The 53,812-nt window shown below is 62.6% G+C and carries 48 protein-coding genes and 2 pseudogenes; 17 read left to right on the forward strand and 33 right to left on the reverse strand.

From position 1 onward, the window contains the following. Nucleotides 1-150: 150 nt before the first annotated feature. The 7 genes from MTR66_RS21400 to MTR66_RS18095 form a co-directional block, all read right to left on the reverse strand. Nucleotides 151-1,308, reverse strand: coding sequence for a glycosyltransferase (locus tag MTR66_RS21400; RefSeq protein ID WP_243923596.1), 1,158 nt, complete (start codon nucleotides 1,306-1,308; stop codon nucleotides 151-153). A 271-nt stretch (nucleotides 1,309-1,579) separates the two neighbouring features. Further along, nucleotides 1,580-2,689, reverse strand: a complete 1,110-nt coding sequence (locus MTR66_RS18070; protein ID WP_268740593.1) for an acyltransferase family protein — start codon at nucleotides 2,687-2,689, stop codon at nucleotides 1,580-1,582. Nucleotides 2,690-2,739: 50 nt separating this feature from the next. After that, nucleotides 2,740-3,444, reverse strand: coding sequence for an acylneuraminate cytidylyltransferase family protein (locus tag MTR66_RS18075; RefSeq protein ID WP_243923600.1), 705 nt, complete (start codon nucleotides 3,442-3,444; stop codon nucleotides 2,740-2,742). Beyond that, a complete protein-coding gene (locus MTR66_RS18080; RefSeq protein WP_268740594.1) occupies nucleotides 3,441-4,139 on the reverse strand; it encodes an HAD family hydrolase in 699 nt (232 codons plus the stop codon). The genes MTR66_RS18075 and MTR66_RS18080 overlap by 4 nt, the downstream gene beginning before the upstream one ends. Before the next feature lie 7 nt (nucleotides 4,140-4,146). Then, nucleotides 4,147-5,721, reverse strand: coding sequence for a beta/alpha barrel domain-containing protein (locus MTR66_RS18085; RefSeq protein ID WP_243923604.1), 1,575 nt, complete (start codon nucleotides 5,719-5,721; stop codon nucleotides 4,147-4,149). Between the two features lie 180 nt (nucleotides 5,722-5,901). After that, nucleotides 5,902-7,008: a glycosyltransferase family 4 protein gene (locus MTR66_RS18090; RefSeq protein ID WP_243923606.1), complete on the reverse strand. Its 1,107-nt coding sequence runs from the start codon at nucleotides 7,006-7,008 to the stop codon at nucleotides 5,902-5,904. After that, nucleotides 7,005-8,153, reverse strand: coding sequence for a glycosyltransferase family 4 protein (locus MTR66_RS18095; protein ID WP_243923608.1), 1,149 nt, complete (start codon nucleotides 8,151-8,153; stop codon nucleotides 7,005-7,007). The genes MTR66_RS18090 and MTR66_RS18095 overlap by 4 nt, the downstream gene beginning before the upstream one ends. A gap of 197 nt (nucleotides 8,154-8,350) precedes the next feature. Between MTR66_RS18095 and MTR66_RS18100 the strand changes: the two genes are divergently transcribed. From MTR66_RS18100 to MTR66_RS18115, 5 genes and pseudogenes are all read left to right on the forward strand, one after another. Continuing rightward, on the forward strand, nucleotides 8,351-9,172 hold the full coding sequence (locus tag MTR66_RS18100) for a motility associated factor glycosyltransferase family protein (RefSeq protein WP_243923609.1): 822 nt from the start codon (nucleotides 8,351-8,353) through the stop codon (nucleotides 9,170-9,172). Further along, on the forward strand, nucleotides 9,169-10,251 hold the full coding sequence (locus MTR66_RS21405; protein WP_243923610.1) for a CgeB family protein: 1,083 nt from the start codon (nucleotides 9,169-9,171) through the stop codon (nucleotides 10,249-10,251). The genes MTR66_RS18100 and MTR66_RS21405 overlap by 4 nt, the downstream gene beginning before the upstream one ends. Nucleotides 10,252-10,265: 14 nt before the next feature. Next, complete coding sequence (locus tag MTR66_RS18110; protein WP_243923611.1) at nucleotides 10,266-11,645, forward strand: lipopolysaccharide biosynthesis protein; 1,380 nt, start codon at nucleotides 10,266-10,268, stop codon at nucleotides 11,643-11,645. Between the two features lie 373 nt (nucleotides 11,646-12,018). Beyond that, a pseudogene (locus MTR66_RS21475) lies at nucleotides 12,019-12,144 on the forward strand (IS5/IS1182 family transposase); the annotation flags it as partial. An 85-nt stretch (nucleotides 12,145-12,229) separates the two neighbouring features. After that, entirely contained in the window at nucleotides 12,230-12,646 is a 417-nt protein-coding gene (locus MTR66_RS18115; RefSeq protein ID WP_243923612.1) for a hypothetical protein, read from the forward strand. Here the strand turns inward: MTR66_RS18115 and MTR66_RS18120 are convergent. The 3 genes from MTR66_RS18120 to MTR66_RS18130 form a co-directional block, all read right to left on the reverse strand. Continuing rightward, the gene (locus tag MTR66_RS18120) at nucleotides 12,563-13,144 is read right to left on the reverse strand and encodes a Smr/MutS family protein (protein ID WP_243923613.1); all 582 of its coding nucleotides are present in this window, start codon (nucleotides 13,142-13,144) and stop codon (nucleotides 12,563-12,565) included. The two genes, MTR66_RS18115 and MTR66_RS18120, sit on opposite strands and share 84 nt — an antisense overlap. Next, nucleotides 13,141-14,274 carry a murein transglycosylase A gene (gene mltA / locus MTR66_RS18125; RefSeq protein WP_243923661.1) on the reverse strand — a complete coding sequence of 378 codons (1,134 nt, stop codon included), beginning with the start codon at nucleotides 14,272-14,274 and terminating at the stop codon, nucleotides 13,141-13,143. Before mltA ends, MTR66_RS18120 begins: the two co-directional genes overlap by 4 nt. A gap of 117 nt (nucleotides 14,275-14,391) precedes the next feature. After that, nucleotides 14,392-15,081, reverse strand: a complete 690-nt coding sequence (locus tag MTR66_RS18130) for a Tim44/TimA family putative adaptor protein (protein WP_243923614.1) — start codon at nucleotides 15,079-15,081, stop codon at nucleotides 14,392-14,394. Between the two features lie 290 nt (nucleotides 15,082-15,371). On the opposite strand from MTR66_RS18130, the gene secB reads away from it, so the two are divergent. From secB to trpS, 3 genes are all read left to right on the forward strand, one after another. Then, on the forward strand, nucleotides 15,372-15,890 hold the full coding sequence (gene secB, locus MTR66_RS18135) for a protein-export chaperone SecB (RefSeq protein ID WP_243923615.1): 519 nt from the start codon (nucleotides 15,372-15,374) through the stop codon (nucleotides 15,888-15,890). Between the two features lie 45 nt (nucleotides 15,891-15,935). Next, nucleotides 15,936-17,510 (forward strand): murein biosynthesis integral membrane protein MurJ, encoded by a 1,575-nt coding sequence (murJ, locus tag MTR66_RS18140; RefSeq protein ID WP_243923617.1) that lies wholly within the window; start codon nucleotides 15,936-15,938, stop codon nucleotides 17,508-17,510. Between the two features lie 194 nt (nucleotides 17,511-17,704). Next, nucleotides 17,705-18,724: a tryptophan--tRNA ligase gene (trpS, locus tag MTR66_RS18145; protein WP_243923618.1), complete on the forward strand. Its 1,020-nt coding sequence runs from the start codon at nucleotides 17,705-17,707 to the stop codon at nucleotides 18,722-18,724. Here the strand turns inward: trpS and MTR66_RS18150 are convergent, their stop codons facing one another. Continuing rightward, on the reverse strand, nucleotides 18,725-19,381 hold the full coding sequence (locus MTR66_RS18150) for an MOSC domain-containing protein (protein WP_243923619.1): 657 nt from the start codon (nucleotides 19,379-19,381) through the stop codon (nucleotides 18,725-18,727). Nucleotides 19,382-19,589: 208 nt separating this feature from the next. On the opposite strand from MTR66_RS18150, the gene MTR66_RS18155 reads away from it, so the two are divergent. From MTR66_RS18155 to MTR66_RS18165, 3 genes are all read left to right on the forward strand, one after another. Then, a complete protein-coding gene (locus MTR66_RS18155) occupies nucleotides 19,590-20,252 on the forward strand; it encodes a DUF4136 domain-containing protein (RefSeq protein WP_243923662.1) in 663 nt (220 codons plus the stop codon). Nucleotides 20,253-20,367: 115 nt separating this feature from the next. Continuing rightward, a complete protein-coding gene (locus MTR66_RS18160) occupies nucleotides 20,368-20,538 on the forward strand; it encodes a hypothetical protein (RefSeq protein ID WP_243923620.1) in 171 nt (56 codons plus the stop codon). 7 nt (nucleotides 20,539-20,545) lie between these two features. Further along, nucleotides 20,546-20,725 carry a hypothetical protein gene (locus tag MTR66_RS18165; protein ID WP_243923621.1) on the forward strand — a complete coding sequence of 60 codons (180 nt, stop codon included), beginning with the start codon at nucleotides 20,546-20,548 and terminating at the stop codon, nucleotides 20,723-20,725. A gap of 4 nt (nucleotides 20,726-20,729) precedes the next feature. On the opposite strand, the gene dut is transcribed toward MTR66_RS18165, so the two are convergent. The 5 genes from dut to MTR66_RS18190 form a co-directional block, all read right to left on the reverse strand. Beyond that, nucleotides 20,730-21,200: a dUTP diphosphatase gene (gene dut, locus MTR66_RS18170; RefSeq protein ID WP_243923622.1), complete on the reverse strand. Its 471-nt coding sequence runs from the start codon at nucleotides 21,198-21,200 to the stop codon at nucleotides 20,730-20,732. Next, entirely contained in the window at nucleotides 21,184-22,797 is a 1,614-nt protein-coding gene (locus MTR66_RS18175) for a phosphopantothenoylcysteine decarboxylase domain-containing protein (protein ID WP_243923623.1), read from the reverse strand. The genes dut and MTR66_RS18175 overlap by 17 nt, the downstream gene beginning before the upstream one ends. A 37-nt stretch (nucleotides 22,798-22,834) precedes the next feature. Continuing rightward, entirely contained in the window at nucleotides 22,835-24,055 is a 1,221-nt protein-coding gene (locus tag MTR66_RS18180) for a hypothetical protein (RefSeq protein WP_243923624.1), read from the reverse strand. Continuing rightward, nucleotides 24,022-25,587: a 2-polyprenylphenol 6-hydroxylase gene (gene ubiB, locus MTR66_RS18185; protein ID WP_243923625.1), complete on the reverse strand. Its 1,566-nt coding sequence runs from the start codon at nucleotides 25,585-25,587 to the stop codon at nucleotides 24,022-24,024. Before ubiB ends, MTR66_RS18180 begins: the two co-directional genes overlap by 34 nt. 185 nt (nucleotides 25,588-25,772) lie before the next feature. After that, the gene (locus MTR66_RS18190; protein ID WP_243923626.1) at nucleotides 25,773-26,504 is read right to left on the reverse strand and encodes a class I SAM-dependent methyltransferase; all 732 of its coding nucleotides are present in this window, start codon (nucleotides 26,502-26,504) and stop codon (nucleotides 25,773-25,775) included. 181 nt (nucleotides 26,505-26,685) lie between these two features. Here MTR66_RS18190 and MTR66_RS18195 point away from each other — a divergent pair, with 181 nt between their 5' ends. Then, nucleotides 26,686-28,947 (forward strand): bifunctional diguanylate cyclase/phosphodiesterase, encoded by a 2,262-nt coding sequence (locus MTR66_RS18195; RefSeq protein ID WP_243923627.1) that lies wholly within the window; start codon nucleotides 26,686-26,688, stop codon nucleotides 28,945-28,947. Between the two features lie 51 nt (nucleotides 28,948-28,998). Here the strand turns inward: MTR66_RS18195 and MTR66_RS18200 are convergent, their stop codons facing one another. The 4 genes from MTR66_RS18200 to rplJ all read right to left on the reverse strand — a co-directional run bounded on the left by MTR66_RS18200 (nucleotide 28,999) and on the right by rplJ (nucleotide 31,514). Beyond that, nucleotides 28,999-29,469 (reverse strand): CYTH domain-containing protein, encoded by a 471-nt coding sequence (locus MTR66_RS18200; RefSeq protein WP_243923628.1) that lies wholly within the window; start codon nucleotides 29,467-29,469, stop codon nucleotides 28,999-29,001. Next, nucleotides 29,466-30,374: a CHAD domain-containing protein gene (locus MTR66_RS18205; protein ID WP_243923629.1), complete on the reverse strand. Its 909-nt coding sequence runs from the start codon at nucleotides 30,372-30,374 to the stop codon at nucleotides 29,466-29,468. The genes MTR66_RS18200 and MTR66_RS18205 overlap by 4 nt, the downstream gene beginning before the upstream one ends. A 156-nt stretch (nucleotides 30,375-30,530) precedes the next feature. Then, nucleotides 30,531-30,911 (reverse strand): 50S ribosomal protein L7/L12, encoded by a 381-nt coding sequence (gene rplL / locus MTR66_RS18210; protein ID WP_243923630.1) that lies wholly within the window; start codon nucleotides 30,909-30,911, stop codon nucleotides 30,531-30,533. Between the two features lie 87 nt (nucleotides 30,912-30,998). After that, complete coding sequence (rplJ, locus tag MTR66_RS18215) at nucleotides 30,999-31,514, reverse strand: 50S ribosomal protein L10 (RefSeq protein ID WP_243923631.1); 516 nt, start codon at nucleotides 31,512-31,514, stop codon at nucleotides 30,999-31,001. 480 nt (nucleotides 31,515-31,994) lie between these two features. Here rplJ and MTR66_RS18220 point away from each other — a divergent pair, with 480 nt between their 5' ends. Further along, nucleotides 31,995-32,279, forward strand: coding sequence for a hypothetical protein (locus MTR66_RS18220; RefSeq protein ID WP_243923632.1), 285 nt, complete (start codon nucleotides 31,995-31,997; stop codon nucleotides 32,277-32,279). Nucleotides 32,280-32,469: 190 nt separating this feature from the next. Here MTR66_RS18220 and MTR66_RS18225 read toward each other — a convergent pair whose 3' ends face one another. Genes MTR66_RS18225 through MTR66_RS18240 form a run of 4 tightly spaced genes read right to left on the reverse strand, consistent with a single transcriptional unit; the run spans nucleotide 32,470 to nucleotide 34,005 of the window. Then, the gene (locus MTR66_RS18225) at nucleotides 32,470-32,715 is read right to left on the reverse strand and encodes a helix-turn-helix domain-containing protein (protein WP_243923633.1); all 246 of its coding nucleotides are present in this window, start codon (nucleotides 32,713-32,715) and stop codon (nucleotides 32,470-32,472) included. Next, nucleotides 32,715-33,272 carry a DUF2975 domain-containing protein gene (locus MTR66_RS18230; protein ID WP_243923634.1) on the reverse strand — a complete coding sequence of 186 codons (558 nt, stop codon included), beginning with the start codon at nucleotides 33,270-33,272 and terminating at the stop codon, nucleotides 32,715-32,717. Before MTR66_RS18230 ends, MTR66_RS18225 begins: the two co-directional genes overlap by 1 nt. Next, nucleotides 33,272-33,823 (reverse strand): DUF2975 domain-containing protein, encoded by a 552-nt coding sequence (locus MTR66_RS18235; RefSeq protein WP_243923635.1) that lies wholly within the window; start codon nucleotides 33,821-33,823, stop codon nucleotides 33,272-33,274. Before MTR66_RS18235 ends, MTR66_RS18230 begins: the two co-directional genes overlap by 1 nt. 14 nt (nucleotides 33,824-33,837) lie before the next feature. Next, nucleotides 33,838-34,005: a hypothetical protein gene (locus tag MTR66_RS18240; protein WP_243923636.1), complete on the reverse strand. Its 168-nt coding sequence runs from the start codon at nucleotides 34,003-34,005 to the stop codon at nucleotides 33,838-33,840. Nucleotides 34,006-34,485: 480 nt separating this feature from the next. On the opposite strand from MTR66_RS18240, the gene rpoB reads away from it, so the two are divergent. The 3 genes from rpoB (at nucleotide 34,486) to MTR66_RS18255 (ending at nucleotide 45,356) form a co-directional block, all read left to right on the forward strand. Next, nucleotides 34,486-38,643 carry a DNA-directed RNA polymerase subunit beta gene (gene rpoB, locus MTR66_RS18245; protein ID WP_243923637.1) on the forward strand — a complete coding sequence of 1,386 codons (4,158 nt, stop codon included), beginning with the start codon at nucleotides 34,486-34,488 and terminating at the stop codon, nucleotides 38,641-38,643. Between the two features lie 70 nt (nucleotides 38,644-38,713). Continuing rightward, nucleotides 38,714-42,997: a DNA-directed RNA polymerase subunit beta' gene (gene rpoC / locus MTR66_RS18250; RefSeq protein ID WP_243923639.1), complete on the forward strand. Its 4,284-nt coding sequence runs from the start codon at nucleotides 38,714-38,716 to the stop codon at nucleotides 42,995-42,997. Between the two features lie 232 nt (nucleotides 42,998-43,229). Continuing rightward, on the forward strand, nucleotides 43,230-45,356 hold the full coding sequence (locus MTR66_RS18255) for a putative bifunctional diguanylate cyclase/phosphodiesterase (protein ID WP_243923641.1): 2,127 nt from the start codon (nucleotides 43,230-43,232) through the stop codon (nucleotides 45,354-45,356). 257 nt (nucleotides 45,357-45,613) lie between these two features. On the opposite strand, the gene MTR66_RS18260 is transcribed toward MTR66_RS18255, so the two are convergent. The 3 genes from MTR66_RS18260 to ispG are packed head-to-tail and all read right to left on the reverse strand — an operon-like array spanning nucleotide 45,614 to nucleotide 48,004. After that, nucleotides 45,614-46,135: a retropepsin-like aspartic protease family protein gene (locus MTR66_RS18260; RefSeq protein ID WP_243923643.1), complete on the reverse strand. Its 522-nt coding sequence runs from the start codon at nucleotides 46,133-46,135 to the stop codon at nucleotides 45,614-45,616. Nucleotides 46,136-46,175: 40 nt separating this feature from the next. Beyond that, nucleotides 46,176-46,886, reverse strand: a complete 711-nt coding sequence (locus tag MTR66_RS18265) for a hypothetical protein (protein ID WP_243923645.1) — start codon at nucleotides 46,884-46,886, stop codon at nucleotides 46,176-46,178. Further along, complete coding sequence (ispG, locus tag MTR66_RS18270) at nucleotides 46,883-48,004, reverse strand: flavodoxin-dependent (E)-4-hydroxy-3-methylbut-2-enyl-diphosphate synthase (protein ID WP_243923647.1); 1,122 nt, start codon at nucleotides 48,002-48,004, stop codon at nucleotides 46,883-46,885. The genes MTR66_RS18265 and ispG overlap by 4 nt, the downstream gene beginning before the upstream one ends. Nucleotides 48,005-48,079: 75 nt before the next feature. Here ispG and MTR66_RS18275 point away from each other — a divergent pair, with 75 nt between their 5' ends. Beyond that, the gene (locus MTR66_RS18275; protein WP_243923649.1) at nucleotides 48,080-49,090 is read left to right on the forward strand and encodes a zinc transporter ZntB; all 1,011 of its coding nucleotides are present in this window, start codon (nucleotides 48,080-48,082) and stop codon (nucleotides 49,088-49,090) included. 97 nt (nucleotides 49,091-49,187) lie between these two features. On the opposite strand, the gene MTR66_RS18280 is transcribed toward MTR66_RS18275, so the two are convergent. The 6 genes and pseudogenes from MTR66_RS18280 to MTR66_RS18305 form a co-directional block, all read right to left on the reverse strand. Continuing rightward, nucleotides 49,188-49,700, reverse strand: coding sequence for a GNAT family N-acetyltransferase (locus tag MTR66_RS18280; protein WP_243923651.1), 513 nt, complete (start codon nucleotides 49,698-49,700; stop codon nucleotides 49,188-49,190). Continuing rightward, nucleotides 49,700-50,167 (reverse strand): GNAT family N-acetyltransferase, encoded by a 468-nt coding sequence (locus tag MTR66_RS18285; RefSeq protein ID WP_243923653.1) that lies wholly within the window; start codon nucleotides 50,165-50,167, stop codon nucleotides 49,700-49,702. The genes MTR66_RS18280 and MTR66_RS18285 overlap by 1 nt, the downstream gene beginning before the upstream one ends. 5 nt (nucleotides 50,168-50,172) lie before the next feature. Next, nucleotides 50,173-51,090 (reverse strand): RDD family protein, encoded by a 918-nt coding sequence (locus tag MTR66_RS18290; protein ID WP_243923655.1) that lies wholly within the window; start codon nucleotides 51,088-51,090, stop codon nucleotides 50,173-50,175. Continuing rightward, nucleotides 51,087-52,139, reverse strand: coding sequence for a stage II sporulation protein M (locus MTR66_RS18295; RefSeq protein ID WP_243923658.1), 1,053 nt, complete (start codon nucleotides 52,137-52,139; stop codon nucleotides 51,087-51,089). The genes MTR66_RS18290 and MTR66_RS18295 overlap by 4 nt, the downstream gene beginning before the upstream one ends. Next, complete coding sequence (locus MTR66_RS18300; protein ID WP_243923660.1) at nucleotides 52,136-53,464, reverse strand: DUF58 domain-containing protein; 1,329 nt, start codon at nucleotides 53,462-53,464, stop codon at nucleotides 52,136-52,138. Before MTR66_RS18300 ends, MTR66_RS18295 begins: the two co-directional genes overlap by 4 nt. Nucleotides 53,465-53,628: 164 nt before the next feature. Next, nucleotides 53,629-53,812 (reverse strand): annotated as a pseudogene (locus MTR66_RS18305) (AAA family ATPase); the annotation flags it as partial.

Here is a 53,812-nt window from a genome sequence, read left to right on the forward strand (position 1 = left end):
TGTGAGGAAAAATCGTTTCCGCGGGACGCAGACTATCGGGCTACTTAATGAGCAGGACGCCGGCCACTCGCCATCACTCACAAATCGACGCCCTCTTCAAGGTTTCCAGGATCGGAGGGTTCAACGGGAAAGGCCAATTGCGAGGCAAGATCAATACGTGCGGTCAAGAGCCTCGTCGAAAATTGTCATATACTTGCTGCCGTACAGGTCCCATCCTCCAAGGTTCTTGATCTTAGACATACCCGCTTCTGACATGCTGTCGCGGAGATCAGGATCATCCGCCAGTTGCTGCAGACGATCGGTGATGCTTTGCGGATCCCGTATGGGGACAATGAAACCTTCGCTCCCATCGGAGAACAGATCTTCGCCGCCGGTATTCCGGCTGGCGATCACTGGACATCCGCTTGCAAGGGCCTCGGCCTGAACCAATGCCATCCCTTCTTCGATACTGGGGAGCACCATGGCATGTGCTTGGCTCATTATTTCAGGTAATTCGGTATTCGGTACTATGCCCATGAATTCCACGTTCTCGAGCGGTGCCGTTCTCAGGTAGTCCCGCATTTCGGGCAGCACAGATCCAACAATCTTCAATACCTTATTAGGGTGTCGCAGCGCTTTGAACGCTTCAAGCAGGTATGGGATGCCCTTACGGAAACGGACCCCCCCGACGAAGAGCACGACGAACTGATCCTTGGGAGGGCTCCCCTTCTTCTGGAAGCGGCTGAGATCTGCACCATAGCCGTTGACGATGATTTTGTCTGCGGCAACACCTCGTTGGATAAAACTCTGCTTTACAAACGATGATGGCACAACAATCCGATCTGCCATGGCGTATTCCGCCTCCTCACGAGCGATAAACCGTGGGCTCGTTTGGGGGGCTTCGGCGCCCCAGCGCGTAAATTCCTCAGCCATGAGGTCGTCACCATACGCGATGTGCGACGAACCGCGTTCGCAGATGTAGATGCCGCCGCGCTTCTGAACGGCGCCTCCCGCTACGAGACCTGATCCCGACAAGGCAACGAAGACATCGCATTGCGGCAACCGCCTCATTATGTGCCGATCATGTAGATCAACCTTGAGATGTTGCAGGAACCTATCGAAAGGTGTCGAAATGCCAAAGCGACCCTTGCCCAGTAGGAATGTCTCGATCAACGCATCGGACTCGACTTTTTCTGGAGGTAAGCCTTCATCTCTTAGTTTGAACCTTGGATAGGTTGAAAATATTTTTTTTAGAACACCTCTTCTTTCCAGCTGTCTGGCCAGATGGAAAAAATGGAACTTGCCCCACGTTGAAAGAACCACCTTCACAAGAGCTTCTCCGTTTCTATGAAAAGCGGAATTTCATGTACCCCGCAGTGAATACAGTCAGCCCTGCATTTCATGATAGAATATCAATAATATCATGCGATCCCCCTGAGTATGCGGCTAACTCGTCCCGATGCTTGTTGTGCACCTGTCGAGAGGTGCGGCCAGATTGGAGCACGCATCAATATCGTTATCGACGATGCTTTTTAAGCGAATTGCAGAGAATGGCGAATGTAACTTGGAAAAACAAAACGCGCACTGTGGAATCCAAATATTAGGAAAATGGTGGCGTGCTTTTTGTGAAAAGAAATGGCACTGATATTCGCGAGCGCGCTCTTTGTTCATCCAGGAGGATTCGAAAGAATTTTTGCAATCTTTTCTCCAGTGTGGCAGTTATAAGCCAGCTCAGTGCGATACACAGCGCCATAGCAACGCATACGGAAAGTATAGGCCCAATTCCGATGATGCGTTTGATTATTTCCACTCCGAGCAGATCGTGCACGAGATAGAGTGGATAGGTCATGAGGCCTATAGTGCGGATCCAGTTTGCAGGCTTGATTGCATCTCGCCAATAGATAGATGCAAGCATCAGGCACATTGAAAGCAACCAGACGAATATTGCCAATGCTGGGGTTTGATTGATACCGGCAACGTCGGGTTGCCCATGATGTTCGCTGATTATTTGGCCAATTCCGGCGGATATACACATGCCAATCAATACTATTCGTGCTGGTGTTATTTTGTGGATGCACAGCCAAAATGTAATTCCAAGGGAAAAGAAGCAGCCATGTTGGACGAGCATGATTGAAAATTCGCGACTTCTATAAATTTCGTCGATAAATTCTGGCTTCACTGTGTAGAATAGGAGCCAGAATGTGCAGGATATGGCCGCAATAAAGACGGACAGCCATTCAACGTATTTGAATTTATTGACTGCAAGGAGGATGAATATTTCAAAGTAGAAGAAAATCTCAAGTCCAAGTGTCCAGTAGACCTTGTCGATATATGGCGGTTTTGGGAAAAATGTGAGCGCCGCGACCCACCGTTTCAACGCCACGCCTACTGGCGGGTCTCCGGAATAAAAGATTACGAGTAGCGTAATGGTCGAGCAGATCCAAGCTGCTGGCACGAGCCTGACGATACGACTTGACAGAAATTTAAATGCTGTTGCACCGCTTGCAGTATAGGAGATTACAAACCCAGATAGAACGAAGAAAATCTGCACACCAATCCAGCCAAAGGCTGGGAATGTCCAGATCGGTTCTATGGAATGGCTGCTGTGGGAAGGGCTGATCCATGAGCTGAAGAAGAAATGTTCGGCCATGACAAGAAATGCGGCCAAGAATCTTACAATATCCAGTCCAACGATGTGCTTGGTTCGCATATCTCATTGTAACCCATTTGTTTCTGTCACAGCTGCGTCAATCTTTCTTTTTAGGAAGCGGAACTCGCCATCGTTTGCAGGGTACGTTCCAAAAACTGGAAATCATCCGGCCAATCGATGTCAAAAGCGTGTGTTCGGTCGACCTCGAACAGCGAAGGTCTTGCGCCTATGCGATCCTTTGCCCGGGCCATCAACTCGCGATCTATTACGAATATCGTTGAATTGACTTCGTAGATTGGTCGAAGATCTTGAGTTTGTGGCCATTTGTGCACCGACCGGTCGTGGGAAATGCAGCCGCTTTCATCCCACAGGAACGTTTGCAGCCGCGTCACTCCCATGAGACTGTCGGCCTCACCAGAGGTCACTCCATTGCGATAAGCAGACAGTGCCGAATCTATCTGCTCGCTTCCAAAGAAAGGAGATGTGACGTGCATCCACGCAACGACGCCTTCTGGCATGATTGTCGGGACATATTCAACGAAGGCATCAAGTGTATCCGCAACTGCAAATTCGGCTGGTCGGCTTTCAATCGCGAGATACTTGCCCTCCGGCCTCAGTTGCTCGGCGATTTCCATGCACAGAAGATCGTCTGTCGACAGGACAACGCCGTCGAGCATGTGGGAGGCGAAGACCTGCCGCAATTTCAGTTCCAGTAAGCCGCCGGGATAACCGGGCAGCGGCCTGGTGTTCTTGTTCGGGATCCGTTGACTTCCCTTGCGACAGGGAATCATTGCGAAAATGGGAGATGCGTTCACATCGCGTCCTTTGAGGCTGCCGCTTCGGGGGCTGCGAGGGCAAGGTATTCGAGCAAATCTGGCAGCCTCGAAATTTCCTTGAAGCCGTGCTTATGCTGCAGGGTCTGCATGGTTGCCGGATCTGCAGCCCAAGTTGCCAGATAGATGAAGTCGCAGCCGCGCTCGCAGCTCGCTAGCCAGTCCGCTTTCGCGTCCCCCACAAAGGTGATGTCGTGGGGGCGGTCTAGCAGTGCTATAACGCGTGCGATATTGTCGGTTTTGGTGCTTGGCGAACCAAAAATGCGGCGAAAGAAACGAGCCAGCCCCATCTCTTCGAGAACTGAAATGAGTTCAATCTCATCTGATCCTGAAACCACGAACATAGGGATATCATGGCGATCGAAAGTCTCCAGTGTCTCCATTGTCCCTTCCGTAAGTGCCTGGCAGGGATAGCGCTGCCGGCATTCCTTGCTGAAAGAAGCAAGAAGCATGTCCTTTTCGCCATCGATCGCTGCACGTCCAAGGTATCGTTCGAAGAACGTGTCGATCATGCGATAGCGCGATAGTCCGAATGCCGTTGTTTGGTAGGCCAGAAATGCATCGACGGCATCAGGCGGATAGGTGCTGAGGATATCCCCAAACACCTGCGTCTTCATGCGATTGGAGTCCAAAAGAACACCGTCGCAGTCAAAGACTACACAAAGCGGACGGGTCATTTGTGCCTCACTGAAGCAGGCCGTAGATCGAAATGGTGGGGATTTTATACAGTGTAGGCGTCAGCGACATAACATTGCTTCCCCAACGGGTCTTCGCCTGATTGAGGGCCAGCTGGACATCGCGTGCATTATGCTGATCGGCTAGACTGGCGTTCTGGTAGCCGTCAAAGCCGGCCAGATAGATTTTGCTTGCGCCCAAGCTTTCAGCAGTTGCAAAAGCAAGATCGAGCGGCGGCTCGTCGGTGATCGGCCCCAGCTTGGCGCGTGCGTCGCCTGATGTCCAATTGACGACCTGGTAGACATTTTCTGCCATGGGTGTCGATCCGGGCAGGCGGGGCGGTTCCTGCGTCACGATATAACGGTCTGCGCGGTACAGGATTGATGCCCCATCCCCATTCAGGCGGGCCACCTCTTGACCGGCCAGACAGTATATTTGCGCATTCGGCAGGGCGTCGAACAGTTCGGCGCGGCGCGTAGTCGAGTGCACGACGATCGCGTTGTGATCGGCAACAAACTGGCGGAGGGCCTCGATGTGCTCGACCACACTCTCGCCACCGCCTACGATAACAACCGGGCGGCCTGCGAAATCCTTGGTTACTTGTGATTTCGCCAGAGTCGGAAAATCATGGGTGTCGGTCTTTCCGTCACCCTGTTGGCGAAGGGCGGCTACGATTGAGCTCATGCTGTAGCGACGAGTGCCCAGCCAGTCCATCACATCTGCCTGCGGCAATCCTTCCAAGCCAGACACCATATAGGCTAGGTTCGTGCCCCATTCGTACTTCTTCTGGAGTTTGCCAAACTGCTCCACGGTGGCAGAAAGGGCAGGGAAATCGACGTCGAAATCCTTTTTAGCAGCAAAATAGCCCGCCATCAGCTCGGTTTTGGTATTGCCTGCGCCGCGGCCCATGCCCTGGATTGTTGCATCGACGATGGTGGCACCGGCTTCGATCGCAGCCAAGCTGTTGGCGAACGCCAGAGAAATATTGTCGTGCCCATGGAAGCCGATTGGTTGAGGCAGAAAATCTTTTGCAGCAGCTACCGCGCGCGCCACTTCGGCTGGTGTGCATCCGCCATAGCTATCGACCAGCGCTACCACGGCCGCCTTCACTTGGGCTAGTGGCTCCAGAACCTGTGGCATATCGACATAGGTGTTCAGATACATGATGTTCAGGCCGACCTGAAAACCCAGTGTGTCGCAGGCCTCGGCCAGTTCTGCCACTCGGGCCAAGCGTGACGGGGCGACGGCGAAGCGCACCATGTCTACCACCCCTTGCAACTCGCCAATCAGGCTTTCGATCACTTCAGGGCTGATGTCCTTCTCGTCAAGCATCACGACGAGGCTTTGGTCCATTCGCAGGTTCGCCTTGCAGTGCTCGAGCACGCTTCGGGGGGTGTGATAGAACCGTCCCATGTATTTTGATTTTACGACGCCACGGTAGCCGATCTCGACTGCTGCAACGCTTTGTGCGCCCTTCATAGCGGAGAGATAGCCCGACAGAGTGTCGTCTTCGAAGTCCCAGTTTGTATAGTAGCCCCCATCCCGAAGGGTACAATCAAGGATTCCGCTTAAATTCTGGTGCATGACCCCGCCTTATCGGACGCTGATGAAACTTATGCAATGTGGCCAGTGTAAGAGGCCTGAGCGTTTTTGCCAGATTTTGTTGCGGGCGCGAACATGAACAGGCGATCCATTCGCCTGCGGTCCGACTCAACGCCACTGGACCTGTATCTAGCTGGTGCTCTGTCATCACGACCAATGCCGTTATTGCCCAAGCCATCCGCAATAGCGGGCTATTTCAGCTCCAAAATCGTCTTCAGAGGGAGGTCGCGGAGCCTCTTCTGCGGCTAAGGAGCCGCTTTCGATCCGATCGAGCATGTCCAAAATTGCTGCAGCGAGAGCTTCAGGGCCGCCATCAAAAACACTGACCCATGCCGAATTTTCAAAAATTTCGCTAGCACCGCTTTGTCGGTGCATGACGACTGGCGTCTCTCGCGCCAGTGCTTCAAGGGCAGGCAAACCGAAGCCTTGCACCGCTGGCATCACGAACATCGCGGCGTTGCCGTAAAGTTTTTCAAGGTCTGCCTCCGAAACGAAGCCATGGAAAACCACAGATTTGTTCAAGCCCAGCGTCGTGCATTTACTTTGCAGCATTGCGGCTTCGGCGCCTGCCCCGGCAATGTCCAGCACCAAGCGCGTATCCGGGCGGGTTCGCACCACCGTTTCGAATGCCTCGATCAGCCAATCGATGCGCTTGTTTGGTTCAAGCCTGGAAACCGAAAGCAGATGTGGGCCAAGCGCCATTCTTGCATGCAGCGGCTTACGTATGGCCGGCAAAGCCTCTTTCGCGCCGATATAGATCGTTGCAGGTTTGACGCCATAGAGGCTGCGCAGTTCTACGCCGAGATAGTTGGCATTTGCAATTACACCGTCCGCGCGTCTGAAGCCTCGTTTCGCCATACGCATGAACATCCATCCCTGAGCCTGCTGCTTCAAACGCGTAAGCGTTCCGAGTTCCCGGGGCAGCGTCTGCAATGATGGGGTGTCAGCTACACGAACGCTATATCCTGTCAGTCCCGCGAGGCCCGCATGCACCGCAGCCTGTATGCCGAACAGGAGGACTTGCCCTAGAGGGCTTTGACCGGCGAGGTAGGCCTTCAATGCCCGTGCTTTGCTCCAAGCCCCGCCGTTTGGGTTGAGTATCACCAAGTCTAGTTGCCAGTCAGCGTGACGCTGCAGGCCGACGTGATCGAAGTAGCAGACAATGCGATGGGCAATTCCGCGGACATGGAGGGCGTGGCTTAGTCCCAGCAGTACGCGCTCCTCGCCTCCAAAGGCTTCAACCTCTGGATAAAAAATGATGGCGCTCATACTGCCGTTTTCTCCATTTCGGCATTCCCCGCATTTCTAGAATATTGCCCATCAAGAAGGGCGGAGAAGGACTTTAGCCACCCCTTTCTGTCAAACCGCTTCAGGTTTTCGTAGCCGCGTTCAACGAGGCCTTCCGCGCAAGCGCGTTCAGAAAAGACCTTGACCAATGCTTCAGCCATTTTGGATGCATCAAGCGGAGCAATAATCGCGCCCGCACCGGCAACTTCAGGTAAGGATGCAACGTCGCTCGTTACGACGGGGAGCCCGAAAGCCTGCGCCTCGAGAATCGGCCAGCCGAAACCCTCGTAACGTGAGGGGAACAGCAACGCGCCAACTGTGCGGTATATTTCATGCAAGGTGTCGTTCGGCACCCGCTTTAGCCAGACGACCTTGTCGTCAATCCCCAAGGACCGGGACAGCTTTTCCGCACGATCAATGTCCAGACCGATGACCATAAGCCGCGTGCTTTCCGGCAGACGCGCACGCGCGCGTGCGAAGACTTCTATACTCAGTTCTGCATTCTTGTAGAACGATGTGGCGAAGCAAAGTATGTCGCTGGTGCGTGCCGCCAGTGGAATTCTTGGCTGGCCGGCAAATTCCTCGATCGCCGGCGGTAGGCAGTTATGAACCACGGATACCTTTTCCGGAGCCATTCCCGTGAGGTCGAGAAAGTCACGCCGTGTCGCGTCTGATACGCAGATTACATGATCCGCTTGCTTTAGCCCGTGCATATTCGCACGCTGCAGCCAACGTCCCAGGCGCGATGGTTGCCACCCGGGAAGTCTGCCGATCATGACCAAGTGGGCGATCAGGTCGTGACAGACGATAAGTTTGGTTCTGGCACGCAGAAAAGGCAAATAGAGCGCAAGGCCCTGGTCGCCGATCAGGGCGAGAGTAGCCTTCGGAAACGCAAAGGGCGCCAGCATATATTTGTCAATGACCGAGGTCAGCTTCTTGAAACGCCCCTGCGCCTGGCCGAATATGACTTTCGGCCGGGCCAAGTGGACAGCGTTTCCGGCCCAAGCCGTACAAGCTTCGACCAGCATTTCATTATATTGCAACATGCTATGCTGGTGATCGAGCTCGTAGTTGCCGATGACTACAATACCGCGTTGCGCACGATCGGTGCGCCTGTCGCCAACCATTCTCAATCTACTTAGCAAAAATTGCCCCCCACAGTTAGGCGCTGGGGGAGCGCGCCAACGCAGCACCATATTATTTTAGCGTAAAATCAACCATTATGCTACCGCAGAAAAGCGGTATTCAGTCATTGACAGGGCCGAGCGATCCGGTGCTAAGGATCTGAGAGGTGCGACGAACGGGACTCATTCGCGGGAAAAGCATGAAAAAGCTCGACGTAAAATACAAGTTTGAAGACGTCGTTTATGCCCTATATAATAAAGCAGCTGGCGTGAAAGATTTTCTTGACGGTGATTTGCGCAAGAAATTAGCGAAAAACAGTGCTCTAAGGGGACTGCAAGAGGGTAAACGGTGCTTTATTATCGGCAATGGCCCGTCAATAAGGGAGCAGCCGCTACACCTCTTGAGGGATGAGCAGACATTTGTTTGCAATTATTTTTTTAAGCATGAGAACATAAGGGAAATCAATCCTAAATATTACTTTGTTATAGATGGTAAGCTGTCCACCGGCGAATGGCCTATTTCCATGCTGGCTGAGATCCAGGAACATTGCCCGAATGCTTCTCTCTTTTTGGATGGAGCGCAAAAGCATAAGCCAGAGGCTTACGAATATGACAGGAAATTCGGTGTCCATTGGGTTGCGGGTGGCAGAATAATTCACCCGGGATACGGGTTTCCCATTGATTTGACGCGGCGAATTGGGGGCGACAATGTCGTCAAGATTGCGCTCCACGCCTCCATATATATGGGGTTCAAGGAGATCTATATTCTTGGAGTTGATGGTGATGGCCTCTTCAGAGATTTGTTGGGCCAGAGTTCTCATTTCTATGCCGCGCCACCGGAAAATGCCACAATGGACTATCGCCGCATGGAACTGGATCTTTGGCACTGCACCGAAGGTTTCCGTTCCTGGCGCGCTATTGCTGAGCGTTTCGATCACAGCCCGGTGCGAATCTACAATGCTACCCGGGGTGGCCTGCTGAACATCTTTCCGCGGCGGGCGCTGGAGGATGTCATAGGGTGAGCAATGAGCCGCGCACGCCGCTAGCGGGCAAGGTTGTCCTGTATGTCGGCGAAATGCTCGATGGATCAACCAGTCTGCAGAGGTGTGAGGCTATTGAACGACAGGGGTGTCGTGTCGTGCGGCTGGCTACACGGGCCAGCCAGATCCGCGCCCCGCTGGCAGCGCGTATCATGGCGGCTGCCTATCGAAATGGCATAGAACTGCCAACTCCCGATCCGCTTGATGTCAATGATCGGCTCGCACAGGCAATCGTGGCAGAACGTCCAGATCTGCTGTGGCTTGACAAGGCCTTGGCGGTGATCCCCCAGACTCTGCGCAATGCGCGAGCCAAGCTGCCCGCGCTGGTTATTGCAGGCTATTCTCCCGATGACATGGGGCAGCGCCACAATCGGTCGACGGCGTTCGGTCGGCATCTGCCACTGTACGACATCTTTTTTACAACCAAGAGTTATGGCGTGGCGGAACTTCGAGCGCTTGGTTGCCGGAATCCGGTGTTTGTGGCCAATGCCTATGATCCTGCTTTGCACCGTCCGCTCGATCTCGGACAAGACGAGCGCGAGCGTTTCGGTGGGCCGATTACCTTCATTGGCTCCTATGAACCAGAACGCGCATCTGCAATCGCAGCGATCGTAGACGCGGGACTTCCCGTTCGCGTCTGGGGGGCAGGTTGGCCCGACATCTCTCAATTCCCATCAGGAATGACAGTTGAAGGGCGTGCGCTCTATGGCGAGGACTATGTTCGAACCCTTTGCGCGTCGGACATTAATCTGTGTTTCCTGCGCAAGCTCAATCGCGACCAGCAAACGACACGCAGCGTCGAGATTCCGGCTTGTGGCGCATTCATGCTTGCCGAGAGGACTTCTGAGCATGAGGCGCTATTCACCGAAGGGCAAGAGGCCGAGTATTTTGCCGGCATTGATGAGCTCATCGCCAAATGTTTCTTCTATCTCAAACATCCAGATAAGCGCGCGTCCATCGCTGCAGCCGGCTTGGCGCGGTGCCGTCGTGACGGGTATAGTAACGATCAACGCATGAAAAGCATGCTCGAAAAGTCCTTTGCAATGGAAGCCCGCGCGTGAGCAACTCACCTCTTTTGAAACGCGTGATCCGAGGTATGAGCGGTCAGGCATTCTCGCGGGGAGCCATCTTCATTAACACGCTCGGTGTCGTCCCGATGCTTCTCGCTGCGTGGGGGCTGACTGTCTATGGCGAATGGATCACGCTCACTGCCATCGCAACTCTGACTTCGCTCAGCAACTTCGGTCTCGCTAATGCTGCCAGCACCGAGATCTTGAAGGCTACCGGAGCTTCGGACAATGATCGCGCCCAGACGGTATTCGGAACCGCATTCATCGCGCTTGCCTGTATCTTCGGTCCGGTTCTGCTCGTGATTTTTGGCTTGGTACTTGTTTTGCCGGTAGCCGAAATGCTCAAGATCACACATGTTTCGAACACCGGGATAATCATTATCACGATGGCAATGGCCTCGCAGGTGTGGCTCAACACTGTAAAAGGCCTGTTTTTCGGCGCTAGCTTTTCATCCGGCACATATGCGGCACCAAACTTGGTCTCCGGGCTTGTGAAGCTCCTCGAACTTGCGAGCCTGGGCGTGGCCGTCGGTTATTTTCACGGAGGTCCCGCATATGCTGCTGTAGTCATAGCGTGCGTTGCCGGCCTTGATCTGATCGCACAGGCGGCCTTGGCAGTGCGAGCCGCGCCATGGTTGAAGCTTCGGAACGTGGGGATCGACCGGACCTGTCTGAAAATGTTGATGGGACCATCCATGGGAGCGGCGCTCCTGCATCTCGGCGTCAACTTCGTTGGCGTCCAGGGACCGCGGATCATCCTAAGCTCGGTTGCAGGTCCCGAAGCCGTGGGCGTATTCAGTGTCTATGCGACGGCAACCCGCATCATAGATCAGATCAGCTCTCTCGCAATGTCCGTCTTTCAGATCGAGTTTTCTCGCACAAGCGGTGGCGGACAGACGGATGTCACCATGAAATTGCTCTCTGTGGGCGGTCGTATCAATGTGGCCAGTTGTCTGATCCTCTCATGCGGCCTGCTGGTCGGCGGTCCGATTGCATTCGACATGTGGACACACGGCAGGGTTTCGTTCGAATATCCATTGGCTTGCGCTTTCTTGCTGGCAACGCTGTTCGTTCAGACTGCCAAGGCGCCACTCACCTATCTTCAGGGGGCGAACTATCTGTTCAAGCCCGTTGTCACCATGCTGATCGCGGGTGCTATTGGTTTGGCTATCGGTTCGCCATTGGCCCATGCTTGGGGGCCTCTTGGAATGGCTATGGGCAAGATTCTTGCCGAAGGCTTGGCTCTTATTGTCGTCACTGTCTTCGCAGCGCATTCAATCGGTACTAACTCTCGAACGCTGCTGCTCACCCAGTTCAACCTGTTGGGTTTTATGCGTCAGGCTTACGGTCTCTGGCGCACCTCACTCCGGCGCTCTCCCGCGTAAATTCCGCATTTTGACGTGATGGTAACTTTGTGAGCAGCCGAAAAACCGTTTCCTCTCTCCGTGATTTGCCGTGTCCTTCGAGTCGTACCCTGCTGCTTCAGCACGGCGAGAGCAAGGATGCACAGTTCTTGCAGAAGCTGGCGGAATTCGCCGCCCGTCTGGCGCAGTCCGGTGAGCATGGCGCACCATGGTTGGTCGATCAAGCGTTCCACGCGTGACAGCAGCGGCCGATGACGTTGTCGTTGGATGAGAAGGTGCGGTTGGATGTCCAATTGGATATCACGAAAAACCACTGGCGTGTCGCGGATTGAGCTGATTCATTGCTTTTATATTGCAGCGGAGGCAATGCTGACAGAACAGCCGGTTTCAGCGGATATACCGATATGAGGCGCTGAGCACGGCGGGTGATCCGTTTGAGCGGCTTACGGCTGTAGTCGACTTCGAGGTTTTCCGTGGCCCGCTAGTCGTCGCGCTTCGCTGCAGCTCTCGCATCAAGGGGGCGGCTGCGTGCAGGTGGCAATCAGCGCCACACATCCCGTTCCCATGCGCTCGACACTGTTATTGTGCTGCGGCATAAGGCGGTAATGGAATTCTTTCAGCACTATGAAGCGGCGGTCGACTGGGTCGTCAACTTGTGCCCTCCACCTGACAAATTCGCCCATACTTACGTGGGCCTGCTGATCTGGGTTCTGACCGGGATTGTCACGCGGCGTCCGCTCTATATGGCCAGAACGCTGCTTCCCGTCATCGGGCTGGAACTGGTCAACGAAATGATAGACCGCGTCGCGCACGGAGGGTGGATGTGGCATGACACCTTGGCCGATATGGCTGCAACGTGGTTCTGGCCATTCGTGCTGTGTTTCTGCCTGCGCGCGTTTCCCGCGCTGACCGGCCACAAGCCACGCCCGAAGCCGGTCCTAACGCCTTCTGCGCAACACGAGATAAAGGGCCCCTTGGCCCCCGTGCCGCCGGTGCGCGCCACGGATGGCCACGATGTCTGAAGCGTGCTCACTGGCAGCGAGCCAGTCTGATATCTTGGCGCGAATGGCCCCGCGCCGTTCGCTGCGGTCCATCGACTCGCCGGAGCGGGGCTTTCCCGTCACTACCAGCACGACCCGCGCGCCCATTGCCCTGGCCTGAGTCAGCCCGTGCATCAGGCGGCTGTAGGCCTGATCGAGATTCGATCCGTGCAGATCGAGGCTGAAATCCGGCACCAGCGCGCCTTTGGTGATCCGTTTCTCCCAGGATCCATCGAGATGGAGCTGCGTTTCCCCTTTCGTCTTTGGCGGAACCGGCCGCGGCGCGGGCGGCGGTGGCACGCGGCCTTTCGGCTTTTTCTTCGGCGGGGGAGGCGCGGCCTGACGGCCCGAAGCCGGTTCTTCCGGCACCTTCTGCTGCCGGGGCTCTGATCTGTGCGGATGGAGAGGGACAACGGTGCGCGCGACTTGCGCCCAGATGTCCGCTTCCTCCCTGGTCAGCCTGCGGCCTGGCCGCCTCATCGCGCGCCGAGCCGCGCCAGCGTCCCCTTGGGCAGCAGCAACAAGGCCTTGCCATGCCCGCTCATCCCGCCCGCCGTCGTGCGGGCCTCCTTGCCTGCCCCCCAGAAAGTATCGAAGCGGTTCGCCCCCTTGATGGCTCCACCGGTGTCCTGCGCGATCCACAAGCCATCCGCCTCGCTGCGGTCGAGATCGAGCCACACCGGCGCTCCCAGCGGCACGAAGCGCGGATCGGCGGCGACCGAACTGTGAGCCCGCACCGGCACGTTCAACGCCCCCAGCGGGCCATCGCCGGTCAGTTCGCGGAAGAACACATAGGACCTGTTCTCATCCATTAGCGCGCGGCCTTCCGCCGGATGCTCGCGGATGTACTGCATGATGCCCTGCATCGAGCCGGGATATTGCCCCGGCCCATCGCCGATCAGCCCGCGCTCGCGCATGACTTTGCCGATTCCGGTATAGGGTTGGCCGTTCTGGCCTGCATATCCGATCCGCATCACCGTGCCATCAGGGCCCCGCAAACGGCCCGATCCCTGCACCTGCAAGAAAAACAGCTCGACCGGATCTGCGGCCCAGGCGATCTCCAGCCCGCGCCCCATCAGCACGCCCTGTTCGATCGCGGAACGGTCGTAATACTGCATGAACCGGCCATCGCGGCCATACCGGCCGAGCGGCATCCGGCCATTGCCCAAAGGCTTGGCATCGCCCGTTTTGGCCCGGACAAGGTCCGGCGGCAGGCCATAGACCGGTACGTCGAACCCGGGCTGACGCCTGCGTACCCCGGCAATCTCCGGTTCGTAATAGCCCGTGGCGAAAGCCTTCCCGTCGCCGATCTGCGCCGTCTCGAAATAGCTGAGGAAGAAAAGGACGGCAGAGCCGCTGCCCCAGTTGGCAGCAGCCGTGCAGGGCTCGCGCCAGTCACCGGGCCGGGTGAGTCCGCTGCCATCGCTTCGCGACATCAGGCGCGGACAGCTTTCCCGGAACGAAGCCAGCGCGGCAGCGGCATCGGGTTCAGACAACGACAACCCGGCGACGGATGGCCCCTCGCGCACGCCCAGCGCCACTGCGTTCTCCGGCGGAGGCAGGCCCGGCTGCCGGGTATCGGGAATGACGCTGGCGCACGACGCCAGCATGGCCAGAAACGAAAGCGCGCCAAACAGGCGAATCAGCCTGCGTTTGTGCGGCGCCGCCAGCACGCTCCCTCCCCGCAAGTTCCCTACTCCTGTGGAGCGCCGCCGCCGGACAGGGCCTCAGCCCTGATCGGTTTCGTCGAGCAACCAGTCGGGATCGGACGAATTGAGCGCGCGCGTAAACGTCCACAGATCCACGGCCTCGACCGCATCGTCGAGCGAACCGGCGACCACCTCGCCATCGGCATTGCGCGTGACGGCGGCGATGTCTGCACGGAAACGCAAGGTAATCCGTGCCGAACCATTTTCGACACCGGCCGCCGTGACCGAGCATTCCTCGATCCGGACCAACCGGTTTTCAAGCGTCTCACCTGCTTCGATGCGGGCATCGATCGCGGCGGCAAAGCTGTTGTAGACGTCATCGTCGCACAAGTGCCGCAGTTCGGCCTTGTCGCCCTTCCAGAACGCTTCCAGAATCATGCGGTAGGCGCAGCGTGCGCCTTCCAAGAAAGCGAAAGCATCGAAACGGCGGTCTGCATTGGCGATTTCGGCGAGCCCGCGCTCCGCATTCGGCGGGGCGAGCGGCATTTCGCGCGGGCGCAGCGCCTGATCGCCGCGGCTGCGTTCGTCAGCCTTGGCGTCGGGCTTGGGCTGGGCCGGAACCCGCGGCGCGCCCGGACGGCCCTGTCGCCCTTCAAAACGGCCCGGGATCGACTCTTCCTCATGCTCGGCACGGCGGCCCAGCACGGAGTAAAGCCGCAGTCCAAGGAATGCCGCAATCATGGCCAGGATCACTATTTCCGGTGTCACGTCCCTTTATATCCCTTTCGCCTGCACGCACCGGCACTCGGGTAAAGAGTCGTGCTGCAGCGTTTCAGCATAGCCTGAGATAGGTACAGTTTACAAATGAACAACGCGTGAGCGGGCAGGTCGGGGTATTTTTCCGCCGGTTCGTGACACTTCCGCCGCTCGCAGGGCTCTTCGCGGGCGTCCCCATCCGGGCCAGGAGCACATATTTTCCGTCTGCGGGTGTTCCACGCGGCCGCAAAATGCTTTAGGCGCGCCCGCTGATACAGATTTCTTTGCGGGAAAGCATACCAATGGCCGACGAAGGCAACGTCATCTCCGATCTCAACCTGGGCAACGGCGCCGACACCGGGCCTTCGGCCGGGATTATCTCCCAGTACATCAAGGATCTCTCGGTCGAGAATCCGAACGCGCCGCAGTGCTTCCAGTGGCAGGAACAGCCCCAGATCGACGTGCAGTTCAACATCGGCGCCCGCGCCATCGAAAGCGACGTGCACGAAGTCGAACTGAAGATTACCTGCGCTTCGAAGACCAGCGAAGGCACGGCCTTCGTCGTCGACCTGAGCTATTGCGCGCTGGTCGGCATGCAGAATCTCGACGAAGGCCAGAGCCACGCGTTCCTCTTTGCCGAGGCGCCGCGCATCCTGTTCCCCTTCGCCCGCCGCGTGATCGCCGATGCCGTGCGCGATGCCGGTTTCGCGCCGCTGATGCTCGAACCGATCGATTTCAACGGCCTCTATGTCCAGCAGCTTCAGGCGCAGGCCCAGCAGCAGGCCGATGCCGAGCAGGGCGAGCCCGCCGGCAACGCCTGACCCCTCTGACAGCGCGGCAGCACCGGCCATGAAAGGCCTTTGGCGATGAGCCTGGTCCGCAACGTCGGCACGATCGGCGGGCTGACCGCGCTCAGCCGCGTGTTCGGTTTCGTGCGCGACATGCTGGTCGCGCGCATTCTGGGCGCGGGGATGGCGGCGGATGCGTTCCAGCTCGCTTTCGTGCTGCCCAATACTTTCCGCAGGCTCTTTGCCGAAGGCGCCTTCTCGGTCGCTTTCGTGCCGATGTACACGCGCACGCTGGCAGGCGAGGGCGGCGAGGATGCCGCCGACAAGTTCGCCAGCGATGTGCTGGCAGTGTTCGTCTGGGTGCTGCTGGGGTTTTCGGCAGTGGCCATGCTGGTAATGCCGGGAATCGTCTGGCTGCTGGCCAGCGAGTTCCGGGAAATACCCGGCAAGTTCGAACTGGCCGTCACGCTTTCGCGCATCACGTTCCCATACCTCGGGCTCGTCAGCCTCGTCGCAATGCTGTCGGGCCTGCTCAATGCCCATTCGAAATTCGCGCCCGGCGCTTTCGTGCCGGTGCTGCTCAATGTGGTGCTGATCACCGGCATCGTCACCGGATACGTCCTGCGCGAAACGGGCGGGACCGATGTGACCGTGGCCTATGTCCAGGCCATCGCCGTGGCCGCCGCGGGCGTTGCGCAATTGCTCTACATGGCATGGGCCACCCGCAAGGCAGGCGTGCGGCTGAAGATTACCCGCCCGCACATCACGCCCGACGTGAAGCGGCTGGCGATGCTGATCCTGCCCGCCACGTTCGGCGCGGGCGTCTATCAGATCAGCCAGTTCGTCGATACGTTCTTCGCCACCTCGCTGGCGCAAGGATCGCTGACGCTGCTCAAATATGCCGACCGGCTGAACCAGATGCCGCTCGGTATCGTCGGCATTGCGCTGGGCACGGCGATCCTGCCGATGCTCTCCCGCCATATCCAGACCGGCGATGCCCGCGAAGCGCAGCGCCTGCAGACCAACGCGGTGGAAATGGCGGCTTTGCTGACTTTGCCCGCCGCCGCGGCGCTGGCCATCTGCGCGCCCGCTTTCGTCACCGCGTTCTTCGTCGGCGGCAAGATGACCACGGCCAATGGCGCGATCATGGCGGACATCGTCGTCGCTCTGGTTGCCGGACTGCCCAGCTATGTGCTGGTCAAGGTATTCCAGCCCGCCTTCTTCAGCCGCGAGGATACGCGCACCCCGGTGTGGGTCTCGGCCGGGGCGCTGATCGTCAATATCGCCGTCAACATCGTGGTCGTGCCGCGCTTCGGCATTGTCGGCCTTGCCGCGGCAACGGCGTTCACCTCCACGCTCAACGTGCTGACGCTCTATGCCATCCTGCAATATCGTGGATGGTTCCACTTCACCGCCAGGCTGGGCGGGCGGATTATCCGCCAGCTTGTCTCCACGGCGGCCATGAGTGCGGTTCTGCTGTGGCTGATGCCGCTAATGGCCAATCGCTATGGCGGCAACGTCATAGAAAAGATCTGGTCGCTCGGTGCGCTGTGTGGTGCGGGGCTCGTCGTGTTCTTCGGCATGGCCTACGTCACCGGCGCGCTGGACAAGGATCTGCTGGCGCAGCTTCGCCGCCGCAAGAAGGCCTCCTGAGGCTTCCAAAGGCGCGGATTTGTGCTAAGGGCCCGCCCCATGCAGGCTTTCTTGCCCCTCCGGAATCATGGCCGTTGTCCCGGCCGGGCGGCTTGGCGATGGCGCCGCGCCGCCCGCTGATCCCTCTCCTTTGCCGTTCGCTCTGAACGGACGGCTCCCATGCCATTTCTCTACGTTTCATGAAGGACGCACCCATGCGTATCGTTTCCGGCATTCAGCCCACCGGCAACCTGCATCTCGGCAATTACCTCGGCGCCATCCGCAACTGGGTGAAGATGCAGGACGAGGCCGCCGCCTCCGGCGCGCAATGCCTATACTTCCTGGCCGATCTTCACGCGATCTCGATGCCTTACGACCCGGCCGATCTGACGGCCAATACCCGCGGGATGGTGGCGGCGCTGGTCGCCTGCGGCATCGATCCCGACCGCTCGATCCTGTTCAACCAGTCGCAGGTTCCCCAGCACGCCGAACTGCAATGGCTGCTCAACGGCACCGCGCGCATGGGCTGGCTGAACCGCATGACCCAGTGGAAGGATAAGGCGGGCAAGAACCGTGAAGGCGCCTCTGTCGCGCTGTTCACTTATCCGGTGCTGCAGGCCGCGGACGTGCTGGTCCATCAGGCGACGCATGTGCCCGTGGGCGACGATCAGAAGCAGCACTTGGAACTCGCGCGCGACATCGCGCAGAAGTTCAACAACGACTTCGCCTCCGAAGATGCGCCCGTGTTCACTTTGCCCGAACCGTACATCCTGCCCGAAGCCGCCCGCATCATGAGCCTGCGCAACGGTTCGGCCAAGATGAGCAAGTCCGATCCTTCGGACATGAGCCGCATCAACATGACCGACGATGCCGATACGATCATGCAGAAGATCAAGAAGGCCAAGACCGATCCCGAGCCGCTGCCGAGCGACAAGGGCGGTCTGGAAGGGCGGCCCGAGGCAGCGAACCTCGTGGGTATCTACGCCGCGCTGGCGGAGATGACCGTCGGCGATGTGCTGGCCCAGTTCGGCGGCGAAGGCTTCGGCAGGTTCAAGCCCGCGCTGGGCGAACTGGTGGTAGAGAAGCTCTCGCCGATCAACGCGCGCTTCCTCGAACTGCGCGAAGACCGCGCGGCGCTCGATGCGATCCTGCACAAGGGCGCGGAAAAGGCCCGGGCGCTGGCCGTGCCGACGCTGAACAAGGCCTATGAGGCGCTGGGGCTGGTGCGGGGCTGATCAGGCTCCCAGCAGCTGCGCGCGCCGTTTCCGCCAGGGTTCGGCCAGTACATCGAGAGACCCAAGCGCTTCCAGCCCTTCGCGGTCGCGCTTGTGGTCTCCGGCGATAAGCAGGCCGAAGGTGCGGGCCACGGTCCATTCCCCGTGGGGCCGGTCGAGCAGTTCGATCGTATCGCCCGCTGCCACTTCGCCCTCTTCCAGCACGCGGTAGTACCACCCGGTGCAGCGGGCCTTCACCATGCGGGCATTGACAGGCTGGCCGCCGAAGCGGTGATCGAGCTTCCAGCACGGCTGGCGGCCCTGGCTCACTTCCACCAGTGCGCTGCCCAGCCGGTAGCGGTCGCCCAGGCACACCGTTTCCTCGGTCATGCCCACGGTCGCGATATTTTCCCCGAAGGCGCCATAGTCCGCGAGCAGCGGATGATCGTCCAGCACGTCGCGCCAGAAGGCATAGTGATCGTGCGGGTAGTGGTGGATCGCCTTGTCCGGGCCGCCGTGCACCCTGAGGTCCGCCTGCTCGTCTCCGTCGAGGCCCAGGCGGTGGACGCCCACCGGCCCGGGCACCGGCGTCTTGGCAATGGCGCTCGGCTTGTCAGGCCCCTGAAAGCTTCGCGCTTTACCGCACTGCACGGAAAGAATGGGAACAGGACTCGTCATGGCCCGTAGCTTTCCTACATTGGAAGCAGCCGTTCAAGCCGCGATGCAGCGTCTGGATGATACATGAACGGGCCGATCCGCCCATCGCGTACCGCCCACCATTCAACCGCTATTCAGAACGTTGATATTACGGCAAGATAGCTATCAGTCGAAGGTCGGTGCCGGAAGGGGTGCACGGGACCCTTCGGGTTCGTGGAGCTTAGATATGATGACAGACCATTCGAACGCCTATTTCGGCAAGCTGAGACTTGCCGCAGCGGCCATGCTGCTCATGGCCCTTGCCGCCTGCGCCACACCGTTCAAGGCGGATGTTTCGCGCTTTCAATCGCAGCTTCCGGCACCCCAAGGGCAGACATTCGCGGTTGTCGCGGACGATGCCAAGCTCGCGGGCGGGCTGGAGTTCGCCCAATATGCGGGCCTCGTGCAGGACCGGCTCGCAAAGCTCGGCTACACCCCGGTGCAGGACCCGGCGAAGGCCAGCCTGATCGTGCGCTTCGATTATGGCGTCGACAACGGCCGGGAGCGCGTGCGCTCCACCGGCCCGTCATCGCCTTACTGGAGCCCGTGGTACGGCTATGGTTTCTACCGCCCGAGCCGTTTCGGATACTGGGGCAGCCCGTGGCACTATGGCTGGTACGATCCGTTCTTCGACGGCGGCGTGGACAGCTACACGGTCTATACCAGCGGCATCTCGATCAAGATCGACCGTGCCGCCGATGGCGAGCGCGTGTTCGAAGGCAAGGCCGAGGCCGTATCGACGTCCAACCACCTGCAATACCTCGTGCCCAACCTCGTAGAGGCAATGTTCACCGGCTTCCCCGGGAACTCGGGTGAGACCGTGCGCATTACCGTGGCGCCCGAAAAGAAGTGACATGACCTGACGTGCTCCCCCTCCTGCGACAGAGAGGGAGACACCGAGGGGCGGGTCCGCGAATAGCGCGGGTCCGCCCTTTTTCTATACTCGGGCGGGAAGGGAGGAACGGCGATTGAACACCTTCATGGCCATCATGTCGCAACTGTTCTGGGGCGTGACCGTGGGTGCGCTCTCTTCCACTTTCTCGCTGCTGGCCAAGGGCACGATCGTGCTGGGTGGATTGGGCGGCACGGCGTGGTACGGCCTTAAACGGCGGCGCGGCAGCCGCAAACGCAAGGATTGAGCAGGGAATGCCGCACCAGGTTCTGGGCGAAATAGCAGGCGCCGCGCTGGAAGCGGGCGCGGACCTCGCCACGGACGAAGTCTCGCGCCGCATGGGCTGGAAAGGGTGCCTGACGGTTTCCCTGCTGATCGTGCTGGGGCTTGGCCTGCTGTTGTGGTTCGTGGGCGCGTTTTCCGGCCAGCCCTGACCGGTCAGCTTCCCAGCGACACCACGCCGCCGGTCGAACCGAAGCCGCCTTCACCGCGCACGGTTTCGTCCAGTTCCTCGACCGGCAGCCAGCTCGCCCGCGTTACCGGCGCCAGCACCAGCTGCGCCACGCGGTCTCCCCGCAGGATATTGAAGGGTTCGGCGCCGTGGTTGATGAGGATGACCTTCAGCTCGCCGCGATAGTCCGAATCGATTGTGCCCGGCGTATTGGGCACGGTGATGCCGTGCTTGAGCGCCAGCCCTGAGCGCGGGCGGACCTGGATTTCAAAACCGTAGGGGATCGCCACAGCCAGCCCGGTTGCCACGGCATGGCGGGCGCCGGGTGCGATCGTCACATCCTCGGCCGAGACCACGTCCATGCCCGCTGCGCCTTCAGTCGCATAGACGGGAAGCACCAGCCCCTCGCCATGGGGCAGCACCTTGACCGGTATGGGAACGTTATTGGGCGAATGCATCGGCCATCCTTTCGACGAGGATGCGCGCGACATCCTCCTTGGGCATTTCGGGAAGAGAAAACACGCCATCGCCGCGCACGATATGAACGGCATTGGCATCGCCGCCCATGACATCGCCCGAAACGTCGTTAGCAATGATCCAGTCGGCCCCCTTGCGCTTGCGCTTTTCGCGGGCATGCTCAACCACATGCTCGGTCTCGGCGGCAAAGCCGATCAGCAGCGGCGGCCGGTCAGGCCGGGATGCGACAGTGGCGAGGATATCGGGGTTTTCGGTCAGCAGCAGCGCAGGCGGGGCCGAACCGCGTTTCTTGAGCTTTTCCTGGGCGATATTGGCAGTGCGCCAGTCCGCCACGGCCGCGACCATCACCGCGATATCGGCAGGCAGCGCGCGCTTGACCGCATCGGCCATCTGCAGCGCGCTTTCCACGTCCACCCGGTCTACCCCCGGCGGCGTCGGCAGATGGACGGGGCCGGCCACCAGCGTGACCCGCGCACCAGCCTGCGCAGCGGCAGCGGCAATCGCGAACCCCTGCTTGCCCGAGGACCGGTTGGCAATGTAGCGCACCGGATCGATCGGTTCCCATGTCGGCCCAGCCGTGATCAGCACATGCCGCCCGGAGAGTGGACCGTTTTCAGGCACGGCACTGGCCGGAGTCTGCCCATAAGGTCCGGCCGAAACGGCATCGGCCGCGTGCGGTGCAGGATGATCGATCGCCGCCGGATCGGTCGGCGGCGCGCCGCGGGCCGCCCCCTTGGTCATCAACAGCGATCCCGCCGGAGCAGGCGCCTGGTGCTGCGCCGGAGCGGGATCGTCATGCCCGAAGGTGATCGCCTTCTTGGCCTTCTGCAGCCCGCGTGAGATCATCGAACCGGTAAGGCCGCCTAGCCCCAGCCCCTCATGCGCGGCATGCTCCGCCTCGGACTCGTCAAACGGCGGATGCCATTGCGCCGGATCGTACTGCGGCTCCGGTTCGGGCAGGCCGCGCGTCTGCGGCAGGCCCGGATAGGCCTCTTCTGCTGGTCCGCTGCCGGGCAGCGGCGCCACTTCCACCGGGCCAAGGCCCAGCACCCATGCAATGCGCTGCCAGATGGCAATGGGATCGGGCAGGCGGCCGGGGCCGTATTCGCCGCAGGCCATCGTGCCCTCGTCGGGCTCCATCACATCGACGCCCGCCTCGCGCAGCGCCTGCACATTGCGCACGGTGGCGGCGTGCTGCCACATGCGCACGTTCATCGCGGGCACCGCCATCACCGGCTTATCGGTCGCCAGCAGCATCGTCGTCGCCAGATCGTCGGCAATGCCGGCGGCCATCTTGGCCAGTAGGTCCGCCGTCGCCGGGCAGACCACCACCAGATCGGCCTGGCGGCTGAGCTGGATATGGCCCATTTCGGCCTCGTTCTTGAGGTCCCACAGCGTCGTATAGACGGGGTTTTCAGACAGCGCCGCCAGCGCCATCGGGGTAACGAACTTGGCGCCGCCTTCCGTCACCACGCACGTGACTTCGCCCCCTTCCTTGCGGATGGTGCGGACAAGTTCACAGGCCTTGTAGGCCGCGATACCGCCGCCCACGACCAGAAGAATCCGGGGTCCACTCATGCTCGGGGCTTGTGCAACAGCCTGCCGGGACACGCAATTAATTTACGGCCGCCGCCGGCACACGCCTGCGCAAACCTGCCGCCGCGGTCAGTTCGGCCAAGGCGCGGGGTGCGAACACGATCCCGGCGAACATGGCAGGCGCGATCATCGCGCCCCAGTAGAAATTGTCCCAGCGTCCGGCGAGCATGAAAGCCACGCCATACCCCGCACTCAGCAGAAACCCGAACAGGCCGCCGCGCCCCTTCATGCCCAGCCATCCGAAAGTCATCAGGATGACGGCAGGCCCGGCCAGAAAATGTGGCAGCCAGCGCAAGTTGCTCGACTGTACGACATTGCCCAGCCAGCCCGATAGCCCGCGCATAACCAGCCAGGGCGCGGAATGCGGATCGGTAGGCAGCACGTCGCGCGCAACCAGCGAGAGATGAACGGCCAGCGCCGCAAGGAACACCGCCGCCAGCGCGGACCACGCCGCCGCTTCCTTCCAGTTGCGGTACCACAGCGCCGCTGCCGCCATCAGCAGCACGAACGGCAGCGCATGTTCGCGGATGGCCAGGGCCAGCGCGGCGGCGCAGAAAGCGCCGGTCCAGCGCCCGCCCTGGCCGTTCACGCCGATGCGGTGCAGGCCGAAGGACAGCGCGATCAGCCCGCCCGCCCACAGTTCATGTAGCGGGAAATAGTGGCGATTGAGCCCCAGCGACGCGCCGACGAACACCAGGGCTGTCGCGATGCGCCGCGCCCGGGGCGAGACGCCCTCCTCCCCGAAACGGCGCCACCATGCCGCGACGATCCCCAGCATCAGCGCCAGCGCCGCCGCAATCTGGCCCGGCGTGCCCAGCCAGGCATCGAGATAAGCGAGCGTCGGCAGCCGCACGGCCAGACCGGGATTGACCGGATAATCGCGCGAGCGCTGCTCCGGGACGATGAAATCGTAGTAGTTCTCGCCATGGGCGATGCGCTCGATCGCCACTTCGTAAAGCGCGATGTCCTCGTCATAAGGTTCGTCCGGAGCTCCGGCCTTCGAGGCCGTGGACACGGGGCCTTCCACCGGACCGCTCCAGGGCGAGCGGCTGCCGGGCTTGGCTATCGGCACCAGCGCCGAGGCCAGCAGCAGCAGGACCAGAATGGCCAGAACCGCACGCGCGAGATGGGGTGACCAGCAGGCGAACCGGTTTCCCGCCCCGCTCGGGGTGAGCGGGGCCTGGTTCGGATTTTCGTTTCCCGGCGTTAGCTCAGGAGACTCCAGTACGTGAACGCCCATGCGGCTACGCCCCCCAGGATTGCCGCCGCACCATAGCCCACCCAGTGGTTACTTTGACGTTTACGCGGCCCGCCGAGGCCCAGAATGAGGTGGATATCGGGCAGCGGCGCCTGCTCGGGCGCGCCGCCCTTGGGCGGAAACTTTTCCTCGATCCGCCGCACCAGCGCGGGCAGGCGGGCGAGCGTGCCGATATCTTCGCGCAGCCGGTCGACGATCATCGCCTCGGGCCCCAGTTCGTCGCGAATCCAGTTCTTCACGAAAGGCGCGGCCACGTCCCACATGTTGATATCGGGATCGAGCGCGGTGGCGAGGCCTTCGACCATCACCATGGTCTTCTGCAGCAGCAGCAAGTGCGGCTGCACCTGCATGTCGAAATCGCGGGTGATGGCGAACAGCCCGTCGAGCATCTGGCCGACCGAGAGTTCGGACACTGGCTTGCCGCGCATCGGCTCGCCCACTGCGCGCAGCGCCGTCGCGAACTCCTCGACGTTGTGATAGCTCGGCACGTATTGCGCCTCGAAATGGATCTCGGCCACGCGGCGGTAATTGCCGGTGGTGAGGCCATAGAGGATTTCCGCCAGCCACAGCCGCGCCTGCCGGTTGATCCGGCCCATGATGCCGAAATCGATGGCGACAATGGTGCCGTCCGCCTGCACGAACAGGTTGCCCTGGTGCATATCGGCATGGAAGAAACCGCTCGCAATCGCCTGCGTCAGGAAGGTGAGCACCAGCTTGCGGGCCAGCGCGGGCAGATCGTGCCCGGCAGCGCGCAGAGCGGCAAGGTCGCTCATCTTGGCGCCATCGACCCATTCGACGGTGAGCACCGATCCGGTCGTGCGGTCCCAGTCGATGCCGGGCACGCGATACCCTTGCATCCCCTTCATCGATTCGGCGAGTTCGGAGGCCGACGCCGCTTCGCGCCGCAAATCGAGTTCGCGCAGGGTCCAGCGCTTGAGATTGTCGATCACCGCGCGCGGGCGCAGGCGCTGCGCTTCGCCGCCCAGCACTTCGAGATGCGCAGCGGCCCACTCGTAGGTCTCGACATCGCGCGCAAAGGTCTCGCGGATGCGCGGGCGCAGTACCTTGACCGCAACCTGCCGCCCGTCCGTGGTCACCGCGCGGTGGACCTGCGCGATCGAAGCAGCCCCGATCGGCTGCTCCTCGATGCTTTCGAACAGCGTGTCGATCGGCTTGCCGAAGCTGTCCTCGATCACCGCGCGGATCTGCGCGAAAGGCACCGGAGGCAGGCTGTCCTGCAAGGTCAGCAGATTGCGCGCGGGCCCTTCGCCGACGAGATCGGGCCTTGTGGCAAGCGCCTGCCCCAGCTTGATCGCCGCCGGGCCGATTTCCTGAAACGCGCCCGCGTAATCGGGCTCTGCCCCCTGCCGCGCGCCGAAGCGGGCGGCCCGGCACAGCCGCTTGACCGGAACAGGCGCGTTGCGGTCGTTCTCGATGCCGCGCAGGGCGCCGTGCCGGGCCAGCACGCGGCCCCATTTCAAAAGCCGGGCGATGTGTGTGATGGGCCGGGTCACAAAACCTCCTCGCGCCGCCAGGCTGCGAGACCGCAACCTCCCCTCCCGTGAGCGGGAGGGGCCGGGGGAGGGCTTGTGTTTTCAAGGCCAATCGCCCCGGAGGGACCGGACAGGCCCTCCCCTAACCCCTCCCGCTCGCGGGAGGGGAACGCGCTGGCTTCACGACTTCCTGTGAAGATCACTCTTTAGACCTTCCACCCCGAGTGGATCGCCACCAGCCCGCCCATGATCGGCTCGACTTTGGTGTGCTTGAACCCGGCCTTGCGAATCATCGCTTCGAATTCGGGCATCGGCGGGAAACGGCGAATCGATTCGATCAGGTAGCGGTAGGAATCCGCGTCGCCCGCGATCATCTGGCCGATCTTGGGCACCAGCTTGTGCGAATAGCTGTCGTAGACTTCCTTGAAGCCCGGCCATTCGGTGGACGAGAATTCAAGGCAGAAGAACCGCCCGCCGTACTTTAGCACGCGGAACGCCTCGGCCAGCGCCTTGTCGATATGCGTCACATTGCGGATGCCGAAGGCGATCGTATAGGCATCGAAGAAACGATCGGGGAAGGTCAGCTCCTCGGCGTTCTGGCGCGACCAGACGAGGCCGTCGAGCCCCCGCTCCATCGCGCGCTCGATGCCGACATCGAGCATGTCCTGATTGATGTCCGACACGGTGATCGAAGCGCCGCGCTCGGCCATGCGGAAGGCGATGTCGCCGGTGCCGCCCGCCATGTCGAGGATCTGCTCGCCGTCGCGCGGTTTCACCCGGCGCACGAACTTGTCCTTCCACAAACGGTGCATGCCCACCGACATGGCATCGTTCATCACGTCGTACTTGCGCGCGACGGAGGAGAAGACGGCGCCGACGCGCTGCTCCTTCTCGCCGGCATCGATCTCTTCGTAGCCGAAGGAAACGGTATCGCTCATGCGCCGGGCTTTAGGCGCAATTGGCGCGCAGGCAAAGAGAGATGCGGCAAATGTTCGCCGGTGCCGCCCGATACCCGCCAATCCCCCATGACAGGCCTTAGCGTTTCCTTAGCGACATTGTCATATTACCGGCGATCCGCCGCTTGCCCGCGGACGGAGCAGAGAAGCAGGGTCCGGATTTTTGATCGTCAAGCCAGCCATTGCCGGGAATACGCGACGGCGGCGCTTGCTGGTGCCTGTCGCCAGCATGACCTTCGGCTCGCTGGTCCTGCTGGTGCTGCTGACCACATTCCTGATCCTGCGCTTCGACGGCACCGCCACCCAGCGCGAACAGCACATGGTGGAACAGGGCTTTCAGCGCCAGGTCGAACAGTACGAGAATGTGCTCGTCCCCCAGTCCGACTGGGACAAGTCGATCCGGAAGCTGGACCACGAATTCGACGTCTCTTTCGCCGACATCAATTTCGGCTCGCAGCTCTATACCTTCAACGGCGTGACACACACGTTCTTCGTCGATGGCGCAGGCAAAGTTCTCTACGCGTCGGTAAACGGCAAGCATGCCGGGTTTGACACGTTCCGGCCGTTCGAAACGGTCGCGGCGGAACTGATTCAGCCGGTGCGCCAGGCGGAAGCCCGGCGCCCTCCGATCAAACCGGCTCCCGCCGGGAAGCAGGTCACAGTCACCAGTCCGATCCAGGCCAACGGCCTCGCGCGGGTTGGCGGCACGGTCTATATCGTGATCGCCACCCTGATCCAGCCGGATCTGGGACACGATCTTCCCAAAGGCCCCCGCGCGCCCATCGCCATCACCGCGATGCCGATCGGCGAAACGCTGCTGGACTCCTTTGCCTCGCGCTATCTGGTCGACGATCTGGAAATCGTGGCCGCCGGTTCGAACATGATGGGCAAGGCCTATTTCCGCCTCAACTCTCCCACAGGCCACGAAATCGCCGCTCTCGCCTGGACGCCCCGGCGGCCGGGCATGCTGCTGTTCGAACAGCTCCGCTGGCCGCTGCTGGCTGCGCTCATGCTGCTGGCTTTCGCGGGCTGGGTGCTGATCCGGCGCAGCGGAAAAATCGTCGATGACCTGATCCTCAGCGAGGAACAGGCCAAGCATCTGGGCTATCACGATCAGCTCACCGGTGTTCCCAACCGCGCGCTGCTATTCGAACGCCTGCCGTCTCTGCTGGCCTCTGTCGGCCATGACACGCCCATGCTGGCCGTGCTCGCCGTCGATCTGGACCGGTTCAAGGAAGTGAACGACACGCTGGGACACTATGCCGGGGATTGCCTGCTTCAGACATTGGCCGAACGCCTGCAGGACGCGTCGGCCACGTTCAGCGGCGCGTTTACCGCCCGGCTCGGTGGCGACGAATTCGTTCTGGTCAGCCCGGTGCAGGATCGCCAGGCCGCCGAGGATCTGGCCGACCGTTGCCTGCGCACGATCATGCGGCCGATGCAGTGCGAAGAAGGTGTGATCGAAAGCAGCTGTGCGCACGGTGTGCGCTGCTCGATCGATGTCGGCTGCTCGATCGGCGTCGCCCTGGCCGAAGACGGCAAGGCCGATCCGTCCGTCATCCTGCGGCGTGCGGACATGGCGCTCTACCGCTCGAAAGCCGACGGCAAGGGCTGCGTGAGCTTCTTCGAACCGGGCATGGACGAAGCCGCCCGGACCCGCCGGACGATGGAAGACAACTTGCGGGCCGCGCTGACTAACGGCAGCTTCCACATGGTCTATCAGCCGCAGGTCGACGTGGACGGGAACGTTCCCGCCGTGGAAGCGCTGCTGCGCTGGACGCACCCCGAGCTGGGCGAAATATCACCGGCAGCCTTCATCCCACTGGCGGAGGAAACCGGCCTGATCATGGCGATCGGCGAATTCGTGATGCGCCGCGTCTTCGCAGAAACCGCGCATTGGCAGGACATGCGCATCGCGATCAACGTGTCCGCCATCCAGATGCGCACGGCGGGCTATGCCGCGCAGGTCATGCAACTTGCGGCCAGAGCCGGAATCGATCCTTCGCGCTACGAGATCGAGCTGACCGAAACCGCCCTGCTGGGAGACGGTCCAGCCACGGCCGAGAACTTCGAAATCCTGCGCCGCCTGGGCTTCTCGATCGTGCTCGACGATTTCGGGACCGGCTATTCCAGCCTCAGCCTGCTGCACCGCTTCCGGGTCGACAAGATCAAGATCGACCAGAGCTTCGTGGCCGATCTCGGCCAGAGCGAGGAAGTCAACGGACTGGTGAGCGCCATCGTGAAACTGGCCCGGTCGTTCAACCTCGGCGTCATTGCCGAGGGTGTGGAGACCGAAGAACAGCGCCGCCTCCTGACCAAGGCCGGGTGCATGGAATTCCAGGGCTTCCTGACCGGCATGCCGATGCCCGTTGAACGCGTGCAAGCCCTGTTCGAACCGCACACCGCCTTGCGCCAGCAAGCCTGAGATCCCGCTTGAAAGGGCGGGGCACCAGCCCGCCCAGGCACTTCAGCTGCTTCAGCCGCCCTTGGCCAGCGCGGTATTGCTGTATTGCGGATCGCCGGTCACTTCCCGCCCCAGCCATTCGGGCTGCGGGACATCCTCATCCGCCCGGTCGAGTTCGATTTCCGCCAGGACAAGCCCTTCCAGCGCGCCGGCGAAGACGTCCACTTCCCACGTCCGCCCGGGTCCGGCAGGCACCAGATGGCGCGTTTTCTCCAGAACCCGCCCCGTCCGCAGCTCCAGCATCGCCAGTGCATCCTCGACAGGGATAGTATATTCGAATTCGGCGCGGGAAAGAGCCGGCCCATCGGTGCGCGTGGCACCCTTGACCGTCAGCTTCGCACTGCTTCCGTCCACCACCCGGACGCGCACGCTCGCCCCGCCGCTGTCCGAAAGATAAGCCTGACGAATGTGCTTCTGGCCCGTGACCTGCGCCCGCCAGGCATCGTCTGCGATGAGGAACTTGCGCTCGATTTCGATGGTCATGCCGCCGGTTTTCCCCCGGCCCGCCAGACGGCCCACAGCCTGCCCCAATGATCCATCAGTGCCTCCGTTTCCTGTGCCAGAAGTTTCGCCACGGCGGGGGCGGTATCGCGTTCGAGCTGCTTGCGGCGGTCCGCGGCCAGACCGCGCAGCGCCGCCGCGGAATGGCCATAACGGGACCCCGGCAGGCATGTCTCAAGCCGCTGTTCGAACATGCAGATATCATGATGCAGCCCCAGCAGATCGGCCAGGCGGCTGAGTTCCGCCGCGCGCGGCTTCATCAGCTCCGGCCACACCGGTTCCAGAAGGCGCGTATGATACCAGTGGTATTTCATGCGCTTGCGCAGTTCATGATACTGCGCGGCCCCGGGGTTTCGCGCCACCGCCCGGCGGGCCCTGCCCGCCTGGTCCAGCACTTTGCCGAGGCCGGGGCCAAGTGCGTCCCAGCCTTCCTGCTCCAGCGTCCAGCCCAAGGCCCGTTCGCGCGCCAGCCGCAGCAGCCCGCGAACTTCCTCCAGCCGCGCATCCGCAGCGTCCTCAACGCCTGGCTGCTCCAACGCCTGTGCAAAGTGCGCGCGCAGGAACAGCGCCTGCGCCCGGTCGAAGTCCTCCGGCGCACCGGCCAGCAGCAAATCGAATGTGTCGAGCATCACCCGGGCATCGCGCGTAAATGCCAGCAGGCGCGCTATATCGCGAAAAGCCGTGTTTTCATAACTATAGCCGGGAAAGCCTGGCCGCACGAGGCGCAGCAGCGCGCGCAGCTTCTTGCAGGCCTTGCGAACCTCGTGGATCGCCTTGTCGCGGGGCTTGCCCGCAATCGCGGCAAGGGCGCCATCGATCTGCTCGCAGGCGATACGATGCACCGCCCGCTTGACGGTGCGGTCTCCGAGTCTGAATCTGTAGGCCATCGGTGCCCCAAGAAGGCGGTCTGGTTACACAGGCAAGACAATGCCCCGGATTGTCATGGAATTGCAATGTTTAGCTTGGGCGGCAGGCAAATGAAAAGGGCGGCCCCGGTGGAGCCGCCCTTCCCATTTTTCGTCCGGTGAAGAACCGGCAGAAGATTACTTGAGCTCGACGGTGCCGCCGGCTGCTTCGATCTTCGCCTTGATTTCTTCGGCTTCCGCCTTGGAAGCGCCTTCCTTGACGGCCTTCGGAGCACCTTCGACGAGAGCCTTGGCTTCGGCGAGGCCCAGACCGGTGATGGCGCGGACTTCCTTGATGACCTGGATCTTCTTGCCACCGTCGCCGGTCAGAACGACGTCGAATTCGTCCTTCTCGGCAGCAGCGGCACCGGCGTCACCACCGCCAGCGGCGGGAGCGGCAACGGCCACGGCAGCAGCGGCGGAAACGCCCCATGCTTCTTCCAGGGCCTTGGCGAGGTCAGCCGCCTCAAGGACGGTCAGCTGCGACAGTTCTTCAACAAGCTTGGCGATATCGGCCATGATACTTTACTCCTGATCTGTGGTCCCGGCGGGCCTCATGCCGCAAACCGGGATAAATCGTTTCGAAACGTGTTACCGAGCTGCGGCTCAGGCAGCGTCCTTCGCGGCGTAGGCGCCGAAGACGCGGGCCAGCTTGGCCGCCGGAGCGGTCGAGAGCTGAGCGATCTTCGTGGCCGGGGCCTGGACGAGACCAATGAGCTTGGCGCGAAGTTCGTCGAGCGAGGGCATCGAGGCGAGAGCCTTTACACCTTCGGCATCCAGAACATTCGGGCCCATCGCGCCGCCGACGATTTCGATCTTGTCGGTCGTCTTGGCGAATTCGACGACGGCCTTGGCGGCTGCGACGGGGTCCACCGAAGTGGCGATGGCCGTCGGGCCGCTCAGGAAGTCGCCGATACCGGCATAGTCGGTATCCGCGATGGCAATCTTGGCAAGACGGTTCTTCGCAACCTTGTACGACGCACCGGCTTCCCGGATCTTCGTGCGCAGTTCGGTGGACTGGGCCACCGTCATGCCGAGGTTGCGGGTGATGACCACCACGCCGACCTCGTTGAAGACCGCGTTGAGCTGGGCGACCGAATCGGCTTTCTGCGAACGATCCATGCCTTACTCCTTCACATGTGACCGTTTGGGACGGGTGCCCCGCACGGCCGGCTACGTTTGTCCGCGATACCGAAGCATCACGGGCGAGTCCGTTCGATGGGGAAGGAGTTTCGCGCCGAAACGCGAGGATGGCACCTGGCTCCAGGGAGCGAAGGGCCGGAAAATTTCCTGTTCCCCGTCTAGGCTGCGAATTAAGAGGGAAGCCCTCAGCAGCGGTCTCGGACGGATGAACGGCACGGTTGCGATCTCTCGAACCGGCCGGTCGGGGCGGGCCATTGGCGCAAATGCCCGCAAGAGTCAAGCCGCGAGGCCGCACTCGCCGTGCCTTTTACGGCAAAATTCCGGGGCGCGTCATCCTCTTGCCGTGGTGCCTACCCAATTGTACGTATTTACACGCAATCCATGACTTGCCATCTGTTAATGCGCTCATGCCAACCTCCCTTTCTTACGGGGGGCATGGACAGCCAGGAGGCGGTTCTCATGCGTGCGATCAGGTATCAGCCTGTGCCTTTTTCCGTAGGGGGCGTGGCCTATCCCAAGGCCATACCGGTAACGGTGAACAATGCCGCCCCGCCCAAGCGCTATGGCCCCGAAGACGCCAACGGCTTCAAGCCGATGTTCTTCGCGCACCACGATGCCCCGGAAAACGAAGCCGAAGCAGCCTTGCGGCTCGACTGGGAACAGGCGGCCGCGCAAGTCATCGCCAGAGCCTATTCCGACGAGCCCCTGAACGAGAAAGGGGCCCTCTTCGACTTTACAGTCTGAGGGGCTGTTTGGGAAATGCCCATTCGGGCGTTTTCCGTGCGGCACCGGCCCGCTCCCCCACCCGGCCTCCCACAGGATACTGCCAATGGGCGGCTAGGTGGGGGAGCGGGCCGGTGCCGCGAAATTCGCTTCCAGCGAATTTCCAAACGGACTCTGGGAGCTCCTTTCCGGTTTGCAGCGGCTGCCCGCGCTATTCGCCCGCAGCTTCCTGATACCCCAGCAGATCGCCGGGCTGGCAATCCAGCTCCCGGCAGATCGCCTCCAGCGTCGAAAAGCGGATCGCCTTGGCCTTGCCGGTCTTGAGGATCGAGAGATTGGCCAGCGTGATGCCGATCCGCTCGGCCAGTTCGGTGAGCGTCATACGGCGGGCGTAGAGCAGGTCGTCAAGCTTCACCACGATCCGGGTTCCTTCCGCTTCGGTGCCGTCCGCGCCCATCACACGGTTCCTTCGACTTCGTCCTGCAGGCGGTTGCCATGCCGGAACACACGGGCCAGCACGAACAGCACCAGCGCAAAAGCCAGGGTATTGCCGCCACCGAGATCGACGGAAATGTCGAACCCGTTGATCGTGCCGCCCACCGGCACGTCCAGCCAGCGCGCGATCCAGCCGATCGCCCAGAGTTCGGCGACGCGCCAGCCCAGCCGCTCGATACGCCGGGCATTGGCGCGCTCGAAGGGATTGCGCGCGGCCACGCTGGCAACGATCTGGAGCACATTGCCGATCCCGCCCGCGATCACCGAGAGCGCCACCAGCGCGAAAATCATCGCCGCGACCGGGTCCCAGGCCGGATCGGACAGGGCATGACCGATCGGCGAGGCCGTGGTCATCGTCACTACCAGACCGGCGAAAGCCGCCGCCATCGTCACGCCCACGCCGATGAGAGCCGCCACCAGAACCACGACGGCTGCGACGAGCAGCGGGTCCTGCAGGCTCCGGCACCAGGTCTCGCCCGAAGGGGTGCGCTCGAAGAGAAAGCTCAATCCCAGCGTCATTACACGGTTCCTTCCAGTTCGGCGCGCATCTCGGCTCCTTTGCGGAACACGCGGGCAAGGATGAAGAGAATCAGGACGAGCAGCAGGCCGTTGCCATCGAAACTGGCACCGCCCTGACCGCCGAACGGGTCGGCCTCCGTACCCTCGGTAACATTGTGGATCCACAGGGCGATGCCGCCGATCGGCAGGCTCGCGAACTGGACGGCCAGCGTGAGCCACGCCATCCGCGTCAGCCGCCGGGCATTGTCCGGCACGAAAGGATCGCCCTGACCCACGGTATCGACGATCTGCTTGAGCAGCTGGAACACGCGGAACAGCAAAGCCAGCAGAACCGCGCCCAGCAGGCAGGCCGCCATAACGAGGCCGACGAACTGCATGAGCGGCAGGCCGGGCGCATCCTTCAGCAGATCGGCGGCGATGTGATCGCGCATGAAGAAGACGGTGGGCACCGCCAGCAGACAGGCCAGTGCGCTGAGGGCCATGACTCCCATCAGGAACCACAGGATGCCCTTGGCCACGGCCAGCAACGGATCTTGCCTGATGGATGTCATGCCCCGGCCTCCCGTCACATCAGCGCCGGGACGAAAGCGCCCGGCGAGGTCACGACCACGACCGCCGGAGCGGTTGCCGCCGGGCGCACCGCGACGGTGGGAAGCCAGAAAGCCGTCGTGGCTGCGAGCGCCAGGACAACAGCGAAGGGGCGAAAGCCGCCCCGGGCCTTTTGCAGTGTCATTTCACGTTCTCCGATATGCGTCATATCGAAATTCAATAAGGGCGAGTCGCCTTATTGTCAAACGATAATATCGAAAAACGATATTGCCCAGATCGATCTACGGAAAATGTCTCCTCTGCGGGTGGCGCTGCGGCGCAGGCGCTCCCGGGCGCTCCCGGGCGCCGCACGGCCTGTAGGGCGGTTTGACACGGCAGGGGCGGGCTTCTATATGCGGCCCCTGCTCGGCGCTTCGAGCAAGGCGGGTCCATGCGCGGGGACACGCTCAGGAAGGAAGCGATCCGGGTGTCCATCTGACGCATGAGGCTGCAGGCCGCATCGAACCCTTTCCGAAGGGATTCCTTGCATGCCGGCGGCCTTTTGGTGCTTCGGGTGATCCGCTTTTCCGGCGGAGGAATCGTTCTCGCGACGACGAAATTTATCAAGGACCCTTCATCGCGAATCGGTCCTTCCGATCAAGAAGCGAAGAGGCAACAGACCCACATGGCGACCAAGCCCCTCGATACCGGACGCTCTGCCAAGAAGCGTATCCGCAAGATCTTCGGCGACATCCACGAAGTCGTCCAGATGCCCAACCTCATCGAGGTTCAGCGCGAAAGCTACGAGCAGTTCCTGCGCTCCGATCCTTCGATCGGCTATGTTTCGGGCCTGGAAAAGACGCTGCGCTCGGTCTTCCCGATCCGCGACTTCGCGGGCACCAGCGAGCTGGACTTCGTCCACTACGAGCTGGAAGACCCGAAGTACGACGTGACCGAATGCCGCCAGCGCGGCATCACTTACGCAGCCCCGATGAAGGTCACGCTGCGCCTGATCGTGTTCGAGGTCGACGCCGAGACCGAGACCCGCTCCGTCCTCGATATCAAGGAGCAGGACGTCTACATGGGCGACATGCCGCTCATGACCGAGAACGGCACCTTCTTCATCAACGGCACCGAGCGCGTGATCGTCTCGCAGATGCACCGTTCGCCGGGCGTGCTTTTCGACCATGACCGCGGCAAGACGCACTCCTCGGGCAAGTTCCTCTTCGCTGCCCGCGTGATTCCCTACCGCGGTTCCTGGCTGGACTTCGAGTTCGACGCCAAGGACATCGTCAACGTGCGTATCGACCGCAAGCGCAAGCTGCCGGTCACCTCGCTGCTCTATGCCCTGGGCCTCGACAGTGAAGCCATCCTCGACCACTTTTACGAAACCGTCACCTGGAAGCGCGGCGAAGGCGGCTGGCGCCTGCCTTACACGCCCGAAGCCTGGCGCGGCCTGAAGCCCGCGTTCGACATCGTCGATGCCAAGTCGGGCGAAGTGGTGTTCGGCGCCGGTCACAAGATCAGCCCGCGCGCTGCCAACAAGGCGCAGAAAGACGGTCTTGAAGAACTCCTCATCCCGACCGAGGAAATCTTCGGCCGCTATGTCGCCGAGGACATGATCGACGAGTCGACCGGCCGCATCTACATCGAGGCGGGCGACGAAGTGACCCCGGAAAACCTCGAAGCGCTCGACGCCGCCGGGATCGACCAGCTCAACCTGCTCGACATCGACGACGTCAACACCGGCCCGTGGATCCGCAACACCATGAAGGCCGACAAGGCCGAAAACCGCGACATGGGCCTTGAGGCGATCTACAAGGTCATGCGCCCGGGCGAACCGCCGACGAAGGAAACCGCCGAAGCGCTGTTCGAAGGCCTGTTCTTCGACGGCGACCGTTATGACCTTTCGGCCGTCGGCCGCGTCAAGCTGAACATGCGCCTCGGCCTCGATGCCGAGGACACCGTCACCACCCTGCGCACCGAGGATATCCTCGCCGTGGTCAAGGAACTGGTGAACCTCAAGGACGGCAAGGGCGAGATCGACGACATCGACAACCTCGGCAACCGCCGCGTGCGTTCGGTGGGCGAGCTGCTGGAAAACCAGTACCGCGTCGGCCTGCTGCGCATGGAGCGCGCCGTCAAGGAACGCATGAGCTCGGTCGACGTGTCGACCGTGATGCCGAACGACCTCATCAACGCCAAGCCCGCCGTGGCCGCCGTTCGCGAGTTCTTCGGCTCCAGCCAGCTCTCGCAGTTCATGGACCAGACCAACCCGCTGTCGGAAGTCACCCACAAGCGCCGCGTTTCGGCACTTGGGCCGGGCGGTCTTACCCGTGAGCGCGCGGGCTTCGAAGTCCGCGACGTTCACCCCACCCACTATGGCCGCATCTGCCCGATTGAAACGCCAGAAGGCCCGAACATCGGTCTGATCAACTCGCTCTCCACCTTTGCCCGCGTCAACAAGTACGGCTTCATCGAGACGCCGTACCGCAAGGTGATCGACGGCAAGGTGACCGGCGAGGTGATCTACCTCTCGGCCATGGAAGAGCAGAAGCACACCGTGGCGCAGGCTTCGGCCATGCTCAACGATGAAGGCATGTTCGTCGAGGATCTCATCTCGGCCCGCCAGAACGGCGAGTTCATCATGAGCCCGTCCGACCAGATCACGCTGATGGACGTTTCACCCAAGCAGCTCGTCTCGGTCGCCGCCTCGCTCATTCCGTTCCTGGAAAACGACGACGCCAACCGCGCTCTGATGGGCTCGAACATGCAGCGTCAGGCCGTGCCGCTCGTGAAGGCGGACGCTCCGTTCGTCGGCACCGGCATGGAAGAGACCGTGGCGCGCGATTCGGGCGCGGCGATCTCGGCGCTGCGCGACGGCGTGGTCGACCAGGTCGATGCAACCCGTATCGTCATCCGCGCCAGCGGCGATATCGAACCCGGCAAGTCCGGCGTCGACATCTACCGCCTGCAGAAGTTCGAACGCTCGAACCAGTCGACCTGCATCAACCAGCGTCCGCTGGTGAAGGTGGGCGATCTGATCCGCAAGGGCGACACCATTGCCGACGGTCCCTCGACCGAATTCGGCGAACTGGCGCTGGGCCGCAACGTGCTCGTCGCGTTCATGCCCTGGAACGGCTACAACTACGAGGACTCCATCCTCATCTCCGAGCGGATCGTGAAAGACGACGTCTTCACCTCGATCCACATCGACGAGTTCGAGGTCATGGCCCGCGACACCAAGCTGGGCCCGGAAGACATCACCCGCGACATCCCCAACGTCGGCGAGGAAGCCCTGCGCAACCTCGACGAGGCGGGCATCGTCTACATCGGCGCCGAAGTGCACCCGGGTGACATCCTCGTCGGCAAGATCACGCCGAAGGGCGAAAGCCCGATGACGCCGGAAGAAAAGCTGCTGCGCGCCATCTTCGGCGAAAAGGCCAGCGACGTGCGCGACACCTCGCTCCGCCTGCCCCCGGGCGTGGCCGGCACCATCGTCGACGTGCGCGTGTTCAACCGCCACGGTATCGAGATCGACGACCGTACCCGCGCGATCCAGAACGAGGAAATCGAACGCCTCGCCAAGGACCGTGAGGACGAACGCGCGATCCTTAACCGCGCGACCTACAACCGTCTGCAGGAAATGCTGCTCGGCCAGACCGCCGCTTCCGCGCCGAAGGGCGTGAAGAAGGGCGTGGAGATCACTGCCGAAGTCCTCGCCGAAGCCGAAAAGCACGAATGGTGGAAGTTCGCCGTCGCGGACGACCACATGCAGGGCCAGCTCGAAGCGGTGAAGACCCAGTACGACGCGACCGTCAAGGCGATCCAGGAGAAGTTCGAGGACCGCAAGGAAAAGCTCGAACGCGGCGACGAACTTGCCCCGGGCGTGCTCAAGATGGTCAAGGTCTTCGTGGCTGTGAAGCGCAAGCTGCAGCCGGGCGACAAGATGGCCGGCCGTCACGGTAACAAGGGCATCATCAGCCGCATCCTGCCGCAGGAAGACATGCCCTTCCTCGAAGACGGCACCCCGGTCGACTTCGTGCTCAACCCGCTGGGTGTGCCTTCGCGCATGAACGTCGGGCAGATCTTCGAAACGCACCTGGGCTGGGCCGCGCGCGGTCTGGGCCGCAAGGTGGCCGATGCGCTCGACGCGTGGCGCGCCGCCAATCCCGATCCGGTCGCGGGCGAGCCGCCCGAAGCGGTGAAGGACGTGCTGAAAGAGATCTACGGCGACAACTACGCCGAGGATATCGAAGCCCGCACGCCGGAGCAGATCGTCGAACTGGCGAACAACGTGCGCAAGGGCGTGCCGATGGGCACTCCGGTGTTCGACGGCGCGGTGGAAGCGGACGTTTCGGCCATGCTGCGGCTTGCCGGGCTCGACGAATCGGGCCAGGTGGACCTCTTCGACGGCCGCACCGGTGATCGTTTCGACCGCAAGGTGACAGTGGGCATGAAGTACGTGCTCAAGCTGCACCACCTTGTCGACGACAAGATCCACGCGCGTTCGATCGGCCCCTACTCGCTCGTCACCCAGCAGCCGCTGGGCGGTAAGGCGCAGTTCGGCGGCCAGCGCTTCGGTGAAATGGAGGTCTGGGCGCTCCAGGCCTACGGCGCCGCCTATACCTTGCAGGAAATGCTGACGGTGAAGTCCGACGACGTGGTCGGCCGTACCAAGGTCTACGAAGCGATCGTCAAGGGCGACGACACCTTCGAGGCCGGCATTCCCGAGAGCTTCAACGTTCTCGTCAAGGAAATGCGCTCGCTGGGCCTCAACGTCGAGCTCAAGAGCCTCGACGACGAAGATGGCGACGACATGCTGCCCGAGGCGGCGGAGTAACAAGGACAGGGCGGCGGCGCCGCCCTCCCTTTCCGCTCCGACGAATTCACCCTTCAATGGGAATTGAACTATGAACGACCTGACCAAGTTCACAAACCAGATGGCGAAGCCCGAAACCTTCGACCAGATCCAGATCGGCCTCGCTTCCCCTGAGCGTATCCGTTCGTGGTCCTTCGGCGAGATCAAGAAGCCGGAAACGATCAACTACCGCACGTTCAAGCCCGAACGCGACGGCCTGTTCTGCGCACGCATCTTCGGCCCGGTGAAGGACTACGAGTGCCTTTGCGGCAAGTACAAGCGCATGAAGTACAAGGGCGTCGTCTGCGAGAAGTGCGGCGTCGAAGTCACCGTCACCAAGGTGCGCCGCGAGCGTATGGGCCACATCGAGCTGGCCGCGCCGGTCGCGCACATCTGGTTCCTCAAGTCGCTGCCCTCGCGCATCGGCCTGCTGCTGGACATGCAGCTCAAGCAGCTTGAGCGCGTGCTCTACTTCGAAAGCTACATCGTCATCGAGCCGGGCCTGACCCCGCTGGAGAAGTACCAGCTTCTCACCGAAGACGAGATGCTCGACGCGCAGGACGAGTACGGCGAGGACGCTTTCTCCGCCGGGATCGGCGCCGAGGCGGTCAAGCAGATGCTCATGGAACTCGACCTTGAGCAGGAACGCGCCGACTTGCTGCAGGAGCTTGAGACGACCAAGTCGGAGCTCAAGCCCAAGAAGATCATCAAGCGCCTCAAGGTCGTCGAATCGTTCATCGATTCGGGCAACCGCCCCGAATGGATGATCCTCGAAGTCGTTCCGGTCATTCCGCCCGAACTGCGCCCGCTGGTGCCGCTGGACGGCGGCCGCTTCGCGACGTCGGACCTCAACGACCTCTACCGCCGCGTGATCAACCGCAACAATCGTCTCAAGCGCCTGATCGAGCTGCGCGCGCCGGACATCATCGTGCGCAACGAAAAGCGCATGCTGCAGGAATCGGTGGACGCCCTGTTCGACAACGGCCGCCGCGGCCGCGTCATCACCGGCGCCAACAAGCGTCCGCTCAAGTCGCTGTCCGACATGCTCAAGGGCAAGCAGGGCCGCTTCCGTCAGAACCTGCTCGGCAAGCGCGTCGACTATTCGGGCCGTTCGGTCATCGTGACCGGTCCGGAACTCAAGCTGCACCAGTGCGGCTTGCCCAAGAAGATGGCGCTCGAACTGTTCAAGCCGTTCATCTACGCCCGCCTCGATGCCAAGGGTCTCTCGATGACCCTGAAGCAGGCCAAGAAGTGGGTCGAGAAGGAGCGCAAGGAAGTCTGGGACATCCTCGACGAAGTCATTCGCGAGCACCCGGTCATGCTGAACCGCGCGCCGACGCTGCACCGCCTCGGCATCCAGGCCTTCGAACCGGTCCTGATCGAGGGCAAGGCGATCCAGCTGCACCCGCTCGTCTGCTCGGCCTTCAACGCCGACTTCGACGGTGACCAGATGGCCGTCCACGTGCCGCTTTCGCTGGAAGCCCAGCTCGAAGCACGCGTGCTGATGATGTCGACCAACAACATCCTCTCGCCCGCGAACGGCAAGCCGATCATCGTGCCGTCGCAGGATATGGTCCTCGGCCTCTACTACCTCTCGATGGACCGCACTGGCGAGCCGGGCGAAGGCATGAAGTTTGCCGACATGGCCGAAGTGCATCAGGCGCTCTACAACGGCTCGGTGACGCTGCACTCGAAGATCGAGGCCCGCGTGCCGCAGACCGACGAGAACGGCGAGCAGTACATGAAGCGGTTTGAGACCACCCCGGGCCGCATGCTGATCGGCGAATGCCTGCCGAAGAGCCACACGGTGCCGTTCGACGTCGTCAACCGCCTTCTCACCAAGAAGGAAATCGGCGACGTCATCGACCAGGTCTACCGCCACACCGGCCAGAAGGACACGGTGCTCTTCGCCGACGCCATCATGAGCCTTGGTTTCCGCCACGCGTTCAAGGCCGGCATCTCCTTCGGCAAGGATGACATGATCATTCCGGAATCGAAGGAAGCCCTGGTCGGCGAGACCAAGGACCTGGTGGCCGACTACGAGCAGCAGTACCAGGACGGCCTGATCACCCAGCAGGAAAAGTACAACAAGGTGATCGACGCCTGGAGCCGCTGCGGCGACCAGGTGGCGAACGCCATGATGGAAGAGCTGAAAGCGCTTCCGGTCGATCCCGAGACCGGCCGTCAGGCACAGATCAACTCGATCTACATGATGAGCCACTCGGGTGCCCGCGGCAGCCCGGCCCAGATGAAGCAGCTTGGCGGTATGCGCGGCCTGATGGCCAAGCCTTCGGGCGAGATCATCGAAACGCCGATCATCTCGAACTTCAAGGAAGGTCTGACCGTTCTTGAATACTTCAACTCGACCCACGGCGCCCGTAAGGGGCTGGCCGACACCGCGCTCAAGACGGCGAACTCGGGCTACCTGACCCGCCGTCTGGTCGACGTGTCGCAGGACTGCGTCGTCGTCGTCGAGGACTGCGGCACCGAGCGGGCGCTGGAAATGCGCGCGATCGTGCAGGGCGGTTCGGTCATCGCCTCGCTCGCCGAGCGTATCCTGGGCCGTACCCTGGCCGAGGACATCGCCGACAAGGACGGCAATGTGATCGTCCCCAACGGCACGCTGCTCGACGAGCCCACCGTGAAGCAGATCGAGGAAGCCGGCGTGCAGTCGGCCCGCATCCGCTCGCCGCTGGTCTGCGAAGCCGAACAGGGCGTGTGCGCCAAGTGCTACGGCCGTGACCTTGCTCGCGGTACGCCGGTCAACATCGGTGAGGCCGTCGGCGTCATCGCCGCGCAGTCGATCGGTGAACCGGGCACGCAGCTCACCATGCGTACCTTCCACATCGGCGGCGCCGCGCAGCTCAACGAAACCAGCCATCTGGAATCGATCTGCGACGGCACCGTGCAGTACCGCGACATCCCGACGATCGTCGACAAGCGGGGCCGCCGCCTGTCGCTCGCCCGCAACGGCGAAGTCGTGGTGATCGACACCGAGGGCCGCGAGCGCGCCATGCACCGCGTGCCTTACGGCACGGTGCTGCTGCACACCGACGGCGCCACGGTGAAGGAAGGCGAACGCCTGGCCGAATGGGACCCGTTCACGCTGCCGATCATCACCGAAACCGCGGGTGTGGTGAAGTATCAGGACCTGATCGACCAGCGCACGCTGACCGAGCAGGTCGACGATGCCACCGGCATGACCAGCCGCGTGGTGACCGAGGACCGGTCCTCGCGCACCAAGAAGAAGGAAGACCTGCGTCCGCGCATCACCCTTCTCGACGATCAGTCGGGCGAGGCCGCGCGCTACATGATGGCGCCGGGCGCCACGCTCTCGGTCGAGGACGGTCAGGCGGTCGAGGCCGGCGACATCATCGCCCGTGCTTCGCGCGAAGCCGCTAAGACCCGCGACATCACCGGTGGTCTGCCGCGCGTTGCCGAGCTGTTCGAGGCCCGCAAGCCGAAGGACAACTCGATCATCGCCAAGATCTCGGGCCGCATCGAGTTCGTGCGTGACTACAAGGCCAAGCGCAAGATCGCGATCATTCCGGAAGAGGGCGAACCGGTCGAGTACCTGATCCCCAAGAGCCGCGTGATCGACGTGCAGGAGGGCGACTTCGTCAAGAAAGGCGACAACCTGATCTCGGGCTCGCCCGATCCGCACGACATTCTCGAAGTCCTCGGCGTCGAGGCGCTGGCGGAATACCTCGTGGCGGAAATCCAGGAAGTCTACCGCTTGCAGGGCGTGAAGATCAACGACAAGCACATCGAGGTGATCGTTCGCCAGATGCTGCAGAAGGTCGAGATCACCGACGGCGGCGACACCACTCTGCTGGCGGGCGAGCAGGTCGATTACGAGGAAATGAACGAGTACAACAGCAAGCTGAAGCCGGGCCAGAAGCCCGCCGAAGGCAAGCCGGTGCTGCTCGGCATCACCAAGGCCTCGCTGCAGACCCGTTCGTTCATCTCGGCCGCGTCGTTCCAGGAAACCACCCGCGTGCTCACGCAGGCGGCGGTCGAGGGCAAGCGCGACTCGCTGATCGGTCTGAAGGAAAACGTCATCGTCGGCCGCCTGATCCCGGCGGGCACCGGCGCGGGCATGAACCGTGTGCGCGTTGCCGCATCGAGCCGGGACGCCGCCCTGCGCGCGTCCTACCGCAAGATGCAGGAAGCGCTCATCGCCGCCGATACGGCGGAGGAAGAGCACGCGGCCGAGCTGCAGCGCGATCCGCTTGACGACCTGGGTGACGATCCGCTGGCGGCGGTCGAGGGCGAGACCCACGGCACCGACGCCGATGCGGGCGATTACCTGACGAAGGACGGCGAGGCCGAATAAGCCTCCCGCACCATCGCAGCGAAACGAAGAGCCCCGCCGGAACGATCCGGCGGGGCTTTTTGCATGCCTCGGCCGTTTCCGCCCAGGATGGTTACCGGCTGGTAGGAACTTGTCCGCTATAGGCGGTGTTCCTCATTGGGAACTGAAGCTGGCAAAGATGGCTTGGAATATCGCGCGCATCGCCAAAAGGAGCGCGCCGCGCAGCAACGGCGAATTTACGGCGCAATCGGCCATGTCGTCTGCGCAAGCCTTGTCCTTCTGCCGGATCGTCGAGAACCTCGATGGCATCGGCTTCTGGTCCACGGACACGGACGGTAACGTCCTGCACCTCTCCGGCAAGGCGATGACCCGCCTGCCCGATCCGGGTTCGGCATTCGGGCAGCCGCTGACCGCGCTGTTCATGCAGATCGACGATGCGGGCGAAAGCGGGCGCAGCCTGCGCTTCGCCCTGTCGCGCCGTTCCCGCTTCGAACGGCTTGCGGTCTGCACCGGGCAGGAGGAAAACCGGCGCTGGTGGCTGCTGTCGGGAGAAGCCCAGTTCGACAATGCGCAGCACTTCACCGGCTTTTCCGGCATCTGTTCCGAAATCACCGACGACCGCCGTATTGCCGAGGAAAACGCCAAGGCGGCGATGCACGATCCGCTGACCGGCCTGCTCAACCGGCGGCAGATGACGCGCAAGATCGAACGCACGCTGAGCGCCTACCGCCCGCACAAGCGCCCCTGCGCGACGCTGCTGATCGACCTCGACCGTTTCAAGCAGGTCAACGATACGCTGGGCCACTCGGCAGGCGACGCCCTGCTCAAGCAGGTCTCCGAGCGGCTGCTGACGATCCTGAAAGACCCCGAGACGGTCTGCCGCCTGGGCGGCGACGAATTCCAGGTGCTGCTGCCCGATGTCGAGGACCGCGGCGATCTCGGCAACCTGGCAGAGCGCATCATCGCCATGATCTCGCAACCCTATTCGGTCGAAGGCAGCCGCTGCATTATCGGCGCCTCTGTGGGAATCGCCATCAGTCCGTTCGACGGCACCGAAACCGACGAACTCCTGCGCAATGCCGACCTGGCGCTCTATGCCGCCAAGCACGGCGGACGCGGCGCCTTCCGCTTCTTCTCGCGCGAACTGCTGACTGCGGCCGAGGACCGGCGCCAGCTTGAGGAAGACCTGCACGACGCCATCAATCGCGGCGAGTTCGTACTGCACTATCAGCCCATCGTGCAATGCAGCACCCATGCCGTAACCGGCGCCGAAGCGCTGATCCGTTGGAACCACCCGGAACAGGGCCAGATCAGCCCTTCACTGTTCATCCCGATCGCCGAGGAATCGGCCCTGATCCGCCGCATCGGCGACTGGGTTCTGCGCACCGCCTGCATGGAGGCCGCGCAATGGCCACGCGCGCTGCGGGTCGCCGTGAACATCTCCCCCACCCATTTCAGCGATCCCGGCTTTCCAGCCTCGGTGACGCAGGCCCTCGCCGCCTCCGGCCTCGATCCGGACCGGCTCGAACTGGAAATCACCGAAGGCGTGTTCCTGGCGCAGGGCGACGAGGCCGATGCGCGTTTCAAGACCCTCAAAGCGCTGGGCGTGCGCCTCGCGCTCGACGATTTCGGCACCGGCTATTCCTCACTCGGCTATCTCAAGAGCGCGCCGTTCGACAAGATCAAGATCGACCAGAGCTTCGTCAAAGGCGCGACCCAGACCGGATCGCGCAACCGGGCCATCATCGCCGCCATCGTCGCCCTGGCGCAGGCGCTGGAGATGGAGACCACTGCCGAAGGCATCGAGACACACGATCAGCTCGATCTCATGCGCGAACTGGGCGTCAGCCAGGTGCAAGGCTACATCTATTCGCGCCCGCTGCAGCCCGAAGCCTTCCTCGACGGCGCACGCCAGACCGACTGGGGCATCGAGCCCGAGGGCCCGGCATGCCAGCGGCAGGACCGCGTTTCGCTGTTCCGCTGGATCGGTGCCATTCACGAGGACTTCTACTACCCGGTCGTACTGCGCAATCTCTCGACCACCGGTGCGCTGATCGAGGGGCTGGAGGATGTCCCCGTCGGCACCCGCTTCGTGGTCTATTTTGGCGAGGGACAGCTCGAAGTCGCGACCGTCCGCCGCATCACCGGCGACAAGCTCGGGCTCGAATTCGACAAGACGCTGGTGAACGACGGCACCGGCGGCCTGTGCACCCGCACCCGGATCTCGCCCTATGACCTGATCAGCGCCGGTCTGCCGCCAGATTTCGAAGCGAGCACGATCCGCACGCCGATCGGTCCGCGCGACGGCAAGGTCTGCGTCCCGGCCTTCACCTCCACTATCGGGCGCAAGGCGATCTGGGGCACCCAGGGCACGAGTTGAGCGCACTTCACGCACGAGCCCCTCTCTCGACCGGCAGCGGACACGGATCGACAAGTGGCGTGGGCTTTTCGCACGCAGGCGCCTATCTGCGCTTTACCCCCCATCCCGCAAGGTTCGAACCGGAATGATCCCCCCTGAATCGAAAGTCACCCACGCCGCCATGGCCTCGGTCATCGGCATGAGCGCTTTCGTGATCTGGTCCGGCCTTGCGGGACTGGCGGGCTGCTTCGCCTGAACCGGCTCCCCGCGCAGGCCAGTCAGCCTCCGCCCAGGGTCATCCGGTCGCCAGCAATGCTCACGCTGGGTATGCGGGCAAGAAACGACTGGCCGAGCAGCGACACGCCCAGCCCCTTGGGAACGATCACCGCGCTGACACCGCGGGCGCCATAGGCCCCAAGTTCAACATGCTCCAGCCGCACCGGCACGCCATAGACGATGCCGCTGGCGCCTTGCCCCACCGGGCGCAGCTCCGAGGGATCCCAGTGCAGGCCGATGGCTTGGGCATCCGCCCCGGTGAGCGCGATCATCGAGGCGCCGGTGTCGATCAGGAACCGGGTCGAATGGGCATTGATATCCGCCCGTGCATAGAAATGCCCGTCGCTCTGGCGGGAAAGGACGGTTTCGTCCGCAACCGCCGCAGCGGCGGCGCGGGTTCCCGCCTGGCCGCTGCCGGGCGCCGCCTCGGCCGGTTTGGGTGCGGTCTGCGGGGAGACCGTAAGGTCCGGAGCGAACCAGCCGATACCGGCGGCGGCAGCGATCAGCAGGATGAGAGGGCCCATGCGCATGGGCAAAGCCTACGCCCGATTCGCTTAGGTGCGGTTAAAGATCGGGCGGCGCGTAGCCATGATGGACCGCAGTGCCCACGATGGCGGCCATTGCCCCCACCAGCAGCGCATCGAACGTCATGAGCGCCCAAACCACGGGTGCCGCTTTGCCGAAAGCCCAGACGTGATCGGCCTGATGCAGGATCTGCAAGGGGACAGCCGCCAGCATCGTGAATGCGAAAATGCGCAACCCCTTGCCCCAGCCATGGCGAAAGACGCCAGCCAGCGTGGCATCCCGGTCTCCCAGCAGGCCCGCCATGACCAGCACCATGACCGGGATCGTCGCCAGCAGCGTCACCAGACTGACCGCAAGGTAGATTGCCGGTGGCAACCCCAGTCCCGGCAACATCGGAATCGAGAGGATCAATGTCAGTGCCATGCCCAGGCAGAACGGGCGCCATGCGACCGTAGCAAAGCTCCACCAGGCCCTTCCCGCGGCCCGGTTCGCCCAGAACCGCGACGCCAGAAGCATGGACAGCCACACGGCGGCGATCTTGGGATAACCAAAGGCCATGCGCTGCGGATCGAACGCCAGGGCCTTGAAACTCTCCCGGCTAGCCAGCAAGCCGATCCGGATTTCCACCACATGCTGCGCAAATTCGAACACGGCCGCCAGCAAGGGGATCGCAGGCGCCAGCCAGAACAAGCTGACACCGTCACACAGGCAGACGAGGAAGCGCCGCAGCTCCCTGCCCAGAGCCTTCACTCGGCGGCCTCAGCCACTTCTGCCGCTTCGATCTCGGCGGCTTTGGCTTCCACCAGCGCGACGATGTGATCGAGCATGTCCTCGCTCTGGACGTGATGATCGGTCACGCCCGAAAGATAGACCATGTGCTTGCCGTTGCCACCGCCGGTAAGGCCGATATCGGTCTCGCGCGCTTCGCCGGGGCCATTGACCACGCAGCCCAGCACCGAAAGCGAGAGCGGGGTCTTGATGTGCTGCAAGCGGGCCTCCAGCGCCTCCACCGTGCGGATCACATCGAAACCCTGCCGCGCGCAGGAGGGGCAGGAGACGACGCGCACGCCGCGCGTGCGCAGGCCCAGCGCCTTCAGGATCTCGAAGCCGACGCGCACTTCCTCTTCCGGCTCGGCCGAGAGCGAGACGCGCAAGGTGTCGCCAATCCCGGCCCACAGCATGTTGCCGATGCCGATGGCGCTCTTCACGGTGCCGCCGATCAGCCCGCCCGCCTCGGTGATGCCCAGATGCAGCGGGCAATCCACGGCATCGGCCAGTCCCTGATAGGCCGCGACCGCCAGGAACACGTCGCTGGCCTTCACGGCCACCTTGTATTCGTGGAAATCGTGGTCCTGCAGCAGCTTGATGTGATCGAGGGCGGATTCGACCAGCGCTTCGGGGCATGGCTCGCCGTATTTTTCGAGCAGATCCTTCTCAAGGCTGCCTGCATTGACGCCGATGCGGATCGCGCAGCCATTGGCCTTGGCCGCGCGCACCACTTCGGCCACGCGTTCGTCCGAGCCGATATTGCCGGGGTTGATGCGCAGGCAGGCCGCGCCTGCATCGGCGGCTTCGAGCGCGCGCTTGTAGTGGAAATGGATGTCGGCGATCAGCGGCACTTGCGCCGCCTTCACGATCTCGCGCAGCGCCGCCGTGCTTTCCACATCGGGGCAGGAGACGCGAATCAGGTCCGCCCCGGCATCCTCGCAGCGGCGGATCTGGCCGATCGTCGCCTTCGCGTCGGAGGTGGGGGTATTGGTCATGGTCTGCACCGTGATCGGGGCATCGCCGCCGACGGGCACGCTGCCGACCATGATCTGCCGGCTCTTGCGGCGCTCGATATCGCGCCAGGGTCTGATCGAGGACATGGCGCCCCTATAGGCGCTTGGCGTGACGGTTTGAAGCCGGTTTGCGCCCGCCTGTTTTTCGGGCATGCAGGGGGCATGAACGAGACGGTCCCGACAGACGAGAGCGACGAGGCCCTGCCGCTGCTGTTCGGCCGCGTGCTCGACGGCAAGGGCGGCGGGCGGCCGATCGGATGGGCAGACGTGCCGCATTGGCAGCCTGCACAGCCGGGCGAAGTGCTGTGGGTCCATCTGCTGCGCACACACGAAGGCGTCCAGCAATGGCTGCAGGATTGCCTCCGCATCCCCGAGCCCACCGCCGAACTGCTGACCAGCGATGCCACCCGCCCGCGCGCATTCCGCGACGGGAACACGCTTGTCGCCACTCTGCGCGGCATCAACTTCAATCCCGGTGCCGAGCCGGAAGACATGCTTTCGATGCAGCTATGGAGCGACGGCAGGCGAATCGTCACTTTGCGGCGCATGCCGCTGCAGACCCCGCGCATGACCTGCAACGAAGTCGATGCCGGAACCGGGCCGGTCGATGTCGGCTCGCTGATCACCTCGCTCACCGAACACCTGATCGACCGCATGAGCCACTCGATCATCGACATGAACGAGGCGATAGACGAACTGGAAGAGGGCGATCCGGAAGACGATACCGACGCCGTGCTGAGCAAGATCGCCACGATCCGGCGCAATTGCCTTGGCCTCAAGCGCCATATGTCCCCCCAGCACGAAGCCTTGCTGGCGATTGCCAACAACGCGCCCGATTGGTTCGAGGATCACGACCGGCGCGAGATCGCCGAGACCATCGACCGGCTGCGGCGTTATCTGGACGATCTCGACATCAGCAAGGAAAGCGCGCTGGTGCTGCAGGACGACATCCGCGCCCGCGCCGCCGCCAGCACCGAGCGCACGCAGAACATGCTGACGATCGTCGCGGGCATTTTCCTGCCGCTGAGCTTCATCACTGGCCTCTTGGGCATCAATGTGGGCGATATCCCGCTCACCAGCCCGGGCAGCCACGGGTTCTGGATCATCGTTGGCCTGTGCTTCGTCCTCTTCGCGCTCGAACTGCTGATCGCCAAGAAGCTCAAGTGGTTCTGACACGGCGACTGCAAGCAGCCAGCTGAAAAGGAGGGGCAAACATCCTTCGACAAGCTCAGGATGAGCGGGCTCCGATTCAGGCCTCAGGTCTGTCGCGTCACACCATCCGGGCGAACAGGAATTCCTCGTCGCGCTGCTCGCCGACCATGAAGTGGATGTCAGCCGCCTTTTCGAACCCGTAGCGGCGGTAGAACTTCTGCGCTCCGGGATTGTCCGAATAGACCGAGAGCTGGATCTCGTCGGCGCCGAAACGGCCCGCCTCTTCCAGTGCCCAGTCCATCAGCCGCGCGCCGATGCCCTGCCCGGTTGCGTCGGGATCGGTATAGAGCTGCTTGAGCTCGATCGCCGCCTGTCCCCGCGCATGCTCGGGCCAGCCGCAGATCATCACCAGCTTGCAGTATCCCAGCAGCTTGCCGCCGGTCTCGGCCAGCATCACCCGCATCTGCGGATCGGCGATTTCCTTCGCCGCCTTTGCCTCGGTGTGCGATTCGGAGAGGAAGTTTTCCAGATCCTCCGTCCGGTAGAGATGGCCGAACTTCACGATAAAACTCCGCGCGCCCAGCTCGGCGAGCGCGGCCGCATCGGCGGGGGTGGCCGGGCGCAATTCCATTAGAGTTCCTTCGTCATGCACAGAGAGAAATCATCGGAGACATAGTCGCCGAACGGCGGGCACTCGGCAAAGTCATGGGCGCGGTAGAGCGCGTGCGCGGCCTGAAACGGTTCGGGGCGGCCGGTTTCGAGGCTCACCCGCTTGTAGCCGCGCGTGCTGGCCTCTTCGAGCAGGCGCAGCAGGATCGCCTTGCCCACGCCCTTGCCGCGATAGTCCGGCGCGGCGCGCATCGATTTCAGCTCGCCGTGATGCGCATCCAGATGCTTGATCGCGCCGCACCCAGCGAGGGTTTCGCCATCCCAGGCGGAGAAGAACAGCACGTCCGGTTCGCGCAGCCGTTCGGCGGGCATGGCGTGCACCTTGCAGGCGGGCGACCACTGCTGCATCTCATCGAGGTGCAGTTGCAGCAGGGCCAGCACGGCCTCGCCCGTCAGATCGTCAGGCTCGATTCGCAGATTTTCGATCATCGTCCCTATCCGGAAAACTTGTCGGCCTTGCGGCGGCCCATCCGCATGCCGCTTTCCAGCCGCGCCCGCAACTGGGTGTAGTAGGCTTCGAGGAACGCCTTCTCGTCGTTCCAGCCGTCGGTGCGGCCGATCTTTCCGGCTATCGTCTGGTAGACCGTCTCGATCGATTGCTCGCGGTTTTCGCGCAGCACGCGTTCGAGCGCCTGCAATTCGAATTCGCCGTAGACCGCCAGCTCCTCTTCGGCGAACTGATAGGTCTTGCGCGCGGCGCCGCTTTCGTCCGTGCGCTCCCGTTCCAGCGACATCGCCGCTTCCAGCTTCTGGCGCGGGCGTTCGAGCACCCAGGAGCCGGCGATCACGTCCCCTGCGCGCAGCCCGTCGCGGTTGAACAGCGGGAACAGCATGAAAATCAGGAACCAGCCGGTCGCGGCCAGCCAGGCCCAGCCGCTGTCCGCGCCGACGGATAGCAGGAACACGATCGGCAGGAACAGTTCGATATCGCGCAGCAGATTGCGCGCGATCACCATTTCCGCGGACAGCCGCCCGCCGTCGCGCGCGGCGATGCGGATGCCCATCAGCCGCTTGCCCGGCGTCGCCCCGCGCGGGCCCAGTTCGAAGAACAGGAAATAGGCGTTGCGGAAAAGGAACATGATCACGATCCACACGATCAGCAAGAATTGCAGCGCATGCCCAATGGCCGAATTGCTGCGGATCGCGTCCTGCATCGAAACCATGCCGCCCGCGATCGAGAACAGCGCGACCGTGCTGCCCACGATCAGCACCACGATAATCAGCAGATCGAGCAGCAGCGCCCCCAGCCGCGCGCCCCGGCTGGCGACGGCGACGGGCAACGCGATCCCTTCCGGCGTCACCAGCATACGGTCCTTGTGCGACCGGCGCAGGCGGGTGGGAACCGCACTCATGCCCGCGCCCGCCGCCGGGCCTTGCGCGGCCCGGCATTGCCGCGAAAGGCGAAGAAATAGGCGCTCCACAGCAGCAGCATGAAACCGCCGATGGCGAAGCGGCCCAGCGTCTCGTTCACGAGCTGGCGGGCGAAGCCCTCAAGCAGCGCGGCCACCACCAGCATCAGCACCACTCCGGTCATCACCAGCGCCGCGCGCCGCCCGGCCTCGGCGGTGGCCTGCAGGATCGGGCGGTTCCCCGGAAAGGCGATCGAGCGGCCGATGTGCAGGCCCGCCGCGCCCGCCAGCAGGATCGCGAACAGCTCCGTCGTGCCGTGCACCGCGATCCACCCGGCGAAGTCCACGGTCAGCCCCACCTGATGATAGACCCAGGCCATCGCGCCCAGCACCGCCAGATTGTGCACCAGCAGCAGCAGCGAAGGCACGCCGAAGGCAAAGCCCAGCGCAAAGGCGAGGATCGAAACTTGCGCATTGTTGCTGAACAGTTGCGCCGCGAAAATGCTGAGGCCGTCCTTCTGCTGCGGCGCGAACAGCGTATCGTGCAGGACTTTGGCGCTGGCGCCCGGCACGCGCGTGCCTGCCATGTCCTTGCCCACCAGCGCGAAGTACCATTCGGGATCGTGGCTCACCAGCAGCCAGCCGACCACGGCGCCTGCCACCATCACGGCAAAGGCAATCAGGATATCGAACCCGATCGCGCGCACTGCCGCGCTCCAGCCGCCGCCGAGAAAGCCGCGCAGCCATTCCCACAGCGACGAGCGCGGCCCGTAGACGACGAACCACGCGCGCTGCACCAGTGCTTCCAGATAGCCCAGCGTTGCCGCGTCGAGCGAAGTCTCGCGCGCGATCGACAGGCTGGAGGCCACGGTGCGGTAAAGCCCGGGCAGAGCCAGCAGATCCTCGTCGGAAATGCCGCGCAGGCGGCCCTTTTCCATGCGGGTGACGATCGTCTCCAGCCGTTTCCAGTCCGCCTCGCGCTCCAGCCGGAAGCGGTCGGAACGCAGGGCGGCGCTTTCGATGGCGGAAGGGGTGGCAACAGCCGCGTTCATCCGATCGCTCCCGAGCGTTTGATTTCAAGGTAGGCGTCGAGCAGGCGCGTGCCGATCCGGTCGAACGGCGCCTCGATCACATCGACGCCGAGCTGGCGCAGCCGTCCGGTCACCAATGCGCGCTGGCGCAGCAGCAGGTCGGCCGAGACGGCCTCGGACAGGACTTCCAGATCGTCGGGCGCGGCGGCGGAGAGCGTTTCCAGCTCGTTGTCCGCCATCGTCACGAAGAGCACGACATGGCGCTTCACCAGCCGGGCGATGCTTTCGATCATCAGGTCCGCGCTGGTGAGATCAGTGAAGTCCGAGAACACCACGATCAGCGAGCGGCGCTGCAAGCGGCCTGCCAGTGTGGCCAGTGCGAGGGTGAAATTGGGCTCTTCGGCGCGGTATTCCAGCTCGGCGGCGGCGCGCTGCAAGCGGTGGAACTCGTTCGATGCGGCGACGAAAGGGGTGGAGACTTCGGGCCGCGCGGCAAAGCCGAACAGCGAGACCCGGTCCCCGCCCTTGAGCGCCACATAGGCCGTTGCCAGCGCGGCGGAGACCGCGCGGTCCATCCTCGGCATGCCCTCGATCGGCTCGCACATCGCGCGGCCGCAATCGAAGGCGAAGACGATCTGATTGTTGCGCTCGGTCTCGTATTCCTTGGCGTAGAGGTGGACGTGGCGGGCCGAGGCTTTCCAGTCGATCCGGCGCCGGTCCATGCCCGGCTGATATTCGGCAAGCGATTCGAACTGCGTGCCCTCACCCCGGATGCGCCGGGCGATGAGGCCGAACTGCGCATCCTTGAGGAACGTCTGCAAGGCCGGGGAGCGGGCGGCGGCGATGTTCGGCCAGACGCGCACCTCCTCTTCCAGATTGCCCTGCAACTGGCGCGCGCCAAGCCCGAGCGGCCCGGTCCAGCGCAGCCAGGTGCGGCTCACTTGCCCCGTGCCCCGGCGCGAGGCGCTGAACGGGCTTTCGCCGCGCCACATTCCGTCCTGCCGCGTCAGATCGAACAGCATCCGTCCGCCAGGCGCCAGCCGTGCATCGCAGGCCAGCGCCGCCTGCATGGCCGAAGGACGCCCGCCGCCCAGCCGCACGTGCGCCGCGATGGCGTGGTCCGCGCCGACTTCGACATCATGCGGAACCAGAACCTGCAAGTCCTCCAGCCGCCCCGCCAGCAGCGCATCGATCACGATGAGCGCCAGCACCGCGATCCCCGCCAGCGGCGCGATCAGCCAGGCGTCCGGCCGCGTCGCGCCGATCACCAGCGCGACTGGCGCCGCCAGCGCCAGCAGCGCGGCCGCGCGGGCGGTGGGAACGATCGGGGCGAAGCGGAGGCTCATAAAACGAAAACCAATCCCAAGCTCCGTTCGTGTCGAGCGAAGTCGAGACACGCTGGCATTGCGCTGCCGTGTCTCGACTTCGGGCTTTCAGCCCGAAGTTTATCCTGAGAGTACCGAAGGGCTCGACACGAACGGAAGGTGGCTTGGGTCATGGCCGTCACAGCTTACCGGGGCGCCTCGGTCTGTTCGACCAGTTGCTCGACAAGCTGCTCGACCTGCTTGCCCTCGATCTCGGCCGCCGGGCTCAGCAGCAGGCGGTGGCGCAGCACGCTGCCCGCGAGCGCTTTCACGTCGTCGGGCACGACATAGTCGCGGCCATCGAGCGCGGCGCGGGCGCGGGCGGCCCCG

The sequence above is a fragment of the Novosphingobium beihaiense genome, from assembly GCF_022832375.1.
In the GTDB taxonomy this organism is placed as follows: Bacteria; Pseudomonadota; Alphaproteobacteria; order Sphingomonadales; family Sphingomonadaceae; genus Novosphingobium; species Novosphingobium beihaiensis.

Coding starts and splice junctions, on each gene's coding strand:
- MTR66_RS18070 (WP_268740593.1), bottom strand. CDS start 2,689: ATGCGAACCAAGCACATCGTTGGACTGGATATTGTAAGATTCTTGGCC.
- MTR66_RS18080 (WP_268740594.1), bottom strand. CDS start 4,139: ATGACCCGTCCGCTTTGTGTAGTCTTTGACTGCGACGGTGTTCTTTTG.
- MTR66_RS18085 (WP_243923604.1), bottom strand. CDS start 5,721: ATGCACCAGAATTTAAGCGGAATCCTTGATTGTACCCTTCGGGATGGG.
- MTR66_RS18090 (WP_243923606.1), bottom strand. CDS start 7,008: ATGAGCGCCATCATTTTTTATCCAGAGGTTGAAGCCTTTGGAGGCGAG.
- MTR66_RS18095 (WP_243923608.1), bottom strand. CDS start 8,153: ATGGTTGGCGACAGGCGCACCGATCGTGCGCAACGCGGTATTGTAGTC.
- MTR66_RS18100 (WP_243923609.1), top strand. CDS start 8,351: ATGAAAAAGCTCGACGTAAAATACAAGTTTGAAGACGTCGTTTATGCC.
- MTR66_RS18115 (WP_243923612.1), top strand. CDS start 12,230: ATGGAATTCTTTCAGCACTATGAAGCGGCGGTCGACTGGGTCGTCAAC.
- MTR66_RS18120 (WP_243923613.1), bottom strand. CDS start 13,144: ATGAGGCGGCCAGGCCGCAGGCTGACCAGGGAGGAAGCGGACATCTGG.
- mltA (WP_243923661.1), bottom strand. CDS start 14,274: ATGCTGGCGTCGTGCGCCAGCGTCATTCCCGATACCCGGCAGCCGGGC.
- secB (WP_243923615.1), top strand. CDS start 15,372: ATGGCCGACGAAGGCAACGTCATCTCCGATCTCAACCTGGGCAACGGC.
- murJ (WP_243923617.1), top strand. CDS start 15,936: ATGAGCCTGGTCCGCAACGTCGGCACGATCGGCGGGCTGACCGCGCTC.
- trpS (WP_243923618.1), top strand. CDS start 17,705: ATGCGTATCGTTTCCGGCATTCAGCCCACCGGCAACCTGCATCTCGGC.
- MTR66_RS18150 (WP_243923619.1), bottom strand. CDS start 19,381: ATGACGAGTCCTGTTCCCATTCTTTCCGTGCAGTGCGGTAAAGCGCGA.
- MTR66_RS18155 (WP_243923662.1), top strand. CDS start 19,590: ATGACAGACCATTCGAACGCCTATTTCGGCAAGCTGAGACTTGCCGCA.
- MTR66_RS18165 (WP_243923621.1), top strand. CDS start 20,546: ATGCCGCACCAGGTTCTGGGCGAAATAGCAGGCGCCGCGCTGGAAGCG.
- dut (WP_243923622.1), bottom strand. CDS start 21,200: ATGCATTCGCCCAATAACGTTCCCATACCGGTCAAGGTGCTGCCCCAT.
- MTR66_RS18175 (WP_243923623.1), bottom strand. CDS start 22,797: ATGAGTGGACCCCGGATTCTTCTGGTCGTGGGCGGCGGTATCGCGGCC.
- MTR66_RS18180 (WP_243923624.1), bottom strand. CDS start 24,055: ATGGGCGTTCACGTACTGGAGTCTCCTGAGCTAACGCCGGGAAACGAA.
- MTR66_RS18190 (WP_243923626.1), bottom strand. CDS start 26,504: ATGAGCGATACCGTTTCCTTCGGCTACGAAGAGATCGATGCCGGCGAG.
- MTR66_RS18200 (WP_243923628.1), bottom strand. CDS start 29,469: ATGACCATCGAAATCGAGCGCAAGTTCCTCATCGCAGACGATGCCTGG.
- MTR66_RS18205 (WP_243923629.1), bottom strand. CDS start 30,374: ATGGCCTACAGATTCAGACTCGGAGACCGCACCGTCAAGCGGGCGGTG.
- rplL (WP_243923630.1), bottom strand. CDS start 30,911: ATGGCCGATATCGCCAAGCTTGTTGAAGAACTGTCGCAGCTGACCGTC.
- rplJ (WP_243923631.1), bottom strand. CDS start 31,514: ATGGATCGTTCGCAGAAAGCCGATTCGGTCGCCCAGCTCAACGCGGTC.
- MTR66_RS18220 (WP_243923632.1), top strand. CDS start 31,995: ATGCGTGCGATCAGGTATCAGCCTGTGCCTTTTTCCGTAGGGGGCGTG.
- MTR66_RS18225 (WP_243923633.1), bottom strand. CDS start 32,715: ATGGGCGCGGACGGCACCGAAGCGGAAGGAACCCGGATCGTGGTGAAG.
- MTR66_RS18230 (WP_243923634.1), bottom strand. CDS start 33,272: ATGACGCTGGGATTGAGCTTTCTCTTCGAGCGCACCCCTTCGGGCGAG.
- MTR66_RS18235 (WP_243923635.1), bottom strand. CDS start 33,823: ATGACATCCATCAGGCAAGATCCGTTGCTGGCCGTGGCCAAGGGCATC.
- MTR66_RS18240 (WP_243923636.1), bottom strand. CDS start 34,005: ATGACACTGCAAAAGGCCCGGGGCGGCTTTCGCCCCTTCGCTGTTGTC.
- rpoB (WP_243923637.1), top strand. CDS start 34,486: ATGGCGACCAAGCCCCTCGATACCGGACGCTCTGCCAAGAAGCGTATC.
- rpoC (WP_243923639.1), top strand. CDS start 38,714: ATGAACGACCTGACCAAGTTCACAAACCAGATGGCGAAGCCCGAAACC.
- MTR66_RS18255 (WP_243923641.1), top strand. CDS start 43,230: ATGTCGTCTGCGCAAGCCTTGTCCTTCTGCCGGATCGTCGAGAACCTC.
- MTR66_RS18260 (WP_243923643.1), bottom strand. CDS start 46,135: ATGGGCCCTCTCATCCTGCTGATCGCTGCCGCCGCCGGTATCGGCTGG.
- ispG (WP_243923647.1), bottom strand. CDS start 48,004: ATGTCCTCGATCAGACCCTGGCGCGATATCGAGCGCCGCAAGAGCCGG.
- MTR66_RS18275 (WP_243923649.1), top strand. CDS start 48,080: ATGAACGAGACGGTCCCGACAGACGAGAGCGACGAGGCCCTGCCGCTG.
- MTR66_RS18280 (WP_243923651.1), bottom strand. CDS start 49,700: ATGGAATTGCGCCCGGCCACCCCCGCCGATGCGGCCGCGCTCGCCGAG.
- MTR66_RS18285 (WP_243923653.1), bottom strand. CDS start 50,167: ATGATCGAAAATCTGCGAATCGAGCCTGACGATCTGACGGGCGAGGCC.
- MTR66_RS18290 (WP_243923655.1), bottom strand. CDS start 51,090: ATGAGTGCGGTTCCCACCCGCCTGCGCCGGTCGCACAAGGACCGTATG.
- MTR66_RS18295 (WP_243923658.1), bottom strand. CDS start 52,139: ATGAACGCGGCTGTTGCCACCCCTTCCGCCATCGAAAGCGCCGCCCTG.
- MTR66_RS18300 (WP_243923660.1), bottom strand. CDS start 53,464: ATGAGCCTCCGCTTCGCCCCGATCGTTCCCACCGCCCGCGCGGCCGCG.